The organism is Nonomuraea sp. NPDC049378, from assembly GCF_055586745.1.
The window spans coordinates 337,438-394,138 of record NZ_JBVJHP010000003.1 but is presented as its reverse complement, the minus strand read 5'-3'; the positions used below and the strand labels follow the sequence as shown (position 1 = coordinate 394,138).

Here is a 56,701-nt window from a genome sequence, read left to right as displayed (position 1 = left end):
TCTTCGAGGACGAACAGCGCGCCATCATGGCCGACAAGCCCGTGGAGTTCCTCGTCCAGGGCACGCTCTACCCCGACGTGGTCGAGTCGGGCGGCGGCACCGGCACCGCCAACATCAAGTCCCACCACAACGTCGGCGGCCTGCCGGACGACCTGCGGTTCACTCTGGTGGAGCCGCTGCGGGCGCTGTTCAAGGACGAGGTCCGCCGGGCCGGCGAGGAGCTCGGGCTGCCCGCCGCCATGGTCTGGCGCCAGCCGTTCCCCGGCCCCGGCCTGGGCATCCGCATCGTCGGAGAGGTGACGCGCGAGCGCCTCGAACTGCTGCGCGAGGCCGACGCGATCGCCCGCGAAGAGCTGTCCAGGGCGGGCCTCGACCGGCAGATCTGGCAGTGCCCCGTGGTGCTGCTGGCCGACGTGCGCTCGGTGGGGGTGCAGGGCGACGGGCGCACCTACGGCCATCCGGTGGTGCTGCGCCCGGTGACGTCGGAGGACGCCATGACGGCCGACTGGGCGAAGGTGCCCTACGACGTGCTGTCCCGCATCTCGACCCGGATCACCAACGAGGTCCGCGAGGTCAACCGCGTGGTGCTCGACGTGACCAGCAAGCCCCCCGGCACGATCGAGTGGGAGTGACGCTTTCCGTCCGCGGCGGTTCCGCGGGACCATCCTTTACGGCACGGCCAAGGTCACCCGCCCGCCGCACGTGGCTGAGCGCCTCCAGGGAGACGCCGTCTGACCCGCGCGTGGCGGGCCGCCGCGACGGCGCTCCCTTGACCGTCCGAGCGGTGAAGCGTTGCCCCGAGCCGCCCGGAAGAGACGGGGCAGGAGGGGACGCGGGTAGGGGAAGACCGCCGGTCAGCGTGTCGTCCGGGTCCAGCGCCGGCTTCGATGTGCCTGCGCACCGGGGTGGCCGGTCGGAAAGAAGCGTGGAACGGCGTTGAGCCCCGGCGCTTGTGTGCTCTCAGGGCTGGTGCCGGCCGAACCTGTCTGTGTCGGGGACCCGTCAATCACCCGGTGAAGCGGATCGTGGCGCCCTTGCTGGTGATGGCCAGCACGCGGAAGGAGAGGGTGTTCTTGCCGTTGCTCTGCATGTTGCCCCGAGCCCCTTCACCCAGGGAAGTCGTCAAGCCGGGGGCCCGTACCACGACCATGTCCTGGTTGAAGATGCCGCCGACGAACTCCTTGGAGACGTACACCCTGGAGAAGCCGTAACGCTTCGCGGAGATGCGGAAGCTCACCTTCTTCGAGAACGTGAACTTGCACTTCCCGTCGTAGCAGCCGCGATAGCTGGGCTTGGCCGTGGCGGCGGCGGGGGTGGCGGCCACGGCGGGCGTCACGACCATGGCGCACGCAAGGGTCAGGGCGCTGATGGCCTTCCTGTGCATGGTCTTACCTTTCATCGGTTTCACGGCATATCGCCGCAGGGGTGGGATCTTTATATCGGGCATCCGGCGGGAGGGGTCCCGACATCGCGGTACGACACTGGTGCCTGATGTCGTCGCGCGAGCGAGGGAGCAGAGATGCCAGGCGTACCGACCAGGCGGATGGCGCTGGTGAGCGCGGTGACCGTAGCCGGACTGCTCACCGGCTGCGGTTCCCCGGCTGAGAGGACGGCCACGCCGGCGACGTCGCCGCCGCCTTCCGCTCCCGAGGCGAGTCCCCCGTCCTCCACCCCCTCCCCGTCAGCGACCCCGACGGCGTCGGCGCTCCCGAAGGCCAGGAACGGCACGAAACTCCGGGCGTGCCGGGACGCGAAGTGCGAGGTGCTCATCTCCGACGGGCGCACCATCAGGCTGGACGACAAATGGGGCTTGATGCCCATCAACGTCACCGTCGAGGACGACTCGGTCACCTTCCACGCCTCCACCGCGTCCGGCATGCAGGTCACCATGTCCGAGCAGACACCGGACCAAGGAGGCCCCAGCACCGTCAACGACGTCAGCTTCGAGGTGCTGGCGGTCAAGGGGAGGAAGGCCGTCATCAAGATCACGCATTAGGAGCGGTCACCAGGCGTCGAAGACGTGCGGCAGGCTGTACGTGACCCACCGCGACGACCGTCGGAGGACAGACCATAGGAAGCTTTCGATCGACGCGACCCCCGTACCTGCGGGATCCAAGACCTGCCGGGTACAGCTGGCTGTACCCGGCAAGCTCCAGCGCGCGGGATCGTTCGAGGGTGGGTCCGGACGACATGCTTGTTCGTGTCCGGAGCGGACACCACCCCCGAATGCAGGAGCGTTTTCCCCATGTCGCGTCTCACTTCCTCCTCCTCGACCCCCCGGCGCATGCGCGTTCTGGCCGCGGCGGCGCTGACGGCGTTGACCGCGATGAGCGTGGCCGCCGCCCCCGCCGCGGCGACGGTCACGCGGCACAACCCGGCCGACGAGTTGCAGGCCGAGCTGGACGAGATGCGCGACGAGGTGAAGGACGCCAAGCGCAACCGCCGCAACGACGCCCTGCAGAAGCAGCTGGACACCCTGGTCAAGAAGCACAAGTTCCCGGGTGCGCTGGCCACCGTCCAGGACCGCGAGGGCCGGACCCGCTACTACACCGCCGGCGTCGGCGACCTCAGGACCAAGGCCGAGGTGCCCGTCGACGGACAGGTGCGCATCGCCAGCAACACCAAGACCTTCACCGCCGTCACCGTGCTCCAGCTGGTCGGCGAGGGCAAGGTCGAGCTGGACGAGCCGATCGAGACCTACCTGCCGAAGCTGCTGCGCGGCAAGTCCGGCGACGGCCGCACGATCACCGTGCGGCAGCTGCTCCAGCACACCAGCGGCCTGCCCAACTACACCCGCTGGATGCCCAACATCCTGGACGTCCGCAACAAGTACAGCAGCCCGAAGGACCTGCTGAAGACCGCCTTCGCCCACAAGGCGTCGTTCAGGCCGGGCAAGAAGTGGGAGTACAGCAACACCGGCTACATCGTGCTCGGCCTGCTCATCGAGAAGATCGACGGCAAGCCCGTCGGCGACGCGATCACCGACCGGGTCATCAAGCGCATCGGCCTGCGCGACACCTACTGGCCGGCCAAGCGCGTCAAGACGATCCGCGAGCGTCACCCCAAGGGCTACGCCTCCAGGAAGCCCGGCGGCAAGCTGATCGACATCACCCATCTGGACCCGTCATGGGGCGGCGCGGCCGGCCAGCTCATCGCGACCCCCAGCGACCTCAACCGCTTCTGGCTCGCGCTGATGAACGGCAAGCTGCTCAAGCCCGCTCAGCTCAAAGCCATGAAGAAGACCGTCAAGGCACCCGGCATGCCGGCCGGCTGGGAGTACGGGCTCGGCCTGATGAAGATGCCGGTGAGCTGCGGCACGGCATGGGGGCACGGCGGCGACATCGACGGCTACGAGACCCGCGGCGGCGTCACCGACAAGGGCCGGGCCGCCACCGTCGCCGTCACGACTCTCCCCGCCACCGAACCCGCCGCGATGAGCGTCATCAAGGCCGCCGACACCGCCCTGTGCGCCAAGAAGTAGGTTCAGGCAGCCGCGTCGCCGGTGACGGACCGGCTAGCGGCGGGGCGGCTGTGCCGCTCTCCCACGCCTGTACTGACTTCGTGCACGCGGGCGTCCGGGCAGCGGACCGTGTGCACGTACGTGGTGCTCCGCCCGCTACGCGTGCGGCGGGTCTCCTTGTCGACGTCGGTCACCGTGCAAACGTGCTTCTCGCCCAGCCCGAGAATCACGGTGACCACCGTCTGGTGCGGGGGGAAGACGTGGATCAGCGTGCCGACCAGGGTCAGTGCCGCGCCGATGACGATGAAGAGGGTCCCGTTGCGCTTCATTGCCGTGAGCATAGAGGGGCGCGATATAGCGCCCGTATGGCGTGACGCCGGACCCGGATGCGCGCTGGAGCGGCTAGCTCGGGCGCACGAAGTTGACCCGCTCCAGGTGCGGCTCGTAGTCGGCGGGGCCGACGACGAGCCTCTCCTTGATCAGGTCGAGGCCGGCGCGTCCGGAGAGGTGGACGCGTTGGAAGAGTTGCGTGAGGCCGTGCACCCGCTTCACGATGATGTGCTCGTCGTCGTACCAGCCGGCGAAGGCGCGGACGTCCTTGCCGATCCGGTGGAGGATCTTCCCGGTCGAAGCCTCCACGATGCCGATCTGAACCCTGTCGCCGTCCTTGCGGACCACTGTGGCGAACAACCTCCCCGAGGGCGAGGAGACCGTCACGGCGGACCACTCGTCGAAGGCGCCGACGCCTGAGTAGAACCTGCGCAGCTTCCCGCGCAGGTCGTAGACGGCGATGCGGCTCCTGGCCGACGAGGGGTCCGCGTCGTTGTGCGTGGCCAGCACCCGGCCGGACCTGCCGGCGAAGTAGAAGCGGAAGGCACGTCCGATGGACCAGTCGGAGACGGTGTGGCGGGGTCCTGCCCTGACCAGACGGGGAACGCGGTCGGCCACGTTCAGAGTGATGAAGCCGATGATGGTCAGGCTTCCGTCGCGGTGCTTGTCGTACGCCGTGAGCAGGAGCGTGCGGCCGTCCGGCGACCACTCGGGCGACGTCACCGGCGCGGGCAGGGAAATGGTGTGTGTCCGGCGGCTCTGACGATCGATCAGGTCGATCTTCTTCATGGGCAGCCACAGCCGGTGGTCCGGAATCCCGGCCACCCACCGCTGCCCGGGCGCTACCAGCGCCTCGCGGTACGGCGTCCTGACGAACCTGTCGCCCTCGCGCAGGTAGCCGTAGTAGCCCTGGCCGGCGTCGAAGATCAGGGAGTACGAGGCCAGGCGGACCGCTCCCCGCTCGTCGTTGAGCCTGCCCGAGGTGCCCGCGAGCTTGATCCACGGTTTCGACGCGATGGACCGGACGTGAACGGTGGGCGTGCTCGTCCCCTGCGCGCTCGCCGGCTGGACGGCGGCCATGGTCAGTGCCAGGGCCATGAACGTGGTGGCAACGGGTCTGATGGGCATGCGAACCTCCTCGCTCTCTTCATCAGACAGGTTGTCCAGGGGTTTGGTTCGCTGCCGTCCGCGAGGCAGCGCTACGGGGCCGCGTTTGCCGGAGGCGTTCGTGAGCAGGTTGGCCTTGAGAGACAAGGTACGACGGGGAACGCTCGGCGAGCGGGTGGGGGCCTGCTCGGGGGAACCGCGATGGCCGCTCGTCGCTGACCGGGCCGAGCTTGGTCGCGCGCACCTCCGGACGCCCGGGCGACCGGCGTCCGGACGCGGGCCGCGTACCACGTCGAATGGAGGAACTCATGCCGCTCATCAGTGTGAAGGTCATCGAAGGGGTGTTCACCGAGGCGCAGAAGGCCCAGATCGTACAGAAGCTGACCGACGCGATGGTCGAGATCGAGGGCGAGAACATGCGCTCTCTGACCTTGGTCATCCTCGAGGAGGTCAGGAGCGGCGACTGGGGAATCGGCGGGAGGCCGGTGACGACCGCGGACGTGAAGGCCATGGCCGCCGGCGCGCCACCCGGCTGACGGGGACCAGCCGCCGCCGCCCCTCCAGCGTCCGCGTACTAGGGTTGTGTGGGAACGATCCCACACTGCGGACGGAAGGCGCTCATGGATCAGGGATGGGAGCTTCGGGGTTTCCTCGGGGACGACTGGCAGTTGCACCGGGCCCAGCTCCACGCCAGGGACGGCGGCGGCTCGGGCGGATGGATCCCCGCGAGGGTGCCGGGCAGCGTGCTGGCGGATCTGCTGGCCGCCGGACAGGTGCCGAGCCCGTACGTCGGCAGGCAGAGCCTGCTCTCCGAGTGGGTGTCGCAGCGGACCTGGGTCTACCGCACCCGGCTGAGCGCGCCGGACATGGCACCCGGCGAGCGGGCGTTCCTGGAGTTCGACGGCATCGACCACTCCGCCTCCGTCTATCTCGACGGCGAGCGCATCGCCACGCACGAGGGCACGTACGTCCCGCTGGTGGTCGAGGTGACCGGGCTCATCACGGGCGAACACAGCCTGGCGGTGGTCGTGGACCCGGCGCCCGTCAGCGAGCCGCAGGTCGGCTACACGGCCAAGGTCAGCGTGCACAAGGGGCGGATGGGGTACGGGTGGGACTTCTGCCCGCGAATCGTGCACCAAGGACTGTGGGGGCCCGTACGGCTGCGCGTCACCGGGCCCACGAGGCTGGCCGACGTCTGGGCCCGGCCCGCGGGCACGGAGATCGTCGTGCGAACCGAGGTGGACGGCCCGCAGGCGGACGTCGAGCACACGCTCAGGGACGCCGACGGCCGGGTGGTCGCGACGGCCACCGGCGAGCACGCGGTCCTCGAGGTCGGGCAGCCCCGCCGGTGGCGTCTCAACGGCCACGGCGAGGCCCACCTCTACGAGCTGACCACCGCGGTGAAGGGCGACGAGCGCCGGGTCCGCGTCGGCTTCCGCGACGTACGGTTCATCGCCGAGCAGGCGGGCGCGCTCCCGTACCGGCTGACCGTCGACGGGGAGCCGGTCACGATCAAGGGCTGGAACTGGGTGCCCGCCGACGCTCTCTACGGCGCGGTCGAGGAGGCCAGGGTGCGGCACCTCCTCACGCTGGCCCGCGACGCCGGCGTGACGATGTTGCGGGTGTGGGGCGGCGGGCTCATCGAGAGCACCATGTTCTACGACCTGTGCGACGAGTACGGAATTCTGGTCTGGCAGGAGTTCGCCCAGTCCAGCTCCGGCATGCGCAGCGTGCCCAGCGAGGACGAGGCGTTCGTCGCGCGGATGGCGTGGGAGGCCGAGCGCATCGTGCCCGCCCGCCGCAACCACCCCAGCCTGGCCGTCTGGTGCGGCGGGAACGAGTTGCAGCGAGCCGACGGCGTCCCGCTGGCCGACGCCGAATCCCCGGTGCTGCAGGCCCTGCATGACGTCGTGGCGCGGCTCGACCCCGACCGGCACTGGCTGCCGACCTCCCCGTCCGGGCCGGTGTTCGGCAACACCTTCGAAGGCCCGAGCCCGCACGACGCGCACGGCCCGTGGGAGCACCAGGGTTTGTCCGATCACTACGGCTTCCACGACCGCGGCCGGTCGTTGCTGCTCAGCGAGTTCGGGGTCGAGGGGATGAGCAACGTACGGGCGATCGAGTCGGTCGTGCCCGAGCAGGCGCGCCGCCTTCCGACGACCCGCCACCCCGTCTGGGACCACCTCGGCCGGTGGTGGAACAACGAGCCGCTGGTCCAGGAGGCGTTCGGCGGCGCGATCGGCGACCTCGCGACCATGTCGAGGGCCAGCCAGTTCCTCCAGGCCGACGGGCTGCGGTACGCGGTGGAGGCCAACCTGCGCCGGCCCGAGAGTTGTGGCGTGCTGCCGTGGCAGCTCAACGAGTCCTTCCCCAACGGGTGGTGCACGGCCGCCGTCGACTACTTCGGCGAGCCCAAGGCCGTCTACCACTACGTGCGCCGGGCGTACCGGAACGACCACGTCTGCGCGGCGCTCCCGGCTCAGCGCGTGGACGGCGAGGTCGCCGCCACGGTCTGGGCCTGGTCGGACGGCCCGGCGGAGGTCACGGCCCGCTTCCTCCGCCTGGACGGGAGCGAGCTCGCCAAGGAGCGCTGGACGACCGAAGGCGGCCCGCCGCGGCCGCTCGGCGAGATCCGGTGCGCAGGTGACGGGGAACTGCTCCTCCTGGACCTGTCCACCGGCAACCGCTACCTGCTGACCTCCGGCCCCGACTTCGCCGGGTTGCTCACCCTTCGCGAGGCCAGGGTCTCCGCGCACCTGGAGACCACCGGCACGACGTGGACGTTGCGCGTGCGGCACGAGGGCGGCCCGGCGGCGCCGTTCCTGCGCCTGCTCGACGCGCGGCCGGCCGCCGCACAGGGCTGGATGCGCTGGGACGACAACGCCGTCGACCTCCTGCCCGGCGAGGAACGGGTGCTCCGCTGCGAGTGGGACGGCGTGCCGCCGGAGGAGCGCCGCGTGCTGCTCGACGGCTGGAACGTCGGCCCTCAGCTGATAACGCCGCACCTTCCGGCAAGGCCGGGTGGCTAGCGTTTCCGAAGGGGCGTGACGTCAGGCCGTCTCCCTGGTCAGGTCCTCGCAGAGAGCCCAGATCGTGTCCTGGTTGCGCCGGTCGAGCGCGCTGGCCGGCCAGGGAGCGCGGCGGCACTTGCTGCTGAAGTACGTCCCGGTCACCCCCTCCACGTCGCCGCTGGAGGCGAGGTGCACGCTGGAGCGGGACGGCTTGCTCAGGTCGCCGAAGACCCGCGGTGTCACGGCCCGCAGCAGCGGGACGATCGGGCGGTACACGTAGGGGAACCCGGCCGCCGTCATCGACTCGTTCATCGGCGTGTGACCGTGGCCGGGGTAGGCGACGTTGACCGTGACGCCGCTGCCGGCCACCTGCTCCCGCTCGGCGAAGCGCAGGCTCATCGCCATGAGCATCGTCTTGGTGTGGTTGTACTGGCTGAACGTCCACCCCAGGTAGCGCCGCTCCGCCTGCAGGTTGTCCAGCTCGATCGGCCCGCCGGGGATGCCTCCGGTGAGGTTGACGACCCGGCCGCCGAGCAGGGGCAGGAGGAGGCGGGTGAGCGTGAACGGGGTGAGCACGTGGGCGGCGAAGGTGGCCTCCACGCCGTCTTCCGTGAGGGTGCGGCGTGGCGGGTTCGTACCGACGTTGTTGATCAGTACGTCCAGCCGGTCGCAACGTTCGGCCACCTGAGCGGCGAGCCTGGCGAGGTCGCGCTGCCTGGTCACGTCCGCGGCCAGGGCCTCGACCCGGCCGCCGCCCGCGCCGAGCTCGTCCTCCGCCCGCCGCGCGCGTGCGGGGTCGCGGCCGACCAGGATCACCCGGGCGCCGCGCGCGACCAGCCCGCGCGCGGTCTCCTTGCCTATGCCGCCGGTGCCGCCGGTGACCAGGACGGTCTTGCCGTGCATGAGGATCCACCACCTTCGAGATCGATGGACCAAATATGACACTGAGTGACACAGATGGCAATCGGTGTAGACTTCATGCATGGAAGGTCTGCGGGATCGCACCAGGCGCGCCGTACGCGCCGAACTGGCCGGGCGGGCGCTGGAGCTGTTCGCCGAGCGCGGCTTCGACGAGACGACCGTCGACGACATCGCGAGGGCGGCCGGGATGTCGAAACGCAGCTTCTTCCGCTATTTCCCGACCAAGGAGGACGTCGTCTTCGGCGAGATCGAGACGATGGGGGAGCAGGTCGCGCGGGAGATCGCCGCCCGGCCGCCGCAGGAGGAGCCCTGGCAGTGCCTGCACGCGGTGCTGCGCGGCTGGGAGTCGCGCATCAACGCGCAGGCCGACGCGATGGCTCTCATCGAGTCCACGCCCGCGCTGCGCACCAGGCTCCTGCAGAAACGCGACGAGGCCCGCACCCGGATCATCCAGGCACTGGCCGAGCGCGGGATGCCGCCGCTGGAGGCCGACCTGGCGGCGGCAGCGGCGGGCGCGGCCCTCGACGCGGTGGCCCGCGAATGGCTGCGCAGCGGTGGCGCCGTCGACCGCCTCACCCTGGTCGACCGAGCCTTCACCATGCTCCGCCCGGCGTTCCTCACCTGATTCCCCTGCCGGCTGTTCGTACGCGAGATCCGGCCACAGGACAGCTCGGCCATCGTCGCCGACACGGTGGCGTCAGTGCCCGGGCCCGTGCACCCGCGCTGCCGTGTCAAAGCGGTGGCATACCGGCGCCATACCGGTGCCTCCTATGCTGACCGCGTTCATCCACGGATCTTGCTGAAGGGAACCCGGTGTCCCGTTCTGTGCTCGTCATGGTCGTCGCGTTGCTGCTGTCGACGCTCCCCGGCGTGGCCCACGCCCAGGACCCCGGCGTGGTGGGGACCGCGGGAAACCTCATACGGGAGGAGGAGCCGCGGGCCGACGGGATCAGGCACGTCGACAGCAAAGTGATGATCGCGGGGTTGACGGCCCTCAACGCCAACACCTACGTCTATCCGATGGCCGGCGACAACGTGCACTGGGAGGACCTGCGTCAGGAGTTCCTCCCGGCCGCCGCCGCTGCCGGGATCGACGTCTGGGTGCTGGTGTACTCGCCGAGCCAGGCAGGCTGTTGCGTCTCCCGGCCGTACAAGCACGACTACGTGGCATGGGCACGTGAGATCGCCACCCTCTCCAAGGCCCACCCGAACCTGGTCGGCTGGACCGTGGACGACTACGGTTACGACCTCAGGACGTTCACGCCCGAGTACGTCAAGAAGATGCGCGCGGCCGCCAAGCCGATCAACCCCTCGTTGAAGTTCGTCCCCACGGTCTACTACAGCCAGTTCACCGACGCGTTCATCGCTGAGCAGGTCCCGTTGCTCGATGGAGTGATCTTCCCTTTCCGGGACGCGCCGCACCGGGACACGTCGTGGACGTGGAGCCTGTCGTACCAGGTCAAGCAGCTCGTCAAGCGGCTTCCCGGCACCGACGTCTACCTGATGCCGTACGCCCACCCGCTGAGCCACGCCGCCCAGAAGCCGACGGTCGGCTACGTCGAGGCCGTCACGAAGAAGGCCCTCGAACACGTACGCACGGGCGAGCTGGCCGGGGTCGTGCAGTACAAGCTCCCCTACGTGTCCCGCGACGGCGGGTGGACCCGGCCCGCGGGCGACAACCTCGCCCGCGCCGGCAACGGGCGGCTGAGCTTCGTCGTTGAGGGAGACACCGCCACCAAGGCGGGGATGTGGTGCGGCGCGAGCCGCCAGGTCCAGCTCACGCCGGGCGCCGGCAAGTACAGCGTGAGCTTCTGGCACGGCGACGGCCGCGGCCGTGGCAACCCGGCCGGCTACCACGTGAAGCAGCTGCTTCTCGACGGCAAGGTGGTGTGGGAGCAGGACGTCGCCGCCAACGACCAGGCGTGGCAGCGGGTCACGGTCGACCTGACGGCCAGGCTGGCCGGGGCGAGGAGCGCGAAGCTGGAGTGGCGGCTGTACGAGCGCAAGGGCGTCAGCGACTATTTCGTCGACGTCAGCGTGGACGACATCGTGGCCACCGGCCTGCAGCTGAGCGACCCGGGCGTGGAGAACGCCGTCACCTGGACCGCCGGCCTGGCCCGGCAAGGCGGGCCGGTCTACTGCTCCGCCCAGGTCTACCACCACGACTACGGCGCCGATCTCGGCGCGCGGATCGCCAAGCTGTACGCCGCCGGATAGTCGCGGACCGGCGGCGTCCGTGTCGTCACGGAGGATCGACGGTCGACCACCCGTCCTGCCGAAGGCCCTCTCGGCCGCCAGGACCTCTGTGTCCTCCAAGGACACGGCATCGCCGGATGTTCGGCGATGCCGTGCCGCGAGCCGTGAGCGTCAGTACGTCTTGATGTCGAAGTAGTGATCCACGGCCTTGGGGTGTGACGTCGGGCAATGCGCGTTCGACTGCACGCCGATTCCCTTCCAGGGGCCGGTGGCGGTCGTCTTCTTGCTGCCGTTGGAGCACGTGGCGATGGCTCGCACATAACCCGAGCCTTTGTCACAGCGGGCCCATGTGTAGTCGTCCTGCCAGCCGAAGTTGTGATGGCAGTCGGTCGGTGGAGGGTCGGCTTTCGCGACGCCGGGTGTGAGCGAGACGACGGCGATGGCGGCAGCTGACGCGAGCACGGCAGAGATTCTCCTGTTCATGAGGCGAACGTACACATGCTCGCCTGGGGCCCCGCACGTGTTCACTGACGTGTCCGGGTATCCGGGCGAAGTGTGCAGCCTGGACCTGGAATCAGTGTTCTCTCTGCTATGGACGTCGGCGCCTCCAGCACGAGGACGTGAAGGCGCGCGGCGCGGTGGTGTTCTACTTCCCGGGGCAGAGGACCGCCTCTGCCGCCTTCTTTGCCAGGGGGTCGATGGCCGGGTCACTGTGCTCGGTGGCCAGCGTGAGCGACATGAGCAACTGCACGCTGCCGTCTTTGGTGCTGAAGGTGAGGGCGTTGAAGCCGGGAGAGCTGCCCTTCGCGCGTCCGTACGTGCCTTCGTCGTCGCACACGTTGAGGTTGGGGGAGCGGTCCGGCTCGGAGGGAGACCGGCCGGCGTTCAGCGCCTTCTTCTCCTCCTTCGTGAGGATCTTGTCCGTGGCGAACGCCCGGTGGAAGGTGCTCAGGTCGTCGGTGGTGGAGATCACGCCGCCGGCCGCGTAGCCGAAGCTCATGTTCTGGTCGTCGAAGTCGACCAGCTTGCCGTTCTTGTCGGGGAAGTAGCCGTGGCCGTGCGGGCCCTTGATGCTGCCGGGCCACCTGGTGGGCAGGTAGGTGTCGTCCATGTCCAGGGGCTCGAAGAAGCGCTCCTCGAACTCGGCGGCCAGGGAGTGCCCGGTCACCTCCTCGATGATCAGGCCGAGGAGGTAGTAGTTGGTGTTGGAGTAGGAGAACTTCTCGCCCGGCTCCTGCTCGCGCGGAAGGGTGCGCGATTTGGTGATCAGCTCCATCGGTGTGTACTTCGTCTCGAAGTCGAAGTAGTCGATGAGCTCGGGGGTGTACCAGTTGGGGATGCCCGAGGTGTGGTGGATCATCTGCTCCACGGTGATCTCGTCGGCCCGCTCCACCAGGTCCTTCTCCACCACGACCGGCAGCACCTCGCTGAGCTTGGAGTCCAGGCCGAACTTGCCCTCCGTGACCAGCTTCATGATGGCCGCGGAGGTCATGGACTTGGTCTGCGACCCGATCCGGAAGCGGGCGCCCGCCGGGATCCTGCCGCCCTCGCCGTCGAGGAGACGCGTGCCGCCCGAGCCCTTGCCGACTCTCTTGCCGTCCACGTAGAGCGCGCCGATCGCGCCGAGCACCTCCGGGCTCTTCGCCAGCTCTGACAGAGCCTTCTGCACGTCCCCCATCCGGGGCCGGCCCGCTTCCGCGGCGGTGGCGGGTGCCGCGACACCCAGAGTCAGCATCGCGCACGCCAGGCCGGCCAGACCGACTGCTTTCACATGTCTCACGAAGATCCTCTCTGCGGGAAATGCCGGGCGTGGTCGCTTCGGGTGCGAGACGCCTACCGCCCGGACTCGTAGCGACTGTCTAGACGGGCGGCGGTTTCCCGGCTGTTTCGCCCGTCGGCCGCGCGACGCCGGGCGGCGGATGACGCCCGGTGATCTGCTGGGTCCTCAGCGATCGGCCCGCTTCGGGCAGAGCAGGAAGGTGGTGCCCGTGTCCTGTGGGCTCTCCACCACGAGTCCGGTGGCGGACAGGACCTGCGCGATCAGATCCCGGTCGCCGGCCCACTGCAGCGCGAGCTCGTCGACCAGGTCACCTCGGGCGTCGAAACACGACGTGTGCGCCTGCGTGGTCCAGAAGACGGCCTTCGCCGACGCCCCGGCCTCGTGGACGTGCTGCCACGCTCCGGAGACCGTCGGCCAGAGGTCGGGCTCGGCGAAGTAGCCCTGCTCGGCGAGCCGGTCGAAGGCGCGTACGACGCGGCACAGGTCGGAGGAGACCTCGTCGCCCGCCAGGCAGGTGACGAACCCCTCCTCCGGCCTGTTCAGGCCGTGCACCGCGGCGAACAGCGCCTCCATCGCCTCGTCGGCCCGCCTGCTCAACTCCTCGGCGTCCAGGTCCAGCAGCGCGTCGTGGTCGTCGTCCCGCTCCGCCTGGCCGGGAACGGAGGCCACGAGAGCCTCCCGCGCGAACATCGACTGGATCCGTGACGGCAACCCGCCGCGCCAGGAGATCGTGACGTCCTTGACCAGCCCGCCGCCGGGCGCGAAGTGATCGGCCAGGTCGGCGGGCAGGCTCAGCAGGCCGCTCGTCTCGGTGTCGGCCGCGAACCGTCCCGCGTCCACGATCTGCCAGCCTTCGTCCCTCAACCGATCGAGTGCCTGGTCGAAGCGCTCACGCTGCGAACGGCGCGGCTCGAAGGCCGGCCGGGAGAACTCTTCGTGCGTGACCACGATGCTGCACCTCGTCGTTGCGGAAGGCCCGTGGCGCCAGGCGCCGAGCCAAGATCAAGTCCGCACCAGCGTAGTGGCTCTTCTCCGGCCTCCGACCAGGGTCCGTGCGGACCGTCAGTGCGTGCAGAGCTGGGAGTGCAGGGTGTCGTGGGCCCAGCGCTCGAACCGCTCGGGCGTCCAGCCCCGGTCACGGGTGAACACCAGGTAGAGCTCCGGGCTGAGCACGCCGTACAGCAGGTCGGCGGCGTGGGACACCTCGGGGCGTGCCCCCGGCTTGGCCATCAGGCTGTCCGCGGCGGTCCGTGTCACCGTGTAGCGCGGATCCCGCTCGTCGGGCCACATGTCGGCGATCTCCGGGTCGGTGGCCACGGCGATCTGCAGCACCTTGGTCATCGGAGCCACCCGCTCCAGCACCGCCCGGGTGCCCGCCACGTAAAGACGCAGGTGTTCCTGAGCGGTGGCGGCGTCCAGCGCGTCGCGGAACCACGGCCGGTCGAGGGTCGCCACGGGACGGTCGTCGCCCGCGATCGTGACGTCGACGAGCTCCTTGAGCAGGCGGCGTTTGTTGCCGAACACGAAGTAGACGGTCTGCACCGCCACGCCCGCCCTGTCGGCGATCTGCTGCAGCATGGTCGCGCCATAGCCCTGCGCCACGAACAGCTCCCCGGCGGCCTCCAGGATCCGGCGCCGGGTCTCGGCGGACTTCTGCGCCTTCTTGTTGGGCTTCCTGTCCTCGCTCACGGGGAGCAAGGCTAGCCGAACTCTAGATGCGGACTACAGAAGGGCCGGGGCGCCTCTCCCGGGAAACGAGGAGGAAACATCCACTCGGCCATAAAGGACGGCGAGGGGAGCTGGCGCGCCTGCCGGGGCCGGGTTCGACCCCGGCCCCGGCAGTCGTGTGCCACCCCGGCGACATCTCACCGCTCGGGCCGCGCGATCTGAGGAGACATCGTGAAACGTACGACGGCCGCCCTGGCGTGTGCCGTGCTGCTGGCCCACCCCGCTCCCGCGGCGGCCGCCACCCCGTCCGGGATCGGGGACGTGCAGCGGGCCATGGAAGAGCTCGCCAAGGACGCCGGCGTGGTGGGCGTCATCAGCGAGGCGTTCCACGACGGCAGGCGCGTCGGCCGCGGCTCGGCCGGCTCCCGCCTGATCGGCGGCAAGGGCGGCAGGATCCCCTCTGACTCCCGCTACCGGGGCTGGTCGCACACGAAGGGCATGACCTCCGCGGTGATCGCGCAGCTGGTGGAGGAGGGCAAGCTCTCGCCGGCCGACAAGCTCGGTGACCTGCTGCCGGTCGTCGTCGAGAAGGACCTGGTGGAGCGGGTCGGCGAGATCACCGTGGACCACCTGCTCAAGCACACTTCCGGCGTCCCCGACTACGGTGGGAAGCTCGACCTCTTCGATCTCACCTACCACTCACCGATGGATCTGCTGAAGGTCTCGCGAGGGCTGGAGCGCGAGCAGGAACCGGGCGAGAAGTTCTCCTACTCCAGCACAGGCTACGTCCTGCTCGGCCTGATCATCGAGAAGGAGACCGGTGACAGCCTGGGCGCGGCCTTCGCCAGGAGGCTGTGGAAGCCGCTGGGCATGACCGACACCTACCTGCCCACCAGGCCCACGCAGCGCATCAAGGGCCCGCACGGGCACGGCTACTACCCCGACGACAAGGGCAGGTTGCGCGACGCCGACCGGCAGAACGCCACCAATGCGTGGGCGGCGGGCGGCGTCGTCTCCACCGCGAAGGACCTCGCCGCCTTCTGGCGCTATCAGGCCGGCAAGCGGCCCCCGAAGGAGCAGCCCGGCACGTGCATCGGCATCGCCGCCCTCGGGTCGGGCCCGGGATCCCTCGCCTATCTCTTCACCACGAAGGACGGGCGCTCGCAACTCGGCGTGAACATCACCCTGAAGGTCCCCAACACCAGCACCGGCGACCTGCCGGACAAGGTGCTGGAAACCGCCGAATCACTGCTCTGCTCCGCGCAGTGACGGGGCCCATCGAAAGGAAACATCATGAAACGTGCGACAGCGACCGGCCTGGCCGGGTTGGCCTGCGCGATGCTGACCTTGGGCGTCACGGCACCTGCCACCTCCGCGGAAACGGACCGCCCCCGGCTGGGCAACGTGCAGAAGGCTCTGTCGGAACTGGCGAAGAGCTCGAAGATCGTCGGTGCGATCGGCGCCGTCTACGTCGACGGCAGGAAGGCCGGCAAGGGCTCGGCCGGCACCCGCCTGCTGAACGACAAGGGCGGCAGGATCCCCGCGGGCGCCCGCTTCAGGGTCGGCTCGCAGACCAAGCTGATGACCCAGGTCGTCATCATGAAGCTGGTCACGGAGGGCAAGCTGTCGCTGGACGACAAGCTCGGCGACCTGCTGCCGGTCGTCGTCGAGAAGGACCTGGTCGAGCGGGCCGGCGAGATCACCGTGGAGCAGATGATCCACCACACCTCTGGGATCCCCAACTGGTACACCCCGGAGCTCGTCGACGCCTTCGACTTCGACACCTACTACCCGCCGCTGGAGCTGGTGAAGAAGTCGCGCACCGTGGAGCGGTCGCAGGAGCCGGGGGAGAAGTTCTCCTACTCCAACACCAACTACATGCTCCTCGGACTGATCATCGAGGACCTCACCGACCACTCCGTGTCCCGGGAGTTCGAGCGGCGTATCTTCGATCCCCTCCACATGGACGACACCTACCTGCCCACCAAGTGGCCCGGCGGCATCAAGGGCCCGCACGGGCACGGTTACCACCCCGACAAGAAGGGCAAGCTCCGCGACGTCGACCGCCTCAACATGAGCTACGGCTACGCCGCCGGTGGTGTCATCTCCACCACCGACGACCTCAGCGCCTTCCACCGCGCCTTCGCCAGGGACAAGATCCTCACCAAGGAGGAGAAGGAGGCACTCAACGCCGGTCGCCCCGCTCCGGAGCCGAAGTCGTCCGAGGCCCCGTCGCGGAAACCCGCCGATTCGCAGGTGTGCGGCGGCGAGTACGGGACCACGAAGGGCGGCTCGAGCGGTTTCAGCGCGCTCACGTACAACTCGCGGGACGGCAGCGTGCAGTTCGTCCTGTCCGTCACACTGGGTACGAACAACACCGATCCCACCATCGACCCGCTGGTCAAGAAGGCGGCCGAGGCCGTGCTCTGCCCCGAGAGCTAGGCCTCGCCGGCCCGGGAACGCGCGCCTGCGTCCATCGGCGGTCGTGCGCCACGCCCGGCGAGACCTGTCGGCGCCTCTCCATGCCGCATCCATGGATCGGACACGCCTGCGTCCCGGGCACCAGCCCTCAGAGAACATGCCGTTATATCGGTCTCATAGCCCTTTCATAGCGCTCATCTCTATCGTCGCTTCCTGTTGGAGCCGACACCGAACCGGCCCATCGACTGAATTGTTCGATCCCGGCCGGAGGTGCGAGGGTGCCGCAGGGTGCGTACGATGACCTGCTTCAGTTGCGGCAGAATGTCGCGACGTTGGTCGTCGAGTCGCGGATCGTCATCAACAGTCGTGGGCGGTCCCTTTCCGTTCCCTTCTCGCCGGCGTGGGCGGAAGCGGCCGAGGCCCTGATCACCGGCACGTCACGAGCAGAGTTTCTGTCCGGCGCGGGCGGCGGGTTGAACGCGGACGTCCAGGACACCGCCGAACGATTCCTCGAGGCGCTGGACGGCATAGGGGCGCTCCAGTCGCCGACCCGGCCAACGAGCGTCCCTGCCGCCGTGCTGGAACGCCATGCGCGCTCCTTGCGCTACTTCGGCGCGTACGAGACTTCGGACGTCGATCGCTTCGGATATCTCGAACGGCTCCGTTCGGCGCGCGTTTTCGTCCTCGGACTGGGCGGAGCCGGAAGCTGGATCGCCTACCAGCTGCTGCTGGCCGGCATCGGCACCATGACCGCCGCGGACGGCGACGTGGTCGCGGTCAGCAATCTGAACCGGACGGCGCTCGTGGACGCGGACGATGTCGGCCGGCCCAAGGCAGAGGTCCTGCAGGAGCGCCTCTCCTCGCTCTTCCCGGACGCCGACCTGCGATTCGAGCAGAAAATGATGGCCGGCCCCGAGGACATCGCGGTGGCCGCGCACGACAGCGACTTGATCATCGGAGCGGCGGACACCCCGCACCGGACCATCCGGCTGTGGGTGTCGCAGGCGTCGCTGCGCCTGGGTGTCCCCTCCATCCAGACCGGGGGCGGGCGGGTCGGTCCGTTCTTCGTGCCGGGACGATCTGCCTGCGCGGGCTGCCTCCAGGCGATGTTACTGGCCCGTGCCGGCCAGGCCGGTGCCGCCGTCCTCGCCGATCTCGACCGGTTCGCCCTGGTCGCGGCCAGCACGCTCTCCCCGCAGCCGTGCGCCGATTCAGCGCTGCTGGTCCAGGAGGCCGTGCGGCACCTCGCCGGCCACCAGGAGCCGGCCACCCTGAACCAGGTCATGCAGAAGGGCCCGAACCTTCTGGACGGACATTTCCTCAAGCTTGCTCCGCGCGACGACTGCCTGATCGGTTGCCGAACGCACGGGGCATGAAAATGAGCCTTTCTTTCAGATGGGGGGTGAACAGAATGCAGGAGATCGTTGTCTCGGACGAGGTCGTGGAGATGTACGACGTGCTCACTGAGTGGGAGTACGGCATCGACTAACCACTTCTGAATATGGTCGCCTGAGCGCCGCGCCTATCGGCGCTCAGGCGACCTTCGAACTCTACGGCCGGCAACGGTGGGCGGCCGACGCGGGGAAAAGGATGCTGCACGAAAACGACGTCAACGATCTCGTCAGGCGGACGATGCGTGTTTCCCTGCCCCTGTCGGTGACGGTGCTGGGCGACGGCCGCGTGGCCGTGGTCGAGGGCCATGGGGTTGCGGAGCGCGTGGTCGTCCGCGCACCGGACCGCGATGACCTCCATAACGTCCTCGGTGGCGGCGTCCGCCGGATCCTCGGCGACGCGGGCGGCCGCCTGCTCGCCGAGATCGGCGGCGGCTCGGCCCCGGCGGCGGTGGTCGCCCTGCCCTCCCTCGCCCGGGTCACCGACCTCGCGGACGGCGAGATGCCCTGCGTCGTCGGGTCCCAGCTCTGTGTCATCGGCCCGGTGGGAATACGGTTCCCTTCGGCGGAGCCCGAGAAGAAGCCCTGGGAAGCGAGCGGTCTGGGTGAGATCGTCCCCCAGCTGGTACGCGCGGTGGGGACCGCCGCAGTGGCCTGGGTGAGCGAGGATTCCGCAGGGTTCCATCTGCGGATCGTCTCCTGGCACGAGAGTGAACCGGCGATCACCACGATCACCCTAGACGCCCGGCCACAGGACCTGGCGGTCTCGCCGGCCGGGCGGCGGATCGCGTTGGTGCTCCGCGGCCGGCTGATCCTGGTCGAGGACGGCCGGGTCGTCGACGTCCCGGACGCCAGGGCGGAACCAGGGATCTGCTGGCTGGATGAGGAGAGGCTGTGCTGGATCAGCCGTCAGTGGCCCGACTCGGCGCTCGTCACACACTCGTTCGATGACGGCAGCCGGACGAGTGAGGTCTTCGCCGGGTGGACCTTGGGCCGGCTGTACCGCTCGGGTGATGCTGCCGCAGCGATCGCCACCCGGCACCGCAGGCCGCCGACGGCGATCGAGACGGCACGCCTGTCGCGTGCGGATCTCTCCCACCCGGAGTTCGGCTCGGTCGAGGTGTCCGGCGGCTCGCTGCGCACGATCACCTTCCCGCCCGACCGTCCGCCCACCGGCCTGGTGATCATGCTGCGTGGCGGTCCGTACGGCGAGTGGCTGCCCGGCTGGGATCCCATCGTGGAAACGATCGAGGAGAGCGGCTGGGTCGCCGTCCAGTTGGAGTCGCCCTACACCGCGGCCGTTCTCGGCCGCCTCCCGGTCTTTCGCCGGGGCCAGTTCGGTACGCGCGACGCGGCGCTGGTGGCAGAGGCGGCTAGCGCCTTGACGTACCGGTTCGGCCTGAACACCTCTCAGACAGCCTTCGTCGGGCACAGCTACGGTGCCTTCCTGGCCGCCCGCGCGACGGCCCACCTGGGGGCGCCGGTCGCCGGGCTGGTCACCATGAACGGTCCGTGGACCACGGGCGACCTGCTGGCCATGGGCGCCGACCCGGCGACGGGGAACAGCCTTTTGAGCAGGTTCCTCCGCCAGGCGTTCCCCGCGGACACGCAGCCGCCCGCTCCGGAGCAGGAGGCTCGCGATCTTCCGAAGCATTGGCGGGTCATTTATGGCACTGCCGACACCACGGCCTCCGCGGCGGTCACGGAGCGAGCCGTCAACCGGGACAGGCCGTCGGCCGTGCTCCGGCTCGACGGTGAGCCGCATATACCACGACGTCGAGAGTCCATCGCCGAGACGATGCGCTTTCTGGACACGTGGCTCAGAGGAGTTGGTTCGTCATGAACGCCAAGGCGGCGATGGCGGCGCTACGCGGCTACGCACCGCCCAGTGAACGCACCGCGCTCGCCATCCGCCTGCGGCACATGGCGACGGCCGGACAGGACGAGGCGTGTGCCACGTATTTCGACCTGCGCTCCCCGTCGCCGCGGGCGCCGTTGCACGCGCGCACCACGTACCTGCTCGCTGACCTGCTGGTCAACGGCGGGACCAGACTTCCGCTGCCGATGGACACCATGGTGCCGAGCCGGTGGCGCCTGCTGGTCGCGGCCGGCTTCGGCAGGTTGGGGGACATCGGGCTCACGCTGGCGCCCTCCGCCGCCGCTGCGCCGGGCTCCCTGCTCGGCCGGGTCTGCGCCGGCATCGCCGAACCGCGCCGGCTACCGGACAACGCGTTCCGGCAGGCGGCGCAGATCCTGTGGCGGCTGGGCGCCAAGCAGAGCGTGCTCGATCTGTACGGGGTCGAGCCCGAGGCCGACCTGATCACGGCCATGGGAAAGAGCGACCGCCCGTCCGAGGTGGCCTCGACCTTCTTCCTCCAACATGGCACGAGCGACGCGCTTGAAGAGGCGCTGCTGGATCGGGCCGCGGACCCCACGCTGATGCACGCTGAACGCGTACGCCTCACCCGCTTCGTGCTGGTCCGGCGGGGGAAGGCGCGCCGGCCGACGGGCGACCGGCTCAGCCGTGCCTACGCGCTCGGCACGGCGATCCTGCAGGATCTCGCGGACGACACGGAGATCGACGAGTTCTCATCCGCCATGCTCCGCAGCACCTTGCACCGGGCCATGGCGTTCCGTCCCTTCCTCGACGGCCAGGCGCAGGCGGCGCTCGATCACCTGCTTGACGCGGACGCACTGCTGGCCGCGCAGCGACCGGACGACACCGCGCTGCGGTTACTGCTGCAGGACCACCACTTTCCCGCGCTCGAGACGCTCAGCCAGACCGCCGGCATGGTGGGCAGGCATGAGCTGGCAGCCCAAGCGGCGCATCGGCTGGTGGCTCTGGATCCGTACGACGCTCGATCATGGTTCGCCCTGGGCAAGGTGATGATCGGCCGGAACGACCCGCTCGGCGCGGCGGCGGCCTTCACCGCGGCGGCCTCGTGCGAGTTCGCCCAGCAGGCGCGGGCCTGCTACTTCGCGGCCGTTGCATACGCGGAAGCGGGCCTGACCGGCACGGCCGGACACTGGTTGCGCCGCTCCGCGGCGCTGGACCCGACGCCCCCGGCCCTCGAATCGCTCAGCCGTACCCTCTAAGGACAACCATGCCGTCCCCCGAAGCCGCCGCCCGGCCACGCCTTCCGCAGCACTTCGTCCTCACGTGGTCGGCGCTGGCCCTGTCCGCCGCCGGCGATCGGCTGTTCTTCGCCGCGGTGGCCTGGTTCGCCACCGCCCAGTACGGCGCCGCGGTGGGGACGCTCTCCGTCGGCCTTGCCCAATTTCTGCCGAGCGCGTTGCTGGCGCCGTTCGCGGGCGTGCTGGTCGACCGTCTGCCGCGGCACCGCCTGCTGGTCTGGTCGGACGCGGCCCGGCTGACCGCCTCGCTGGTCCTCGCCGGAGTGCTCTGGTGGTTCGGGCTCTCCCTCGGCGCGATCCTGGTCAGCGTAATGGTGCTCCGGGTCGCGGGGATGTTGTTCCAGCCGGCGTTGAAGTCGGCGCTCGGGACCGTGGCGCGCAACGAGGGCCAGCTGATCCGCCTCGATGTGTGGGTGCTCGCGGCCGGTATGGTCGCCGGCCTCTTGGGGCCCGGTCTGGCGGCGGTGGCAGTGACGGTCGGTGCGGCCACCGCGATGTTGATGAATGCCGGAACGTTTCTGCTGTCCCTCGCCGCCATGATCCGGGCCCGGCCGCTTTTCGCGCCGCAGGAGGCCACGCTGGACCGGGCGTCGTTGCGCCAGGCGTTCCATGGCTGGTGGAGCTCGGCAGCGGAGGGGCTCGCGGTCGTCCGTACGGATGCTGTGGTGTTACGGGTGGCGCCCACCCTGCCGGTCATCGACCTCGCCGCCGCCGGATTGACGCTTCTCCTGCCCGCTGTCCTGATGGGGCATGGGTACACCGGCGGACACTGGTACGGCCTGCTGACCGGGACGTGGGCGGCAGGCCGTTTCGCGGGGCTCTTCCTGACCCGTCGGTTGCTCGTGCACTCGCGCAAGGGCCCGGTCCTGGCTCTGAACGCCGTCGTCCAGGGTTTGGCCATGACGGGAATCGCCGTGGTCGACTCTCCCGGGGCGATGCTGGTGTTGTTCCTGCTGCTCGGTGTCCCGTCCGGGTGCGCGTCGGTCTGCGTGTCGGTGTACATCCAGACGAAGGTGCGAGAAGAGGTGCGCGGCCGGGTCTTCGCTCTCCTGGGCGCCGTCGTCGCGGCGGCGATGCCGCTCGGCCCCGTGGTGGCGGGCGCGGTCGCCGCCATCGATTCCGTGCCGGTCGCGATCGCCGTTCTGGGCGGCGTGCTGGCTGCCACGGGTCTCATCCCGCTGTTGAGCGGCCGGGTGTGGAACGCGGGATGACCGCTCAGGCGCGCCGCCGCCGTACCAGGAAGAACGTGCCGGTGAAGCACAGGAGCCCGATTCCTAGCCCCACGCCTCCGATGAGCAGGTATTCCTGGTCGAGCGGGGGATGGGCGATGGGTGAGTCGACCGGCCCGCCGCCGAAGTGTTTCTCCCCTTCGTACGCCGCCGCCTTCGGCTCGGCGCCCTTGGTCGTGGCCGCCGCCCGCACCGCGCGGTCCGCGTTGACCATTCCGTGGCCGAGGAACAGGGTGTAGCCGTTCGGGGGCTTCGTGGCGGTGCGGACGAGGATGTCGCGCACCTGCCGCGGGCTCAGATCGGGATTGCGCGACAACATCAGCGCCACCGCGCCCGCCGCCAGGGCGCACGCCGGCGAGGTGCCCTGGATCACCCGATAACCGCCGGTGTTGTGGGCGCTGCGGATGCCTACGCCCGGCGCGGCGATGGCGATGTACGAGCGCACCTGTGAGAACTCCGCGCGCCGCCCCTCCGGGCTGACGGCGGCCACGCCGAGTACCCCGGCGTGCGCGGCCGGGTAGGACACGATGTTGTTGGAGTCACTGTCGTGTGGCCGCCCACCGTTGCCCGCGCCGGCGAGCAGGATGACGCCCTTGCCGATGGCGTAGTCGACCGCCGCTGCGACATCCTCCTGATAGGAGAAGAAGTGGTTCCGCTCGTCGGTGCCCAACGACATCGAGATGACCTTGGCGCCCTTGTCGACCGCGTAGCGGATGCCCTCGGACAACGCTCGCTGCCCTTCCAGCATTGCTTTGCTGGGCTTGCCGGTCTCGGCCAACCTTTTCATGGCTTCTGTGAAGTCCACCCGGGCGGGGTCCTCGTCGTCATGAATGACCCTTACGGACAGCACGCGGGCTTTGGGCGCGACGGACAGGACGTTGGAGGCCATCGCGGTGCCGTGCTTGCCCCAGTACGACTGTCCCGGCTTTGCGCCCCCGCCGATGAAGTCGGGCCCGCTGGTCACCCGCCCCTTGAACTCCGGGTGTGTGGCCACCACCCCGGTGTCGAGCACCGCGACCGTGATGTTGTCCCCCTGGCTCGACTGGTGAGCCTCCGGGACGTCCATGACGTTGAGCTCCCAGCCGGTCGGCGCGTTGGCGCGGGCCGGCGCGGCCGCGGTAAGGAGCAGGGGAACGGTCAGTATGGCCGAGACGACACCTTTGCCTATCACGGTCTCGCCTTGTCGATCTGGGCCGCCAGATGGGCGGAGATGCTCTCGGACAGGCCGTCGGACGCTTTGGCCCACGGTGCCCGATCGGCGTTGTCATCGCCGTCTCGATCACCCCAAGGCTGGGGGATCTTGCCCGGTCGACGCCCGTCGACAGGGCCTGCGGTGGCAGCGACGAACAGCTGTGCATTAGGGACCTGCACCGAGTAGGCGCCGCTGCCCGCCCGCGCGCTGTTCGTCCATTTGGTGCCGGGCGCGGCCAGAACCCGGATGCCGTAGTCGCGCTTGTCGTGCTGCGCTTGGTCAAGGATGGCATCCAGGTCGTTGTCGGCGTCGGGTTTGCCGAACGCGATGATGACCACGGTAGCTGCGGTCCCTCCCGAGTCGTTGACGTAGCTGGCGCGCATCGCTGCCATGCAGCCACGCTCGGCCGCCTCCTCTGCCAGCGTGCCGGCGAGGGCCTTGCCGCACGAGGTTTCGGACGACAGGGCGGCTCGAGTCCAGCCCTTACTGCCGGACTGGTCGCGCCGTTGCGGATCCCACATACCGATCGTCGCGGGGAACAGGGTCTCCGCCGGCAGGTTGCGCCACAAGTTCGTCACGTACTGCTTGTTGAGAATGTTCTGGTTGCTGTTGGAGATCGCCTTGGCGATGACCCCGCCGCCCACGAGCGTGCACACCAGCCCGAAGCCGGCGATCAGCACGCCGAGAACGATCCTGATCGGGCCGGGCTTGCCCTGCGGTGCGGGCGGCCGCTGGAATGGAGCGCCGGGTGGGGCCTGCCCCGCACCGGGCCATGGCCGCTGGTGGTGCCGTGGCGGTTGTTGGTATCCGAATGGTGGCGGCTGCCGCCCACCTGGCGGGTACCCCATGATGGCTCCTGTCGCGTGGCTTCGCGATCACGGGCGCGGGTGTGGCCGATCCGGCGACGCGGCGTTCCCCCGATCGCTGACGTGCGCATGGCACTTCAGCCACATTCTTAACCATGGAGAGGGACGCCGAAGGAGGAATCCACGGTGGCTTGGCCGAATTGGTGGGTGATGTGTCCTTTGCTCGCTCTGAACGGTCAGTCCTCGTCCAACCCGGCGTCGATCACCTGGCCAGGCATGAACTCACCACCTGCTTGACCACTAAGGATTCGATCCGGATTCGTTGCTTTGACCGTCACCTGTCAGGTGTGCTATAAATCTTGCCGCCGAGCGGGCAGATATTTTGCCATTGATTAGTGTGCGCTCTCTACGGTCATTTCCCGCGAGGTCATGGTGTCATGAGACGACGCGCGAGCAGTTCGCCCATGGCTGGCGCATGCCCACCAACTGGTCACGCCGGCACCGCGCCTGCGTCGCCGCCTCCCGGGAGCGCCATGACGCCCGCCAGGCCGGCTAGGGGTAGCTCTCGCCGGCGACCGGCCGCTTGCCCCGCAGCAGCGTCGGCACGGTGACCAGGTGGTAACCCCGCTTCTTGAGCTCCTTGACGACGCCCGGCAGGGCCTTCGCCGTCGCCGGGACCACGTCGTGCATCAGCAGCACGCCGTCGCGCTTGGCCAGCCTCAGCACGGCCGCCTTGATCTCCTTCGGGTCACGCAGCTTCCAGTCGAGCGTCGTGCCCGTCCACAACACCTGCGCGAGGTCCGTCTGCGCGGCCAGATTCAGCACCCGCTCGTCGGTGTGCCCGTAGGGCGGGCGGAACATCGCGGGCCGGTGCCCCGTGGCCTTCTCGATCACCCGCTGGGTGACCTTGAGCTCGTCGAGGATCCTGTCGTCGTTGTAGGACGGCAGGGAGGCGTGGGCGTAGGTGTGGTTGCCGATCGCGTGCCCCTGCGCCAGGATCTGCCTGGCGAGCTTCGGGCGTTTCTCCACCTGCTTGCCCACCAGGAAGAAGGTGGCCTTCGCGCCCGCCTTCCTGAGCGTCTTGAGCACGGCGGGCGTGGTCGCGCCCGGTCCGTCGTCGAACGTCAGCGCCAGGCACTTGACCCGCTTGCAGTCGACGGCCGCCTGGGCCGGGAGCGAGGTCGTGGAGGTCAGGGCCAGCGAGGCTGCGAGCACGGCTTGGATCACCACAGAAGACAGCCTAGGGCCATCGCCACCCCCGGAAGTGCCGCCCGCACATCACTTTCCGGGCACTGTCCTCATACCAGCCGGGCACGCAGGAACAGCGAGACGCCCTTGCGCGAGCCCACCGGCAGATACCTCTCGGCGCGGACGACCGCCGACAGGCCGGCGTTGACGAGGAACGGCGTCCTCTTCAGGTCGCTGCCCGCCGACCGGCGCCGGTGCCGCAGCACGAGCGGGCGCAGCAGGACGTTCCAGCTCCAGACCCGGTCGACGGTCAGCCCTGCGCGGCGTACCACGCTGACCAGCGACTCGCGGCCGTAACGCCGTACGTGGCCGACGGCGTGGTCGTGCGCCGACCACAGCGCCATGTCGCTCGGCACCGCGATCAGGGCGTGCCCGCCGGGCGCCAGCACCCTGGCGATCTCCTCGGTGACCAGGTGGTCCTCGCGGATGTGCTCGAGCACGTCGAAGGCGGTCACCAGTTCCATGCTGCCCGACGCGAACGGCAGCGCCCTGGCGTCGGCGTGCACGGCCCTGAGCCCGCGCTCCCTGGCCAGTTCGACCGCCGTCTCGCTGTAGTCGGTGGCGGTGGCGTCCCAGCCGGCCTCGACCAGCACCCGGGTGTTGCCACCGCCGGCGGCGCCGATGTCCAGCGCCCGCCTCAAGGGGGCGGGCTGCGGGCCGAGCTCGCGCAGCTGCCGGCGGAGGATGGCCCGGCGCTCGCGATACCACCAGTGGCTGTCCTCGAGCTCGATCAGGCGGCGGATCTCAGTCGTCTCCATCGATCATTTCCTCGGGAAGACCCAGCGGTCCAGGGCCGTGAAGCGGATCAGGGTGAGCAGGCAGTACGTGGCGACGACCACGCCCACTTCGGCCAGCCGCCCGGAGCCTGGGGGCACCTTGAGCACGGCCACGGTGGTGAGGGCATAGTTCGCGAGGAAGAGCAGAAATGCTCGGAAATGCACGGTGGTGCGTTTCCTGAAGGTCCATCGGCGGTTGGCCTCGATGTTGATGATCCCCGTGAGGACGAGCGCACCGAGATTCGTCATGGCCGGTGACCATATATCGCGCAGCGGGAGATAAATGAGGGTGTACAGGACGACGGAGAAGACACCTATCGCCGCGAACGACAGGAATTTCGCCAGCGTCACCGCCCGCGGCCGGGTGACCACCGCGTCCGGATGCGTGGGCCTCGGCTCAGACCGCCGCACCGCGACCGAGGCCCGGCCCGTCGACATCGACCAGGCGACCCTGGCCAGCCCCTTCAGATCGTCGAGCGCCGTCCGCACCACGCGCACGCGCGAATCGGTGTCCTCGATCCAGTCGACCGGCACCTCGTGCACGCGCAGCCCGTTGTGCTCGGCCAGCAGCAGCAGCTCGGTGTCGAAGAACCACGCGTCGTCCTCGACCTTGTCCATCAGCGGCCTGACCACGTCGGTCCTGGCCGCCTTGAAGCCGCACTGGGCGTCGCTGAACCGGACGCCGAAACCGTACCTGAGCAGGGCGTTGTAGGCACGCGACACGACCTCGCGGCGCAGCGAGCGGCGGGTGCGCGCGCTGTGCGCCAGCCGCGTGCCGATGGCGATCTCCGAATGCCCGCTGGCCACCGACGCCACCAGCGGGAACAGGGCGTCGAGGTCGGTGGACAGGTCGACGTCCATGTACGCCACGATGTCGGCAGGGCTGTCGCGCCAGGCCGCCCGCAGCGCCGCGCCCCTGCCCCTGATGTCGAGCCGGCGGGCGTGCACCAGGTCGAACTCCCCGGCCAGCGCGGTGGCGACCCCCCAGGTGCCGTCGGTGCTGCCGTTGTCGACGATCGTGATGCGCCAGGGCAGCGGGAAACGTTCGTCGAGAAACCTGGCCAGCGTGCGTACGCAGCCCGGCAGAGCGCGCTCTTCGTTGAGCACGGGGATGACGATGTCCACCCATGCCAGCCGGTTGGCGGCGTCATCGGCGAGGCTGGGGCGCGGCTCCAGGGCGGCACGCGTGTTCATAGAATCCCCATCTGTTATCTCGTGGCCGTGGCTCCACGAAAATGGTGCGGGGGATGTCGAGCGAGACGGGCGCGGTTTCTCGTCATCGTTCCATGAAAGGGCATTATCTTTACCTTCAGAAAAGCTCGTAGACCGAGGAGCTCTCGTTCCGGAAACGCAGCTGGGCGAATCTCTCCAGCTTTCGATTTTTGTCGGTGAAAAGCCATCTGACGCCATATTTCTGGGCGAGATGCCGCACGTTCTCCGCCGTCGGCCGCTGGAACACCGCGTCGTTCGCCGCCAGCCGCGCCGGATCGGCGAACGGCACGTCGAGGTAGGACGCCCTGAACAGCGGGGTCCGCGACAACGTGCTCTCGGCGTACGCCCACCCCTCCACGAGCACCCGCCGCTCCGTGAACCCGGCCACCCAGTAGTGCCTGCTGTCGCACGGCGACTCCGTGACCGGGCGGCAGTGCAGGTCGGTGGCCACCACGTCGCCCGGCGACGAATGATCGCGCAGCCACCGGCCCGCCTCCATCGCCCCGTCGGGGATCTCCCGCTTACGCGCGCCCTCCTCGGGGATGACGTGCGCGGCCACGTCGCGCGCCGACTCCGGCAGCGCGTACCCCGCGAGCAGCGCCACCACCGCCAGCCCGAACCCCCGCCGCCACAGCGGCAACGCCGCCGCCGCGAGCACCGCGTACGGCACCGCCACCGCCGCCAGCACATCGCCGCCGACGCCGGGCGCCGAGACCAGCAGGGCGGCGCCCGCACCCATCCCCACCAGGCAGGTCACGATCGGCCACGGCACCGGCCGCGCCGCCAGCACCCCGCACACGGCAGCGATCGACAGGTAGGGACGCGCGCCTTCGAGGAAGTACAGCTGCGACAACGACGGATGCCCGAACACCACGGCCGCGCCGACGCCCGCCGCCCCGATGCCCAGCACCAGCAACATCGGCGGCTCCAGCGCCCGCCGCCCCAGCGCGGCCGCCCCGCCCCACACGCACGCCAGGCAGAACAGGTGCACCGCCGTCAGCACCACCAGCGGCCAGGCAGGCACGGACGCCAGCTCCGGCATCCCGATGTCCGCCACCGACCCCCAGAGCGAGCGCATGGTGGCGAACGGCGCGACCGCCGTGCCCTGGGCGCCGCGCCCGAACACCACGAACTGGGCGACCAGCAGGCACACCAGCGTGAGGCCCGCGGCAGCCGCCTGCTCCGCGCGCACCCGCCGCTCCACCACCCCGCGCACGGCCATCACCAGCAGCAGCCCCGCCAGCAGCAACGGCAGGAACGTGGCCTTCGCCCCGGTCAGCGCGAGCAGCAGCACGGCGAGCGCCACCCAGCTCCGCCGCCCGCCGGCCAGCATCAGCACCACGGGCGCGAACAGCAGCGCCCCCAACGTCTGCGTGGGGCTCGCCCAGGCGGTGAACATCGACCGCGACGTGAAGCTCACGCCCTCCTGCAACGCCGGGCTGAACAGGAAGTACGTGACCCCCACCGCCGCGATCCCCGCCCCCCAGCGCCCGCCGAGCCGGCGTCCGAGCACCGCGACCAGCACGACCATCGCCAGCATCATCGGCAGCGTGGACAGCCGGTAGACCAGCGTCACCGGCTCGATCCCGGTGACCCAGCTCGTCGCCGCCATGTCGGCGTAGACGAACCAGTGGTAGGAGAGCCGCTCGCCCAGCACCGACGGCAGCGTGGGCGGCACGTGGTGCTTGACCTCGCCGACCAGCGCCAGGTGGTAGGGCATGTCGACGTACGCGCTGGAGACCGGGTGGCGGTGGAGCGAGATCACGCACCACGCCACCAGGTAGCCGGCCACCGCGGCGAGCGCCCAGGCGCACCAGCCCGGCACGCGCTCCCGGCCGGGCGCCCCACGCCAGTGCCGCCACAGGCGCGGCACGCAGAGGAAGGTGCACACCACGGCCACGGGCGGCGCCAGCACCAGCAGCGGCAGCCCCGCGGCCCGGGCCGGGATGTAGGCCAGCACCTCGACCGCGTATCCCAGCGCCAGCCCGGCCGCGAGATCCTCCGCCGGCGTCCGGCCGCCCCCGGTCAGCGCCCGCCACAGCAGCGTCCCAGGCAGCGCCACGCCGGCGCCGACGTACGCCGCGAAGGCCGCCAGGTCACGGGCGGGAACGCCGCACCACAGCAGCGCGGCCACCGTGCCCGCGCCCACCAGCAGGGCGGGTGCCCAGCCCGGGCCGACCCCGCGCCCCGGCGAGCCGGGAGGGCGGACGTGCGTGCTCTCGGGCGCCGCCAGCGTCATCGGGTCACGGTCACCAGTCGGGTGAACTCGGCGGGCAGGTCGACGCCGTCCCACACCCGGTGGAAGCTCAGCGCGCCGCCGACGGGCACCATCCGGTCGACCCCTCGCCCGGCCAGCTCTCTGGCCAGCTCGTCCAGCTCCGCCCCGGCGAACCCGAAATGCGTCATCGTCTGGTCGCGCCGCTCGACCAGCGCGCCGAGCTCCGCCAGCGCGCCGATCCTGGCGTGCGTGAACGTCCCCGCTCCCAGCCACCGCCTGGGCGGCGCGGCGCCCTCGGCCAGCGTCACGTCCGCCAGCGCGTTGCCCCGGAACTCCACCCGCTCCGCCACCCCGTCGGCGGCCAGCCCGTAGGCGGCGACCCGCTTCTCCACCGCCATCGCCGCATCGACCTCCCACCCGCGCTCGCCCAGCACCCGCGCGACGTGCTCGGCGAAGCCGGCCCGCGCCGCGTCGCAGTCGCTCGGCGTCCCCACCCAGAACACGGTCCTGGGGGACGAGCAGGCCGCCTGGTCGAACCAGTAGGCGTCGTCGACGAACCCCTCGGCCACCCTGACCCGCGCCGCGGCGGGCGCGCCCGACCACGCCGCCGCCCGGATCACCGCGAACGACGACCGGTCAGGGAAGGCCAGGTCACGGGCGTGCGGGGCGAGCGGGTGCCGCCGCAGCGCCTGCACGGTGGCGTCGCCGCCCCACACCACCCGCAGGTCGCAGGCGGCGCAGAGCGCGGCGGTCACGGCGTCGTCGCGGTCATAGGAGACGATCCGCTGGGTGGCGCCGATCACCGGGTCGGCCTCGGCCAGCGCCTCGTGCAGCGTGTCGAGGATGACCCCGGCCACCGGGCCCGAGCGCGGCGACAGGCGCACGATGTTGCGGTTGCCCATCAGGGCCGACAGCGCCCACGAGTAGACGAAGACGGTGTCGACGTTCGCGGGAGGGACGTGGAAGACCAGGCCGCGCGGGACGCGTACGTGCTCGCCGGCCAGCCCCTCCACCGTGCGGGCCAGCTCGCTGGGCCGCAGGAAGAAGCCGAGCGAGCCGAGCTCGGGATGCCGGCGTGCCAGTGCGGGCCGCAGCAGCCGCCTGCCGAACGCGGTGAGGAACGCGCGGACCCGCTCGTCACCCGTCTCCAGCCGGCCGCGCACCTGCCCGAGCAGCACCTCGACGGGCACCCCCTCGACGGGTGGCGCGGCGGCGGGGAACCTGACCGTCACCTCCGGGCCCGGCATCAGCCGCCCTGCCCGAACGTGTCGCTGCAACCCCGCGCCTCGGCCCGCGGCAACCTGCCGAGCACCTCGAACCGGCGCCCCGGCAGGCACCCGTCGTCGACGCCGCGCACCACGCCCACGTCCTCCGTCAGCAGGACGTGCCCCGGATAGGACGTCGGCAGCGTGCTGACCACCTCGATCAGCCCCGGCACGCCGGGTGGCGCCTCCTGCCACGTCTGCGGGTCGCGGATCACGACGTCGGCGAAGTCGGGGCAGTAGAGCCCGTCGCCGTCCGGCCCCTCCAGGAACACGGTGCCGATCTGCTCGACCATCCCGTAGAAGTTGTGCACGCGGCTCAGCCCGCACTCGTCCGCCAGCCGCCGCCGGAACCCGGCGTTGTCCACCGCCTGCTCGGCCAGCCGCTTCCAGCCGCCCGAGTGGATCAGCACCCCCTGCGACAGGTCCGCGCCGAGGCCGCGCAGGTGGAGCCAGACCATGAACGTGAACCCGAAGACCAGGAACCGTTCGCGACCGTGCCGCGCCAGGAAGCCCTTGACCGCCTCCGCGTCCACCCGGCCCCGCTCGTCGAGCACGAACGTGTGGTCCCTGCCGAAGTTCATCATCCCGAGCACGCCGGCGCCGCGCGCGCTCAGCGCCGGGTCACGCACCACGGAGCGGCTGTCGACGACCAGCATCGGCAGCCGCCGCTCGCCCAGCAGCCCTCTGAACGTGGCCGCCAGCATCCGGGTCTGCGCGGCCGCCGCCTCGCGGTCGAGGAACACCCGGCTCGGCCGCTGCCCGGTCGTGCCGCTGGACGTCAGCACCCTGAACACCTGGTCTTCGCGCACGCTGCGCAACTCGTGCGTCTTGAACAGCCGCACCGGCAACCACGGCAGGTCGGCCACCCGCTCGTAGGGAGGCCGCGCGCCGATCGCGTCGAGAATCCGGTCGTAGGGCGGGCACGCCTGCCGGTGCCGCTCGGTCAGCGCCGCCAGCGCCGGCGCCAGCACCACCTCCCGCTCGGCCCCGCCCAGCGTGAACACGCCCGAGGTCATGCGTGGGACTCCAGCGCGCGGTAGTCGATCTTGCCGTTGGCCAGGAGGGGGAGCCGGTCGACGCTGCGGACGTCGAACCCGCTCCAGTGCACGCGCAACTCCGCGCCGAGCCGCCGGGCCAGCCCCGCGCAGCCCGCCGCGTCGAGCCCTTCCGTCCACACCGTGACCCGGTCGTCGCCGCTGGTGGCCGCCGCCGGTCCGGAGGCGGCCAGCAGGCGCTCGACGTCGTCGAGGTTGACCCGCACGCCGAAGATCTTGGCGATGCGCTTGAGCCGCCCGGTGATGTGGAGGAACCCCTCGGGGTCGAGCCGGCCGAGGTCGCCCGTGCGCAGCACCCCGCCGAGGTCGTCGCCCCTCGCGAGGTCGGCCGCGGTCTCCGCGTAGCCCATCATGACGTTGGGACCGTGGAAGACGACCTCTCCGGCGTCGATGGTCAGCCGGCCCCCGGGGATGGCGAGCCCGGCCGAGCCCGGCTTGTCGGCGAGCCGGTCAGGAGGCAGGACGGCGATGCGGGCCGTGGCCTCGGTCTGCCCGTACATGACGAAGAACCGGTCGGCCTGAGCGGCGAACTCCTTGACCAGCTCCTCGCTGAGCCGCCCGCCCGCCTGCGTGAACGTGGCGAGCGCGGGGTGCTCGGCCCGGTCGTAACGCAGCCGGCGCAACATTTCGTACTGGTAGGGGACGGCCGCCAGCGACGTGCAGTGGTGGGCGTCGAGGTGGGTCCAGAACGAGCGCTCCAGCAGCCCCGCCTCGGTCAGCACGACGGTGGCCCCCGCCATCAGGTGGCTGTTGAGCACCGACAGGCCGTAGCTGTAGTGCAGCGGCAGGCTGGTGGGCACGATCTCGGCGGGCTCGATGGACAGCGCCGTGACGATGGCGGCGGCGTTGGCGAGCACGGCCCGGCGCGAGAGGCGGACGAGCCGGGGATTGCCGGTGGAGCCGGACGTGGCGAGCAGGACCGCCAGGTCGGGATGCGGCTCGGGCGCGTGACCCGCGTCGCGGTGGGACGGAGGCCGTGGCGCCCGCGGGGGGCGCGGTGACGAGCCGTCGGCCGCGTGGGTGAACCCGAGCAGCGCGGCCGGCCGGAACCGGCCCGCCAGGTCGGCCAGCGCCCCGACGGGCAGGTCGGGGTCGAGCAGCGCGATCGGCCGGCCGGAGCGCCAGGCGGCGAGATAGCGCAGCACCGACCCGAGGTTGTTGCGCATCCCGCAGAACAGCGGCCCCGGCCGCAGCCGGGCCAGGGCCTCGGCGGCGCGGTCGATGTGGTCACCCAGCTCACCGCCCGAGAGCGCTGCATCGTCGCCCGCGACGACGAGCCGGGCCTCCGGGTGGGGGAACGGGGGCTCCTGGGCACCGTGGCCCGCGGCCCACCCGTGGAGCGAGCGCGGGTTGTGCCCGTGGGGAGGCTGGGAGCGGGGCGTGGGCGTGGTCACGGCACCAGCCCGCCGTCCACGCCGAGGACCTGGCCGGTGATGAAACCGGCGTCGGAGGAGAGCAGGAACGCCGTGGCACGGGCGACGTCGGCCGGCCTGCCGAGGCGCCCGAGCGGCGTCGCCGCGACCGTGGCCGTGCGGGTGTGCTCGTCGAGCGTGCTGAGCATGTCGGTCTGGATGTAGCCGGGCGCCACGGCGTTGACGCGGATGCCGGCGGGCCCCAGCTCCTTGGCGGCGGCCAGGGTGAGGCCGATGATCGAGGCCTTGGTCGCGGAGTAGACGGCCTGGCCGGCGCCGCCCGCGCGGCCCATGATCGAGGAGACGAGCACCACGGCGGGGCTGGTGCCCCGGCGCAGCAGCCGGAGCGAGGCCTGCAGGGTGTGCGTGGCGCCGATCGCGTTGACCTCGAAGAGGCGGCCGATGGTGTCGGGGCGGACCATGCCGAGCAGCCCCGCGGCGTGCACGCCCGCGTTGATCACCAGGGAGTCGAGCCGGCCGTGCCGCTGGTAGATGCGCCGCATCATGGCCGAGACGAGCCCGGGATCGGCCACGTCGCCGTGGACGGAGCCGGTCAGGCCGCCGGTCTCGGCGGCCACGTCGGCGGCGACCTTCGCGGCCCGCTCCTCGTCGCGGCCGTGGAGCACGACGTCGTGACCGGCGGCGGCCAGCGCGGTCGCGATGGCCCGGCCGATGCCCGCCGTCGAACCCGTGACCAGGGTGACCCTGGCCTCAGCGGGCGGCAGCGCCGACGCCATGCTTCTCCAGCAGCTCGGCCGCCTTCGCGAACGAGCTCATGTCGATCATCTCGTCGGTGTCGATCATGACGGAGAACTCGTCCTCCATCGCGGCGATCAACGCCATGTGGGCCAGGGAGTCCCACTGCGGGATGGCACGGTATTCGAGCCCGTCGACGTCGGCGCCGTCAGGCAGGTTGAGCGCCATGCGGAAGGTGGCCCGCAGGCGGTCGAGATGACTCATGATCACTCACTCTCTGTCCTCAAGGCGCGACCCAGTGTATCCGCGATCGACAGGTGAGGAGAAACCAAGGCCCCGTGGTGGGTAATGGAAGCGTATAACGACGCGTGGGCTGTGCGGAGGGCTGGGAATGTCGGCTGGGACACGCCAACCGTACGGGGGAAATGATGGACGAATCCAATCACTGGTACGGACACTCCCGCATTCTCGGCAAATATTGCGGCCTGCCGGACGAGCTGCCGAAGCGCATCCAGGGGTTTCTCCAGCACGGATGGAACTATCTCCACGGATTTCCCCCGAACGACCACTGGTGCAGCCCTGGCTATCCACGTTTCATCTGGTCGGACGCGCTGCGCCGCCGCGGCTGGTCCATGGGCCGCCGGGGGCACTATCTGATCGGCGCGCCGTGGATTTACCTCCTTCACCTCGAGCCGGACTTGGGCGTGGTTCCCGATCGTGAAGGTACGATCTGGTATCCCTTTCATGGATGGGAGAAGCATTCCGTCAGTGGTGACCATGGTCGACTTGCCGACGAAATACGAGATGTCGAGACCGACCCGGTCACGGTCTGCCTTTACTGGCTGGAGTTCGCAAATCCGGACATTCGGCGGGCGTACGAGTCGAAAGGTTTCCGGGTCATCTGCCATGGCGAGCGCGGATCCCGCTGGGATGCGAAGGGGCGTGACTTCCTGCGCAAGCAACTGCGCCAGTTGCGGCGCCACCGCAGGGTGGCCTCCAACAGGCTCGGCAGCGCGCTGTTCTACGGCGCGTCGGTGGGCTGCGAAGTGGCCGTGTACGGCGATCCGATGCAGTTCGAGGACGAACGGCCGGAATACGGCGGCGCGGCGCGCCGCATGAGGCTCTGGCCCGAACTGCACGGCACGACCGTCGACCCCGGGCTGGCAGCGGAGACGGCGAGGCAGGAGCTGGGTTTCGACTATCAGGCGACACCGGAGGAGCTGCGGCGAATGTTCGGATGGAAGCGGGTGCGCTGTGGATCCCCGGCGACCGGGCACGGAGCGAGGTCATGAGCACGCGCATGAGCGAGGCGCCCGAGAACGTCCGGCTGATCGGCGGCGAGATGTTGCTGTGGTCCGACCTGTCCAACATGGGCGGCATCACGGACTGGCGCGGCGCGGCACTCGAGCTGGTCAGGCGGATGACCCCGGCGAGCGGCAGGGTCCTGCTGGTCGGGCCGCATCCACAGGCGCTGGTGGACGAGGTCGTCGCGCTGGCTTGCGAGGCGGCGGCGCTGGTGCGCTCCTACCCCGACGCGTGCGCGCTCGGCTCGCGGCACCCGGGGCTGGAGGTGTTCTGCGGCCGGCTGGAGATGCTGGACGCCGACGAGCCGTACGACCTGGTTCTCGCGATCGACGGGCTGGCGCGCACCCACTCCGCCGAGGCGCCGGCCGCCGGGTGGAAGGAGTCGGTGACCGCGCTCGCGGCGCTGGTCGCGCCCGGCGGGCGGCTGGTGCTCGGCGTACGCAACGACCTGGGCATCGACCGGTTCATCGAGGCCAGGCCCGCTGACCGGGAGGGCGGCGACGACCAGTGGGCGCCGCACGGTTTCGACCCTGGCTACCCCAGCGGGCCGCTGGCCGTCGACCGCGGCCTGGAGTCCGCGGGTCTGGTCGTGCAGCGCCGTTACGCGGCCTACCCCGGACGCCAGGCGCCGCGCGCGCTGCTGGCCAGCGAGGCGCTGGCCGGCGACCTGCCCGACGCGCTCACGTTCCCGCTCAGCGCGCGCGGCGGCGACCGGATGCTGGCGGCCGACCCGTTGCGGCTGACCCGCGTGGTGTTCCGCCACCGCCTGGGCGAGGAGCTGGCGCCGCTCTGGGTCGCCGTCGCCACCCGCCCGCCGGTCACCCCAGGCGTCGAGGGCGATCTGCCGCTGGGCCTGATCGAGGAGGGCACGGCCCTGTACGAGTTCACCGGCACGGCAACCCGGCGGCTGCCCGACGGCGACGAGCGCCGGATCCCCACCGGCCGGGTCGTCGAGGAGATCCTCGTCGAGGCCTGCGCCCGCGAGGACGTCAGAGCCGTACGCGACCTGCTCGCCCGTCTCGCCGAGTGGCTGGAGGGCGGCGGCGCCGTCGTGGCCGCGGCCGACAGCCTCGTCCACGACGGCACGCGCTTCGCCGCGATCAGCCCCGCGGCGGCGCCGTCCATGCCTCCCGAGCCGCGCGTCGTGCTCTGCCGGATCCTGTGGCGGTTCGCGGACAGGCTGCTGGCGGCCGGGCACCACCATCCGTGGCCGTGGCCGCTGGAGGCCGACCAGCTCGCGCTGACGCTGTGCGGCATGGCCGGGCGGCCATGCGACCGGAACGACCTCGACCGGGCCAGGAAGTTCGACGCCGAGCTCGGCCAGCCCGCCGAGCCGGCCGAGCAGGCCCCCACCTACCGTGACCTGCTCGGCGCCCGCGACCGCCTGGCCGACCAGCTCACCGCCGCCCTGGCCAGGATCGCCCGCCTGGAGACCAAGCTGACCTACCGCGAACGCGAGCTGGTCAGGTCGAAGTCCCGCCTGCGCAGGACGCAGCGCAGGGCCACCGCCTACAGAAGAACCCTCGGATACCGCCTCTCCCGCCGCCTGGCCCGCCCTCGCAAGGTCGCCCGCCGAGTCATCCGCCTGTTGTCCGGTTGACGTAACGATGAGGAGTGCATGTGCCGGTTCTGTCGGTGATCGTGCCGTTCTATAACGTCGAGAAGTACATCGGACCCTGCCTGGACTCCATCGCCGCGCAGACCCTGGCCGATCTCGAGGTGATCTGTGTCGACGACGGCAGTGACGACGGCGGCCCGGCCGTCGTGGCGTCCCGGCAGGCCGGCGACCGCCGGATCCGCCTCATCAGGCAGGACAACCACGGCGTCGGCCGGGCCCGCAACGTCGGCGTACGGCAGGCGAGCGGCCGCTACCTGGCCTTCGTCGACGGCGACGACACCGTGCCGCCCGACGCGTTCGGCCGGATGGTGGCCTCGCTCGAGCACACCGGCTCCGACCTGGCCTGCGGAAACGTCATGCGCCTGCACCGCAACCTGCTCGTGCCCTCGTGGGCGCACCGGCAGGCGTTCGCCAGGCCGGTCAGGGGCACCCACATCACCCGGCACCGGCTGCTGATCCGCGACCGCATGTTGTGGAACAAGGTCTACCGCCGCTCCTTCTGGGACGACCTGGGCCTGAGCTTCCCCGAGCGCATGTACGAGGACCAGCCCGTCGCCATGGCCGCCCACGTCGGCGCCCGTTCGGTGGACGTGCTGTCCAGGGTCGTCTACCACTGGCGGCAGCGCGACGAGCCCGGCGCCTCGATCACCCAGCGCAGCCTGGAGCCCGGCAACCTGCGCGACCGCCTGCTGTCGGTGGTGCAGACCGCCGATCTGATCATGCGTGCCGCGCCAGGACTGAAGCCCGCCTTCGACCGCGACACGATGGACATCGACATGGCGGTCGCCGTCGAGGCCGTGGCCTCCATGGCCGCCACGGGCCGGCCGGCCGACGCCGGCCTGCTCGACCTGGCCTGCCCCTACCTCGACGGCGTCTCGCGCGAAGCCTGGCGGAGCATCCCGTTCGAGCGCCGCCTCCAGGTCCACCTGCTGCACCGGCGCCGCCTGGAGGAGCTGGCCGACGTGTTCGCCGAGGCCCGCGACGGGCGGTTGCTGCCGAAGGTCAGACCGGCGGGGCTGCTGCGCCGGCGCTGGCACGGCCGCCACCCGTCGATGCCGCGCCACCTGTCGGACGTCTCGGGCGAGCTGCGCCTGAAGGGCCGGCTGGTGAGCCTGGAATGGCGCGACGGAGTGTTGCACGGGGTGGGCCGGGTTTCGCTCGGCAGGTTCGACGCCGCCCGCCTGAGACGGGTGCGGTTGCGCGTGTGGTTGCAGGAGCGCGGGACGGGCGAGACCGTGCTCCTGTCGGAAGCGGGCAGCGCGCCCGTCTGGGAGGACGTCGAGCAGGACGGCGGCGGCCCGGTGGCCGAGCACACCTTCCCGTTCAGGTTCGCCTTCGACCCGGAGACGCTGACGCCCGCGCAGCTGGCCAGGCACGGGCACTGGGACCTGCGCGCGCGGCTGAAGGGTCACGGGCTGCGGCTCGACGGCCGGGTGGGCGGGCCGCGCTGGTCGCGGCCGCTCGTCCCGGAGCCGCTGCGGTTGCCGGGGGTGTGGGTGGTGCCGGTGCGCATGCCCAAGGGCGCCTGGGGCCTGCGCCTGCGTACGCCCAAGGCGGTCATCGGCTCGTGCCGGGTGGACGGCGGCGAGCTGGTGTGCGCGGGGAGGATCTCCGACGCCGGCGACGGCGAGCCCGTGCTGCGGCTGAGACGCAGGAGCGACGGCGAGGAGATGTACTTCCCCGTCGCGCTGGACGGCCGGGAGTTCCGCGCGCGGGTGCCGCTGGCCGACATCGACGAGCGCGTCGGTGACGAGGCGTGGTGGGAGGTGCTCATCGACCAGGGCAGGCCCATCCGCCCGCTGGTGCGTACGGGGGAGCGGCCGGTCGCGACCGTCGCCGACCGGCGCTTCCTCATCGACAGGGACGACGACGGCGGCCTGCTGCTCGCCGAACGCTGATCAGGACAGGATGCCGGCCAGCGTCTCCGCGACCCGCTCCTGCTGGGCGTCGGACAGGCCGGGGAACAACGGCAGCGACAGCTCCTCGGCGTAGTAGGCCTCGGCCACGGGGCAGAGCCCGCGCCGGTAGCCGAGGTCCTCGAACACCGGATGCCGGTAGGCCGGCAGGTAGTTGACCTGCACGCCGATGCCCGCGGCGCGCATGCGCTCGTAGACCTCCCGCCTGCGGCCGTCGCCGACCCTGACGGGATAGAGGTGCCAGGCCGGCTCGACGTAGGCACGCTGGGCGGGCAGGACCAGGCCGGGCACGTCGCTCAGCATCAGGTGGTAGCGGGCGACCAGTTCCGCGCGGCGCGCGCGGAAACGGCGCAGCCGCCGCAGCTGGCTCAGGCCGAGCGCGCAGAGCACGTCGGGCAGCCGGTAGTTCAGCCCGAACGCGTGCACCTCCTGGTGCCAGCCGCCCTCGCCGGAATGGCGCTGCTCGGCCGGGTCTCTGACCAGGCCGTGGTTCATGAACCGGGCTGCTCGCAGCAGCCGCTCGGGGTCGGCCGCCGCCACCGCGCCGCCCTCCGCCGTGGTGACGGTCTTGGTCGGGAAGAACGAGAACGTCGTCAGATCCGCCAGCGCCCCCACCGGCCGCCCTTTGTACGCCGACCCGATCGAGTGGGCCGCGTCGGCCATCAGCAGCGCCCCGGCGCCGTCGGCGACCGCGCGCAGCTCGTCGTAGTCGGCGGGATGGCCCGCGTAGTCGACCGCCGTCACCACTCGCGTGCGCGGCGTGACCAGCGCCGCGGCGCTGCCGGGGTCGAGGTTGCCCGTGTCGGGCTGCACGTCGGCGAAGACCACCCGCGCGCCCAGCAGCGCGGCCGTGGCGGCGGTGGCCACGAACGTCAGAGGCGAGGTGACGACCTCGTCGCCCGGCCGCACCCCGGCCGCGACGTAGGCGACGTGCAGCGCCGCGGTGCCGGACGTGACCGCCACGCACGGCACGCCGCCGGTCCAGCGGGCCAGCTCGGCCTCGAACGCCCCGACCGCGGGGCCCGTGGTCAGCCAGTCGCCGCGCAGCACCTCGGCGACGGCCTCGACGTCGGACTCGGTGATCGACTGGCGTCCGTAGGGCAACATCAGCCGGTCACCATGCCGCGCAGGTCGTCGACCGAGAGCCACTGGTCGTTGGTGTCGGACCGGTAGGCGAAACCCTCGGGGAGCAGCTCGCCGGCGTGCGGCGGCCGGTAGCCCCAGGTCGCGATCGTCGGCTGGAGCACGTAGCGGTCGGACAGCCGCAGCGTCCTGCGCCCGTCGTCGGGCCCGATCATCTCCTCGTGCAGCTTCTCGCCGGGGCGCACGCCGATCTCGTAGACCGGGCTGTGCGGGGCGAGCGCCTCGGCCAGGTCGGTGATGCGCATGCTGGGGATGCGCGGCACGTACAGCTCGCCGCCCTGCATCAGGTCGAACGAGTCGACCACGAACCTGACGGCCTGGTCGAGCGTGATCCAGAACCTCGTCATGCGCTTGTCGGTGATCGGCAGGGAGCCGCCCTGCCCGGCCAGCCGCAGGAAGAGCGGCACGACGGAGCCGCGGCTGCCGACGACGTTGCCGTAGCGGACGACGGAGAAGCGGGTCTCGTGGGCGGCGGCGTAGTGGTTGGCCGAGACGAACAGCTTGTCGGCGACGAGCTTCGTGGCGCCGTAGAGGTTGATCGGGCTGGACGCCTTGTCGGTGGAGAGTGCGACGACCCTGCGCACGCCGCAGTCGATGGCGGCCTCGACGACGTTCTGGGAGCCGGATACGTTGGTGCGGACGTATTCGAACGGGTTGTACTCGGCGGTGTCGACCTGCTTGAGCGCCGCCGCGTGGATGACGTGGTCGACGCCGTGCATGGCGCGGGTCAGCCGGTCGCGGTCGCGGACGTCGCCGATGAACCAGCGCAGCCGCTCGTCGTCGTCGAAGAGCTGCTTGAGTTCGTACTGCTTCAGCTCGTCGCGGGAGAAGACCACCAGGCGCCGCACTCCGAGCGAGTCGAGCGCGTGCCTGATGAACGCCTTGCCGAAGGATCCGGTGCCTCCGGTGATCAAGATCGACGATCCGCTGAGAATGCTCACGTGGCCCCCTGAATCGTGCTTGCGCACTGTCGTCGTATGAGCAGGCGGTAGCATAGCGCGATCGTTCGGGGACTCAGCGTCACACGGGGGAATGGGGCTTCGGTGCGCATTGTCGGAATTGTTCAGGCTCGGATGGGCTCCACGCGCCTGCCCGGAAAGGTGCTGCGCGACCTGGGCGGCCGCTCGGTGTTGTCCTGGGTCGTACGCGCGGCGCGCGAGGCGGGCGCCCTCGACGATCTGGTCGTCGCCACCACGATCGAGCCGGCCGACGACGCCGTGGCCGCCGAGTGCCGCGCGCTCGGCGTGGCCTGCCACCGCGGGCCCGTCGACGACGTGCTGACGCGGTTCGTGCAGGCGATGGCCGGGCGGCGGGCCGACGCGGTGATGCGGTTCACGGCCGACTGCCCGCTGCTCGACCCGGCCGTGATCAGGGAGGCGGCGCTGGTCTACCGGGCCGTGCCCGGCCTCGACTACCTGAGCACGAGCCTGGTGCGCACGCTGCCGCGCGGCCTCGACGTGGAGATCGTCGGCAGGACCGCCTTGGAGCGGGCCGACCGGGAGGCCGCCGCCTTCCACCGAACCCACGTCACCTCCTACGTCTACGAGCATCCGGGTGACGCGCGGCTGCTCGGGCTGACCTACCGGCCCGCCGCCGACGACCTGCGGGTCACGCTCGACACCGAGCACGACTGGGAGCTGATCTCCCGCGTGGTGGGCGAGTTCGGCGACCGCTACGTGCCGGTCAAGGCGCTGGTGAGCTGGTTGCGAGCCCGGCCCGAGGTGTGCGGGCTCAACGCCCACGTGCGGCAGAAGGCGCTGCAGGACGCGTGAACGGCCGCCACAGGGTGGGCTTCCGCTGCGACGCCGGGGAGAGCCTCGGGGCCGGCCATCTGGTGCGCTGCGTGGCCCTGGCCGAGGAGTTGTGCGCCCGGGGCGTCGAGGTGGTCTTCCTCGGGCACGTGCGCGGCTCGCCGTGGGCGCTGGCGCAGCTGGAGCAGCGCGGGCTGCCGCTGGTCGACGCGCCGCCGGCACCCGACCGGCTGGCGGCGCTGGCCCGCGAGTTGCGGCTGGCCGCCGTCGTGCTGGACTCGTACGAGCTGCCCGCGGAGACCGGGGCGGCGCTCGGGCGGGCCGGCCTGGCGGTGCTGGCCATCGCCGACGGCGACCCCCTGGGCCAGCAGGCCGACCTCTATCTCGACCAGAACCTCGGCGCCGAGCGCCGCCACGGGTCCGGCAGGGGCGGGCGGTGGCTGGCCGGAGCACGATACGCGCTGCTGCGCGACCGCGTACGCCGCTGCGCGCGCACGCCAAGGCATGACCGGGTGCCGCACGTGCTCTGCTTCTTCGGCGGCACCGACAGCGCCGGCGTCGCCCCCGCGTGGGCGCGGGCGCTCCAGGCGACGGGCGAGCCGTTCCGCGGCACGGTGATCAGCCCGGCGCCCTTCGACGCGGGTGACCCGATCACCGTGATCCCGCCGACGGACCGCCTGCCCGAGCTGATGGCCGGCGCCGACCTCGTGGTCACCGCCGCCGGCTCGGCCATCTGGGAGCTGCTCCACCTCGGCGTGCCCACGGCGCTGACCTGGGTGGCGGACAACCAGCTCATCGGCTATGGCGAGCTGGTCGGCCGGGGCGTCGCCGCCGGGCTGGGCGGCGAGCCGGACGCGCGGGCCGTGGCCGCGCTCGCCCGGCTGCTCGCCGACCCCGCCGCCCGCGAGGAACACGGCAGGCGGGGGAGCGGCCTCGTCGACGGCAAGGGCAGGGAGCGCGTCGCCGAGGCCCTGCTCGCCCTGCTCTAGACGAGGTCCCAGGTCAGCGGCGTGCCGAACGCCGCGTCCTGCGTGAAGCGCCGGCCCATCACCTGCGCGGCGGCCTCGGGAGGCAGCCCGCCCGCCGGCCGGATCGAGCGTACGTTGTCAGGGGTCACCGGCTCGCCCGCGCGCACGTCGCGCACGACGTGGAGGGATCGGCGGAAGCGCAGCCCCTCGCGCTCCGACGGGCGCGGCCCGATCACCGGGCTGCCCAGCGACTGCCAGGCCCGCTCGCTCTCCACCACCAGCGCCAGCAGCTCGCCCGGCTCCAGCGAGAAGGCCGCGTCGACCCCGCCCTCGGCCCTGGACGTCGTGACGTGCTTCTCGATCAGGCAGGCGCCCAGCGCCACCGCTGCCAGCGCGGCGCCCAGCCCCGGCGTGTGGTCGGAGACGCCGACGACCGCTCCGGTGAGTGCGGCCAGCAGCGGCAGCGCGCGCAGGTTGCTCTCGGCGGGCGAGGCCGGATAGGACGCCGTGCACGACAGGACCGCCAGCTGTTCGCAGCCCGCCTCGCGGGCGGCCGTCACGGCGGCCTCGATCTCCCCGGCGGACGCCATGCCCGTCGAGATGATCAGTGGTTTGCCCGTGCTCGCCGCGAGCCTGATCAGCGGCAGGTCCACGATTTCCGACGAGGCGATCTTGTACGCCGGCGTGCCCAGCTTCTCCAGCAGCTCGACGGCCGTGGGGTCGAAGGGGGAGGAGAAGGCGGTGAGCCCGTGCTCGCGGGCCCGCTCGAAGATCGGCTCGTGCCACTCCCACGGCGTGTGGGCACGCTCGTAGAGCTGGTAGAGGTGCTCGCCGCCCCACAGCTCGTGCCCGTCGCCGATCCGGAACGCGGGCCCGTCGCAGTCGACGGTCAGCGTGTCGGCCCGGTAGGTCTGCAGCTTCAGCGCGTGCGCGCCGCTCGCCGCCACCGCGTCCACGATCGCCAGCGCCTGTGCCAGGCTCCCGTTGTGGTTTCCGGACATCTCGGCGACGACGTAGGGCGGGTGCCCCGCCCCGATCGGCCGGCCCGCTATGGAGATCACGCCTGCCCCTTCCTGAGCTCGATGGCCACGACGTCACGCGGAACACCGTCGACGTCGCGCTGGTAGGAGCCCACCTCGGCGAAGCCGAACCGCTGGTGCAGCAGCCTGACCGGCGCGTTGTCGGCCAGCACCTCGCCGCGCAGCGCCGTCTGCCCGAGCGGCCCGAAGGCGTGCGCGATGGCCGCCTTCTCCAGCCCGATCCACGCCCGCAGCAGGTCGCCCGACCCTTCGAGCCCTTCGAGGTCGAGGTAGAAGCCCCAGGAGGCGGCGCCGGACGCCAGGTCGGCGTAGGTCACCACCCCAGCGGAGACCCCGCGGTGGTCGTAGATCAGCACGCACCTGCCCGGGTCGGCGCGGGTCGCCTGCCACCACCGAAGGTGCTCGGCCGGCGCGATCTCGTGCGTGGCGAAACTGGCCGAGCGCACCCGCGGGTGGTTGCGCCATCGGCGCATCACGGGCAGATCATCGTCACGGACGCTCCTCAGCATCGCTGCCCCTAACTCTCAGCGCGGACTCAACTGCACAACGTAGCCGATTGTGCGTCAGGTAAAGAGCTGATCAGGGATGCGGATCCGGCCCGGCGGCCACGGCATGCTGCCCTCGACCTGTCCTTTCGAGCCGGGTCCAGGAAGCAAGGAGCAATCGTCATGATCCCCCTGCTCAGCGTCGTCGTCCCGTTTCACGACGTGGAGGCGTACATCACCGAGTGCCTGAAGTCGCTGGCCGCCCAGACACTGGAAGACTTCGAAGTGATCCTCGTCGACGACGGTTCCGAGGACGGCAGCCGGCGCGTGGCCGAGGACTTCGCCGCCCGCGACGAACGTTTCGTCATCGTCACCCAGCGGAACCAGGGGCCGGGGCCCGCGCGGAACGAGGGCATCCGGCACGCCCGCGGCACCTATCTCGCCTTCGCCGACAGTGACGACGTCGTGCCGCCGCACGCGTACGAGCTGCTCGTCGGCAGCCTGGCCGAGACCGGGTCCGACCTCGCGTGCGGCGCGGTGGGACGGCTCGTGGACGGCCGGCTGGAGGAGTCGACGCTGCACGAGAAGGTGTTCAGGCGACCGCAGCTGTGCACCCACATCACCGACAAGCCGGTGCTCGTCAGGGACCGCACGGTGTGGAACAAGGTCTACCGGCGCGCCTTCTGGGAACGCTGCGGCCTGGCGTTCCCCGCCGGCATCTACGAGGACGTGCCGGTCGCCATGCAGGCGCACGTCCTGGCCACCAGCGTGGACATGGTGGGCGACGTGGTCTATCACTGGCGCAGGCGCGAGACGGGGGCGACGTCGATCACGCAGCGCAGGACCGAGCCGGACAACCTGTACGAGCGCCTCGCGGCCATCCGCGCGGTCCGCGCCTTCCTCGAGGAGCGTGCGCCCGAACTGCTCGACGGCTTCGACGCGCTGGTGCTGGAGAAGGACATCCTGTTCCTCTTCCAGGCGCTGGAGAACTGCGACGAGTGCGGGCCGGTGGTGGAGCTGGCCCACGCGTGGCTGGCCGAGCTGAGCGTGCGGGCACTGGCCACCGCGCCCTCGCTGCGCCGCCTGGAGCTGCACCTGGTCAAGCGCGGCCTGGTGGCGGAACTGCGCAAGGTGCGCGCGTTCCGGCGGGCCCGCGAGGGCAGCACCCGCATCGTGCCGCGCGGCCTGCGCGTCACCAACTGGTACGGCGACTACCCCTTCTTCCGCAACCGCCGGCTCCGGATCCCCGACGAGGTCTTCGACGCCCGGGACGAGCTCAAACTGGTCGCCAGGGTCGACGCGTGCGAGTGGACCGGCACGGAGTACCGGCTGCGGGGGCACGTGTCGTTCCACCGCGTCGACAGGAAGCTGTCCAGGGTCAGCATGTGGCTCGGCGACGGGCGCCGCCGCGTGCCCCTGGAGGTGCGGCGCTCGGGCCGCCACGGCGTGGTCGCCGCCATCGACCCCCGCCGGCTCGGCGGCGGCGGGAAGAACTGGAAGCTCGAGGTGCGCGCCGAACTGCGCGGTCTGGTCATGACCGGCTTGTGCAGGGACGGCGACACCGGGCCCACGTGGCGGTTTTCCGTGCCGGGACGGTCAAGAACAGGCATGGAAACCACCCAGTAGTTCCAGAGAGTGATCGATCCGGCGCGTTGCGTGGCCATGCTGGAGTCCATGAGGACCTATTCGCTCGATGACGTCCACGAGACACGCAAGCGGAGAGATTCCTGGTGGACCGTGTACTTCGTGGACCCGGCCGCCTGCCGGGTCGCGCTGGCCGTCGCCAACCGCACCCAGCTGACGCCCAACGCGCTCACCGTGTTCTCCCTGGTCCTCGGCGCGGTGTCGGCCGCCTGTTTCGCGATGAACCAGCTCGCGGCGGGCGCTCTCGCGTTCTATCTGAGCTTCATGATCGACTGCGTGGACGGCAAGGTCGCCCGGCTCAAGGGCACCGGCACGCCCTTCGGGCTCTGGCTCGACTACGTGGGTGACCGCGTCCGGGTGGTCCTGTGCGCCGGAGGGCTGGCGTACGGGCAGTACGCGCTGACGGGCGAGGTGCACTTCATCGTCCTGGGCGCGGCGGTGGCCGTGCTCGACCTGTTCAGGTACGTCAACGCGCCGCAGATGAAGCGGGTGCGCGAGGCGGTCAAGGAGGGGCGGCAGGAGCCCGGCGACGAGCATGAGCCCTTCGACCAGGATCCTTTCGACCAGGAGCCGCAGGAGCAGCAGGATCGGGTGGCGCTGGGGCGGGGGCCCCGGCGGCGCAGCTTTCCGCGACGGCTCAACAGGTTCCTGGCCCGCCACAGGGTGCGCTCGCACCTGATCAGCGGCATCGAGTTCCATGCGGCGGTGTTCGTGGTCGCGCCTCTTGCGGGGGCATGGGCGCTGATCCCGCTCGCCGCGATGTCGGGGGTTCTGCTGCTGGCCAACGAGGTCTTCCTCGTCTACCGGCTGTGGCTCTTCACGCGCAGGCACGGCGCGGCCTCCTCTCAGGAGAGCCGAGAGCACGTTCTCGTCTAAGTTTTCGGGGGTTACAACGCAATGTCCGACCGGCCAGTCTTCGTCATCGGATGCCCGCGGTCTGGCACCACGATGCTCCAGCTCATGCTCCACTCGCACCCGCGCATGGCGGTGCCTCCGGAGACGCGCTTCCTCGTTCCCGCCTACCACCGCCGGCGCACCTGGGGCGACCTGCGGGTCACCCAGCGCCGGCGCGCGTTCGCCCAGTGGATCGCGACCGAACGCAGCACCAAGTTCCGCGAGCTCAAGATCGACAAGGACGAGTTCGTCCGGCAGTGCGTGGAGGGCCCGGGCTCGCTCGGATCGGTGATCGGCACGGCCTTCCGCATGTACGCCGACCGCTTCGACAAGCCCCGCTGGGGCGACAAGCGACCGAGCTACGTCAAGCAGGTCGACATGCTGCTGCGGCTCTTCCCCGACGCCCAGTTCATCCACCTGATCAGGGACGGCCGCGACTGCGTGTCCTCGCTGAAGGAGATGCCCTGGTACAACCTGGACTCCTTCCACGCCGTGTCCACCTGGGCCGAGGCCATCGACGCGGGCGGCCGGCTGCGCCGGACCCTGCCCGATGACACGTACTACGAGCTGCGCTACGAGGACCTCACGGACGACCCGGCGACCGAGCTGAAGAAGCTCTGCCACTTCCTGGAGGAGGACTTCGCCCCGTCGATGGTCTCCCCGCGCGAGGCGGCCCAGGTGGCGGTGCCGCAGCACAAGGTTTGGCACAGCAACACGCACAGCGACGTCCTGCGCAGCCGCGTGGGCAGCTGGGCGAACCGGCTGGAGGACTGGGAGATCTCGTTGTGCGAGCACATGCTCGGCGACCGCCTGGAGTCCATGGGGTACGAGCTCACCGGCGCGCCCAAGCCCACCAAGGAGCACGTGGTCGCCTGCCAGAAGACGATGCAGAAGCGTAAGGCCAGCCGCATGCGCAAGGCCATGCGCGACCGGCTGAACCGGCTGCGCGAGCCGAGCCCGGTGGCCGCGATGCTCACCTCGGGCCAGTGCTCGCTCGCGGGCGTGCCGCAACAGCGCCCGGAGCTGGCCGAACCGGCGGTGTAGCCGCCTCAGCGGTCGATGTGGGCGAACATCGACTCCCAGCGGTCCAGCACGGGGTCGAGGCGGAAGGCCTCGGCCCGTGCGCGGGCGGCGGCGCCCGCGCGGCGCCGCTCCTCCGTGGAACGGACGAGCCGGCCCAGCGCCGAGGCGAAGGCGGTGACGTCGCCGGGCGGCACCACCACCGGCCCGGCCGAGCGCACGCCCCCCGAGACGCCGAACGCCACCGCGGGCACCCCGTGCGCCGCCGACTCCAGCAGCACGACGGGCAGTCCCTCGTGCTCGCTGGTCAGGCCGAGAACCGAGGCCGCCAGATATTCGCCGGGCATGCGCGCGGCGGGCACCCGCCCGCGGAAGACCACCCGGTCACCGACGCCCTCCCCGGCCGCGCGCTCGCGCAGCCGCGCCAGCTCGCCGCCGTCGCCGATCAGGTGCAGCTCCCACGGCGGCGGCGCGCCCGACCGGGCGAACGCGGTGATCAGCCGGTCGAACCGTTTGACCCCCTCCAGCCTGCCCACGCCGAGCACCCGCGGCGAGTCGAGCGCGGACGTCTCCTCCGGCCAGGCCGCCAGGGGGTTCGGCAGGCTCCACGTGTTGGGCAGCAGCGCGTGCTCCGAGAACCGCCACGCGTCGTCCTCGCTGAGGAACACCGCCTGGTCGAGCCGGGGGTAGTGCCTCCTGATCGAGGCCAGGTGCCAGCAGTCGCGGGCGTGGTCGTAGGAGCCGTGGTACTGCCCGATGGGCCGGAACGCCGGCGGCAGCAGCCCCGCGATCCTGGCCACCGCCGAGGGCGAGGTCATCACCGCGTACCCCGGCCGGATCGTTTCGAGCAGTTCCTTCAGCTTCCTGTCGACCCGCCTGCGGGCCAGGCGTCCGGCCGTGTCCACGGGCCGGCGGCTGATCACGTGGTGGTGGTAGAGCGGCCGGTGCACGTACCGGAAGGGGGCGGCGGGGCGGTGCAGGCCGATCACGTGCACCTCGTGGCCCCGGCCGGCCAGCCCCTGCGCGAGGGTGTGCGTCACCTGCTGGACGCCGCCGAGGGAGTCGGCGTCGAGGCAGGCGAAGACGACGCTCAATGGGCGCCCTCGAAGAAGTCGGCCACGATCCTGGCGGCGGCGTCGCCGTGCTCGTCGGCGCACCAGAGGTCGCGGAAGGCGGCGTACCGCTCGGCGCAGGCCGCGTGCCGGGCGGGCAGGTCCCTGATCGCGGCCACGAGGTCCTCGGTGGTCGTCACGCACGGTCCCGGCGCGATGGCCGGGAGGTCGTGGTAGACGCCGCGCTCCGACAGCCGGTAGTCGTCCCAGTCGTCGATGAAGAACACCATCGGCTTGCCCGTGAGCGCGTAGTCGCACATCACCGAGGAGTAGTCCGTCAGCAGCGCGTCCGAGGCGGGCATCAGGTCGTTGATCTCCGGGTAGGATCCGGCGGCGCGGACGAAGTGCAGCAGGTGCTCGGGCACGCGATACCGCTCGACCGGATGGGTGCGCAGGACGACGACCCACTCGCCGGCCAGCTCGTCGGCCATGAGTTCCAGGTCCACGCGCACCGACCGGCCGCTGCCCTTGGCCCGGTCCCGGTAGGTGGGCGCGTACAGGAGGATCTTCCTGCCGGGCGGGATCTCCAGCCGTTCCCGCACGTCGCGCGCGCCCTCCCCGCGTACGAGGGCGTCGCAGCGTGGAGTCCCGCAGCGGTAGACCTTGCCCGTGTAGCCGTTGGACGGCAGGAACACCCGCGAGAACTCCGCGCTCGGCGACACCAGCGCGTCCCACCGGGCGACCGCGGCCCGCCATCGTGCCCGCGGCCGGTCGAAGTCGCCGCGCAGGTCGGGCGCGTCGAAGCCGATCGACTTGATCCCCTGCCCGTGCCAGGTCTGCAGGTAGCGGGTGCCCCGCGGCTTCGGGTAGTCGAGCGGGAACCCGTGGCTGTCCACCCAGATTCCCGCGCGCGCCATCGTCCAGACGTAACGCCAGCTGCCCCTGCGCACCCGCCGCACGCCTCGGGGAAACCCGCCGCGCCCCTTCGCCGCCGACCAGACCACCTCGATCGGCAGCCCGCGCCGCCGCACCTCCTCGTGCAGGGCCCGCGGGCTGCCGCTGTAGCCCTTCCCGACGTCCGACTCGAACAGCGCGAGGTCCCCGCGCCGCGGCAACAGGCGGATCAGCACCTTGTACGCCCGCAACTTGTTCCGCGGCGTGCTGTACCGCCTGAGCAGGCGCCGCTTGACCCGCTGCCACACGGGCCGCGGCCCGGCCACGGGACGCACGCACAGGTACGCGGCGTGGCCCTCCGCCTTCACCGTGCGGCCGGGCAACTCGATGGGCTCGGTGCGCGGGTCGACGATGATCCGGTCGGTCGTGGTGTGCCCGTCGGAGGTCCTGGTGAAGCCGATGCGCGGATCGCACTTGCCGGTGGGCGTGAAGACGACCTCGCTGACGTACCCGCCGTCGCCGGACGGTCGCGGCGTGATGGGGACGCGTTTCCCGCCGAGCTGCAGGAACGCCTTCCACTCCAGCGGCAGCTTGCCGAACGGGTCGTAGCTGCGCACGGTCATCCGTACGCGCTCGCCGTCCGAGGACAGGGCGGTCGCCTCGTGCCGCAGCCTGGACGCCGAGTAGGGCAGCTCCGCCAGCCGCAGCCGGGTGATGTCCATGCCGGGCGAGACCGTGGTGCCCCAGTACGTCCGCCCGTCGTGCTGCACGGCGGCCCTGGGGGCGGCTCTCGGCCCGGTGAGCGAGCCCGCCGCGATCCGCAGGTCCTCGATCCGGTCGTCCAGGATGAGCCGGCAGCAGACCCGGTCGAGGGGCGCCATCTCGTCCAGCGCGTCCCCGGGGATCTCCTCCAGGTACGGCCGCACGATGGAGGCGAACTCCTTGATCCACACCAGGTCGCGGGACGGCAGCGGGTTGAGGTAGACGCGCAGGTCCTGGCGGAGGAAGCGGCGCTGGCGGTGCGGCACCAGGTCGCCGGCCCCGTGCCGGCGCAGGGCGTCGTCGCTCATCCGGGCAGCCGTGACCCGCTGGCGCACGTTGTCCAGGTCGTCGATGCTCAGCGAGATCGACTCGTTCGTGGGCGCCCTGTGCCAGTGGTAGACCGTCCACGGCACGACGGCGAACCTGCGTGACAGCGCGTACAACTCGGCGGCGAAGACGTGGTCCTCGTAGTGGATGTCCTCGGGGAAACGCAGCCGGGCGGCGCGCAGCCGGCCCAGGTCGTAGAGCTTGTTGGTGGTGAAGCTGTCGAGGAACAACGCGGGCTCCTCGCGGATGCCCTCGACCACCCGCCGCCGGGCGAACAACCACGGGTAGTACGGCTGCAGGCGGCCGGTCCGCTCGTACAGACGCGAGATCTGCCCCGACACGAAGTCGGCGCCGGTGCGCTCGATCTCGGCGAGCAGGCTCTTGCACGCGTGCCGGGGCATCTCGTCGTCGCTGTCGAGGAACATGACGTACGGCGCGGTCGCCGCGTCGATGCCGTCGTTGCGCGGGGCCCCGCACCCGCCGCTGTTGTGCCGCCTGCGCAGGTAGCGGACCCGGGGGTCGCCGGCCACGAGCCGGGCCGCCACCTCCGGCGTGCCGTCCGTGCTGGCGTCGTCGGAGATGATCACCTCCAGGTCGCGCAGCGACTGCCCGAGCACGGAGCGTACGGCCCTGGGCAGGCGGGCCGCGTCGTTGTACGTGATGACGACGACGGTGCAGTCCGGCATGCCGAGTCCCCCCAGTAGTCCTCTGCGGGGATGGCTGCCCCTGCCGGAGGGGAAGCGTCAGGACTTGATCAAATATTTGCCCAAAAATCAGCGCATAAGCCGACGAATCACCCAGAGGATGACCAGCAGCGCCGCGACCGCGCCCGCGATCGGCGCCAGCCGCTTGAGCAGCGGTTGCCCGGCGATCTCCAGCAGGTCGAGCGCCTCCTCGTCGGCCGTGCGCGACGTGCGCAACGTGCCAACGGGCCGCACCTCCTGCCGGATCTCCTCGGGTTCGCCGGGCTCCGGCACCGCCGCGACAGGCCGATCCTCCTCCCGCGGAGGGGCGGGCTCGACGGTCGACTCGGACAGCAGCGCGGCCAGGTTCTCGGCGAACCTGTCGATGAGCTTGGCGCCGACCTCGGCCATCACGCCCCGCCCGAACTGGGCCGGCCGGCCGGTCACGTTGAACGTCGTCTCCACGGCCACCGCCGTGGCCCCTTCGCGCGGCGTCATCCGCGCCTTGACCGTGGCGGAGGCCGTGCCCGGCCCCCTCGACTCCTTGCCCGACGCCTTGAGCGTCAGCGTGTGGGAGTCTTTGTCCACTTCCTCGAACGCGGCCGAGCCCTTGTACGTCACCGTGATCGGGCCGACCTTGACCTTCATCCTGCCGGTGAACTCGTCGCCCTCGAAGACGTCCAGGCTCGCCCCCGGCAGGCACGGAGCGACCCGCTCGACGTCGAGCAGCACCGCCCAGGCCTGCTCGACCGGAACAGGAACCGTGAACTCGTGTTCGAAACGCATCGCCATCGACCGCTCCTTCTCCGTTGCGACACTACGCCGGGGCGGGGGCACCCCGGAAGGGATGCCCCCTTGAGATCAGGGCGATCCGGCCGCCGCGCGTACCGCCCGATGGGTCAGCACCCTGGCCAGGTGCCGCCGGTAGTCGGGCTGCGCGTGCAGGTCGGCCGGCGGAGAGGTGTCGGCGGCCGCCTCCTCGCACGCCAGGCGCACCTGGTCACCGAGCTCCACGCCCCGCAGGGCCGACTCGGTGGCTCGGGCGCGCAGCGGCTTCTCTCCCATGTTCGTCAGCCCGATCCTGGCCTCGGTGATCGCGCCGTTGGAACGCTTGACCGCCGCCGCCACCCCGACGATCGCCCACGACTGCGCGGTCCTGTGGAACTTCTCGTAGTGGAAACCCCAGCCCGCGCCCAGCTTCGGGATCTTCACCCCGGTCAGGATCTCGCCCGGCTCCAGCGCCGACTCCAGGTAGTCGACGAAGAAGCCGGCGGCGGGGATCTCCCGCTCACCCTCCGCCGACCTGGCCACGAGCACGCCGTCCAGTGCCAGCACCACGGCCGGCAGGTCGCCCGCCGGGTCGGCGTGCGCCAGCGAGCCGCCGAACGTGCCCCGGTGCCGGATCGCCCGGTCGGCCACCATGGCCGTGGCCAGCGCCACCAGCGGGCATCCGGCGGTGACCACGTCGGAGCGCACGACCTCGTCGTGCGTGGTCATCGCGCCGATGAAGACGTGGTCGCCGCGATCGTGCACGCCCTTCAGATCCGGCAGCCGGCCGACGTCCACCAGCGTCGACGGGTACGCCAGCCGCATCCGCAGCAGCGGCAGCAGCGACTGGCCGCCCGCCAGCACCTTGGCTTCCTCGTCGGAGGCGAGCGCCTGGCAGGCCTCCTCCAGCGAGGCGGGCCGGGCGTAGTCGAACTGCGCGGGGATCATGGCCGTGCTCCTTCCTGCGCGCCGTCGTTGAGGACCCGCCAGATGCGTTCCGGCGTGCACGGCATCCGTACGTCGTGCACGCCGCGCGGGCGCAGGGCGTCCACGACGGCGTTCACCACGGCCGGGGTCGAGGCGATCGTGCCCGCCTCGCCGACGCCCTTGACGCCCAGCGGGTTGCTGGTCGCCGGCGTCTCTGTGCGGTCGAGGGTGAAGCCCGGCAGGTCCGCCGCCGACGGGAGCAGATAGTCGGCCATCGTGGTGGTCAGCAGGTTGCCGTCGGCGTCGTAGACGGCCTCCTCGAACAGCGCCTGCGCGATGCCCTGCGCGATGCCGCCGTGCACCTGGCCCTCCACGATCAGCGGGTTGACGACCTTGCCGACGTCGTCGACCGCCACGTACGAGCGGATCTTCACCATGCCCGTCTCCGTGTCCACCTCCACCGCGCACAGGTGGGTGCCGTGCGGGAAGGAGTAGTTCTCCGGATCGAACGTGGCCTCGGAGTCGAGCCGCGCCTCCACCCCGTCGGGCAGGTCGTGCGCCGTGAACGCGGCCAGGGCCAGCTCCTGGATCGTCCGCTGAGACTCGGTGCCCCGCACCTTGAACGCCCCGGCCTCGAACTCCAGGTCGTCCGGCGAGCACTCCAGCACGTGCGCGGCCAGCTTGCGGGCCTTGTCCTTGACCTTGTCGCACGCCTTCAGCACCGCGACGCCGCCGATGACCAGCGAGCGGGAGCCGTAGGTGTCCATGCCCTTGTGGGCGATCGCCGTGTCGCCGTGCAACACCGTGACGTCCTCGAACGGCACGCCGAGCGCGTCGGCCGCGATCTGGCTCCACGACGTCACGTGGCCCTGCCCGTGCGGCGAGGTGCCGGTGATGACCTCGACCTTGCCCGTGGGCAGCATGCGCACCGCGCCGTGCTCCCAGCCGCCCGCGCCGTAGTTGGCCTCGCCGAGCATCCTCGACGGCGCCAGTCCGCACATCTCGGTGTACGTGCTGACGCCGATGCCGAGCTGCACCGGGTCGCCCCTGTCACGCCGGTCGGACTGCTCGGCCCGCAGCTTGTCGTAGCCGAACAACGCCAGCGCCCTGTCCGTGGCCGCCTCGTAGTTGCCCGAGTCGTACGTCAGGCCCGAGATCGTCGTGTACGGGAACTCCTCGTGCCTGATCCAGTTGCGCCTGCGCACCTCCACCGGGTCCATGCGCAGCTCGGCGGCGAGCTCGTCCATCATCCGCTCGATGGCGAACGTCGCCTCCGGGCGGCCCGCGCCCCGGTACGCGTCGGTGGGCATCTTGGTGGTGAACACGCCCGTGCAGGCGAACTCGTACGCGTCCATCTTGTAGATCGCGTTGAACATCGACGCGCCCAGCATCGGGATGCCCGGCGTCACCAGCATCAGGTAGGCGCCCATGTCGGCCAGCAGGTCGACCTGCAGCCCTCTGATGCGCCCGTCCGCGTCGGCGGCCAGCCTGATGTGCTGGATCTGGTCGCGGCCGTGGTGCACGGTCAGGTTGCCCTCGGAGCGGGACTCGGTCCACTTGACCGGCTTGCCGAGCTTGCGCGTGAGCAGCAGGCCCAGCACCTCCTCCGCGGTGACCTGCAACTTCGAGCCGAACCCGCCGCCCACGTCGGGCGCGATCACGCGGATCCGGTGCTCGGGGACGCCGGTCACCATGGCCAGCATGACCCGCAGGACGTGCGGGATCTGCGTGGACGTCCAGAGCGTGAACGACTCGCCGTCGGTGTCGGCCAGCACCGCCCGCGGCTCCATCGCGCTCGGGATGAGCCGCTGCTGCACGTACGTGCGGTCGATGACGACGGGAGCGCCCTCGAACGCGGCGTCGAGGTCGCCCGACGTGATCTTCGCGCTGAACGCCTTGTTGCCCGCCTCGTGCACCTTCGGGCTGCCGTCGGCGAGGGCTTCGTTCATGTCGAGCACGGCAGGCAGCGGCTCGTAGTCGACCTCGATGGCGTCGAGCGCGTCGGCGGCGCGGTAGCGGTCGGTCGCGACCACGCAGGCCACGGCCTCGCCGACGTAGCGCACCTCGGACACGGCCATCGGCGGGTGGTCGGGGATGACGATGTCGTCGCTCACCGGCCAGGCGCACGGCAGGCTGCCCTGCTCGGCGGCGAAATCCTCCCCGCTGTACGCCGCCACGACCCCCGGCAGGTCACGCGCCCCCGACACGTCGACCCTGGTGATCCTGGCGTGCGCCATCGGGCTGCGCAGGTACATCACGTGCAGCATGCCGGGGCGCGAGAGGTTGTCCGTCCACTGCGTCCGCCCCGTGAGCAGCCTCGTGTCCTCTTTGCGCCGCCGCGGCCTGCCCACCTCGGAGCGGTCGGTCGGCTCGTTGAGCTGGTCGCTCCGGGCGATCTGCTCGGCGACCAGGCCGGCGTCCATCTCCGTCATTGCGAACTCACCGCCTGCCCCATCTCCTGCGCGCCCCTCCGTACGGCGCGGACGATGTTGCAGTAGCCGGTGCAGCGGCACAGGTTGCCCTCGAGGCCCTCCCTGATCATCTCCTCCGACGGGTCGGGATCGTCTCTGAGCAGGTCGATCGAGGCCATGACCATGCCGGGCGTGCAGTATCCGCACTGCAGCGCGTGCTCTTCGTGGAAGGCCCGCTGCATCGGGTGCATCGACCCGTCGGCGCCCAGGCCCTCGATGGTGACGACGTCGCCGCCGTCGGCCTGGACGGCCAGCACCGAGCAGCTCTTCACGCTCTTGCCGTCGAGCATGACCGTGCAGGCGCCGCAGTTGCTCGTGTCGCAGCCGACCGGTGTGCCGGTTTTGCCGAGCCGGTCTCTCAGCAGGTGGACGAGCAGGAGCCGCGGTTCGACGTCCTCCTCGTAGGTGATCCCGTCGACGGTGACGGTGATTCGGGGCATACGTCCTCCCTCAGGAGCAGGGGGAAAGGCGGACACTCCGAACGTACGCCGGTGTTATTCCGGG

50 protein-coding genes (1 of these 50 cut by a window edge) are annotated in these 56,701 nt (G+C 71.0%); 21 read left to right on the top strand and 29 right to left on the bottom strand.

Annotated elements, in window-relative coordinates; all coding sequences use genetic code 11:
- Positions 1 to 632, top strand: partial view of a glutamine-hydrolyzing GMP synthase gene (gene guaA, locus ACZ6SA_RS09505; RefSeq protein ID WP_465827439.1) — the 3' end only. Its footprint begins 958 nt before the window's first position; only the last 632 of its 1,590 coding nucleotides appear in the window; the start codon falls outside the window, past its left edge; the stop codon is at positions 630 to 632.
- 374 nt (positions 633 to 1,006) lie between these two features.
- Here guaA and ACZ6SA_RS09500 read toward each other — a convergent pair whose 3' ends face one another.
- Positions 1,007 to 1,384, bottom strand: coding sequence for a hypothetical protein (locus tag ACZ6SA_RS09500; RefSeq protein ID WP_465827398.1), 378 nt, complete (start codon positions 1,382 to 1,384; stop codon positions 1,007 to 1,009).
- A 135-nt stretch (positions 1,385 to 1,519) separates the two neighbouring features.
- Between ACZ6SA_RS09500 and ACZ6SA_RS09495 the strand changes: the two genes are divergently transcribed.
- Positions 1,520 to 1,996 (top strand): hypothetical protein, encoded by a 477-nt coding sequence (locus tag ACZ6SA_RS09495; RefSeq protein WP_465827397.1) that lies wholly within the window; start codon positions 1,520 to 1,522, stop codon positions 1,994 to 1,996.
- 249 nt (positions 1,997 to 2,245) lie between these two features.
- Positions 2,246 to 3,481 carry a serine hydrolase domain-containing protein gene (locus ACZ6SA_RS09490; RefSeq protein ID WP_347646537.1) on the top strand — a complete coding sequence of 412 codons (1,236 nt, stop codon included), beginning with the start codon at positions 2,246 to 2,248 and terminating at the stop codon, positions 3,479 to 3,481.
- Between the two features lie 2 nt (positions 3,482 to 3,483).
- Here the strand turns inward: ACZ6SA_RS09490 and ACZ6SA_RS09485 are convergent, their stop codons facing one another.
- Both ACZ6SA_RS09485 and ACZ6SA_RS09480 read right to left on the bottom strand, forming a co-directional pair.
- Positions 3,484 to 3,789 (bottom strand): hypothetical protein, encoded by a 306-nt coding sequence (locus tag ACZ6SA_RS09485; RefSeq protein ID WP_465827395.1) that lies wholly within the window; start codon positions 3,787 to 3,789, stop codon positions 3,484 to 3,486.
- A 73-nt stretch (positions 3,790 to 3,862) separates the two neighbouring features.
- Entirely contained in the window at positions 3,863 to 4,918 is a 1,056-nt protein-coding gene (locus ACZ6SA_RS09480) for a TolB-like translocation protein (RefSeq protein WP_465827393.1), read from the bottom strand.
- A 287-nt stretch (positions 4,919 to 5,205) separates the two neighbouring features.
- Between ACZ6SA_RS09480 and ACZ6SA_RS09475 the strand changes: the two genes are divergently transcribed.
- The gene (locus ACZ6SA_RS09475; RefSeq protein WP_347646540.1) at positions 5,206 to 5,433 is read left to right on the top strand and encodes a tautomerase family protein; all 228 of its coding nucleotides are present in this window, start codon (positions 5,206 to 5,208) and stop codon (positions 5,431 to 5,433) included.
- A gap of 84 nt (positions 5,434 to 5,517) precedes the next feature.
- On the top strand, positions 5,518 to 7,926 hold the full coding sequence (locus ACZ6SA_RS09470) for a glycoside hydrolase family 2 protein (protein ID WP_465827391.1): 2,409 nt from the start codon (positions 5,518 to 5,520) through the stop codon (positions 7,924 to 7,926).
- 21 nt (positions 7,927 to 7,947) lie between these two features.
- Here the strand turns inward: ACZ6SA_RS09470 and ACZ6SA_RS09465 are convergent, their stop codons facing one another.
- Positions 7,948 to 8,811, bottom strand: a complete 864-nt coding sequence (locus ACZ6SA_RS09465) for an SDR family NAD(P)-dependent oxidoreductase (protein WP_465827389.1) — start codon at positions 8,809 to 8,811, stop codon at positions 7,948 to 7,950.
- Positions 8,812 to 8,890: 79 nt separating this feature from the next.
- Between ACZ6SA_RS09465 and ACZ6SA_RS09460 the strand changes: the two genes are divergently transcribed.
- Both ACZ6SA_RS09460 and ACZ6SA_RS09455 read left to right on the top strand, forming a co-directional pair.
- Positions 8,891 to 9,454, top strand: coding sequence for a TetR family transcriptional regulator (locus tag ACZ6SA_RS09460; protein ID WP_465827388.1), 564 nt, complete (start codon positions 8,891 to 8,893; stop codon positions 9,452 to 9,454).
- Between the two features lie 188 nt (positions 9,455 to 9,642).
- Positions 9,643 to 11,046, top strand: coding sequence for a hypothetical protein (locus ACZ6SA_RS09455; protein WP_465827387.1), 1,404 nt, complete (start codon positions 9,643 to 9,645; stop codon positions 11,044 to 11,046).
- Between the two features lie 150 nt (positions 11,047 to 11,196).
- Here ACZ6SA_RS09455 and ACZ6SA_RS09450 read toward each other — a convergent pair whose 3' ends face one another.
- The 4 genes from ACZ6SA_RS09450 to ACZ6SA_RS09435 all read right to left on the bottom strand — a co-directional run bounded on the left by ACZ6SA_RS09450 (position 11,197) and on the right by ACZ6SA_RS09435 (position 14,494).
- Positions 11,197 to 11,508, bottom strand: a complete 312-nt coding sequence (locus ACZ6SA_RS09450; RefSeq protein ID WP_347646558.1) for a hypothetical protein — start codon at positions 11,506 to 11,508, stop codon at positions 11,197 to 11,199.
- Positions 11,509 to 11,671: 163 nt separating this feature from the next.
- The gene (locus ACZ6SA_RS09445) at positions 11,672 to 12,796 is read right to left on the bottom strand and encodes a serine hydrolase domain-containing protein (protein ID WP_465827385.1); all 1,125 of its coding nucleotides are present in this window, start codon (positions 12,794 to 12,796) and stop codon (positions 11,672 to 11,674) included.
- A gap of 174 nt (positions 12,797 to 12,970) precedes the next feature.
- Positions 12,971 to 13,753, bottom strand: coding sequence for a hypothetical protein (locus ACZ6SA_RS09440; RefSeq protein ID WP_347646560.1), 783 nt, complete (start codon positions 13,751 to 13,753; stop codon positions 12,971 to 12,973).
- A 114-nt stretch (positions 13,754 to 13,867) separates the two neighbouring features.
- A complete protein-coding gene (locus ACZ6SA_RS09435) occupies positions 13,868 to 14,494 on the bottom strand; it encodes a TetR/AcrR family transcriptional regulator (protein WP_465827383.1) in 627 nt (208 codons plus the stop codon).
- Positions 14,495 to 14,704: 210 nt separating this feature from the next.
- Between ACZ6SA_RS09435 and ACZ6SA_RS09430 the strand changes: the two genes are divergently transcribed.
- From ACZ6SA_RS09430 to ACZ6SA_RS09405, 6 genes are all read left to right on the top strand, one after another.
- Positions 14,705 to 15,742, top strand: coding sequence for a serine hydrolase domain-containing protein (locus tag ACZ6SA_RS09430; protein ID WP_465827381.1), 1,038 nt, complete (start codon positions 14,705 to 14,707; stop codon positions 15,740 to 15,742).
- A 24-nt stretch (positions 15,743 to 15,766) separates the two neighbouring features.
- Entirely contained in the window at positions 15,767 to 16,915 is a 1,149-nt protein-coding gene (locus tag ACZ6SA_RS09425) for a serine hydrolase domain-containing protein (RefSeq protein ID WP_465827380.1), read from the top strand.
- A gap of 257 nt (positions 16,916 to 17,172) precedes the next feature.
- The gene (locus ACZ6SA_RS09420; protein WP_465827378.1) at positions 17,173 to 18,270 is read left to right on the top strand and encodes a ThiF family adenylyltransferase; all 1,098 of its coding nucleotides are present in this window, start codon (positions 17,173 to 17,175) and stop codon (positions 18,268 to 18,270) included.
- 214 nt (positions 18,271 to 18,484) lie between these two features.
- The gene (locus ACZ6SA_RS09415) at positions 18,485 to 20,128 is read left to right on the top strand and encodes a S9 family peptidase (RefSeq protein WP_465827377.1); all 1,644 of its coding nucleotides are present in this window, start codon (positions 18,485 to 18,487) and stop codon (positions 20,126 to 20,128) included.
- Entirely contained in the window at positions 20,125 to 21,381 is a 1,257-nt protein-coding gene (locus ACZ6SA_RS09410; protein ID WP_465827375.1) for a hypothetical protein, read from the top strand. Before ACZ6SA_RS09415 ends, ACZ6SA_RS09410 begins: the two co-directional genes overlap by 4 nt.
- 8 nt (positions 21,382 to 21,389) lie before the next feature.
- On the top strand, positions 21,390 to 22,631 hold the full coding sequence (locus ACZ6SA_RS09405; RefSeq protein ID WP_347646567.1) for an MFS transporter: 1,242 nt from the start codon (positions 21,390 to 21,392) through the stop codon (positions 22,629 to 22,631).
- A 4-nt stretch (positions 22,632 to 22,635) separates the two neighbouring features.
- Here the strand turns inward: ACZ6SA_RS09405 and ACZ6SA_RS09400 are convergent, their stop codons facing one another.
- The 11 genes from ACZ6SA_RS09400 to ACZ6SA_RS09350 all read right to left on the bottom strand — a co-directional run bounded on the left by ACZ6SA_RS09400 (position 22,636) and on the right by ACZ6SA_RS09350 (position 34,793).
- The gene (locus ACZ6SA_RS09400) at positions 22,636 to 23,820 is read right to left on the bottom strand and encodes a S8 family serine peptidase (protein ID WP_347646568.1); all 1,185 of its coding nucleotides are present in this window, start codon (positions 23,818 to 23,820) and stop codon (positions 22,636 to 22,638) included.
- Entirely contained in the window at positions 23,817 to 24,521 is a 705-nt protein-coding gene (locus tag ACZ6SA_RS09395; RefSeq protein WP_347646569.1) for a hypothetical protein, read from the bottom strand. Before ACZ6SA_RS09395 ends, ACZ6SA_RS09400 begins: the two co-directional genes overlap by 4 nt.
- Positions 24,522 to 25,199: 678 nt before the next feature.
- Positions 25,200 to 25,877 carry a polysaccharide deacetylase family protein gene (locus ACZ6SA_RS09390; protein ID WP_465827373.1) on the bottom strand — a complete coding sequence of 226 codons (678 nt, stop codon included), beginning with the start codon at positions 25,875 to 25,877 and terminating at the stop codon, positions 25,200 to 25,202.
- A 68-nt stretch (positions 25,878 to 25,945) separates the two neighbouring features.
- A complete protein-coding gene (locus ACZ6SA_RS09385; protein ID WP_465827372.1) occupies positions 25,946 to 26,653 on the bottom strand; it encodes a class I SAM-dependent methyltransferase in 708 nt (235 codons plus the stop codon).
- Positions 26,654 to 26,656: 3 nt separating this feature from the next.
- Entirely contained in the window at positions 26,657 to 27,865 is a 1,209-nt protein-coding gene (locus ACZ6SA_RS09380; RefSeq protein ID WP_347646572.1) for a glycosyltransferase, read from the bottom strand.
- 115 nt (positions 27,866 to 27,980) lie between these two features.
- Entirely contained in the window at positions 27,981 to 30,122 is a 2,142-nt protein-coding gene (locus ACZ6SA_RS09375; protein ID WP_465827370.1) for a hypothetical protein, read from the bottom strand.
- Entirely contained in the window at positions 30,119 to 31,348 is a 1,230-nt protein-coding gene (locus ACZ6SA_RS09370; protein ID WP_465827369.1) for an acyl-CoA reductase, read from the bottom strand. Before ACZ6SA_RS09370 ends, ACZ6SA_RS09375 begins: the two co-directional genes overlap by 4 nt.
- Entirely contained in the window at positions 31,348 to 32,382 is a 1,035-nt protein-coding gene (locus ACZ6SA_RS09365; protein WP_465827368.1) for a LuxE/PaaK family acyltransferase, read from the bottom strand. Before ACZ6SA_RS09365 ends, ACZ6SA_RS09370 begins: the two co-directional genes overlap by 1 nt.
- Positions 32,379 to 33,815, bottom strand: coding sequence for an AMP-binding protein (locus tag ACZ6SA_RS09360; protein ID WP_465827366.1), 1,437 nt, complete (start codon positions 33,813 to 33,815; stop codon positions 32,379 to 32,381). Before ACZ6SA_RS09360 ends, ACZ6SA_RS09365 begins: the two co-directional genes overlap by 4 nt.
- Positions 33,812 to 34,570 carry an SDR family NAD(P)-dependent oxidoreductase gene (locus tag ACZ6SA_RS09355; protein WP_347646577.1) on the bottom strand — a complete coding sequence of 253 codons (759 nt, stop codon included), beginning with the start codon at positions 34,568 to 34,570 and terminating at the stop codon, positions 33,812 to 33,814. Before ACZ6SA_RS09355 ends, ACZ6SA_RS09360 begins: the two co-directional genes overlap by 4 nt.
- Positions 34,545 to 34,793 carry an acyl carrier protein gene (locus tag ACZ6SA_RS09350; RefSeq protein ID WP_443153086.1) on the bottom strand — a complete coding sequence of 83 codons (249 nt, stop codon included), beginning with the start codon at positions 34,791 to 34,793 and terminating at the stop codon, positions 34,545 to 34,547. Before ACZ6SA_RS09350 ends, ACZ6SA_RS09355 begins: the two co-directional genes overlap by 26 nt.
- Before the next feature lie 164 nt (positions 34,794 to 34,957).
- Here ACZ6SA_RS09350 and ACZ6SA_RS09345 point away from each other — a divergent pair, with 164 nt between their 5' ends.
- From ACZ6SA_RS09345 to ACZ6SA_RS09335, 3 genes are read left to right on the top strand one after another with little or no spacing between them, the layout of a single operon-like run.
- Entirely contained in the window at positions 34,958 to 35,821 is an 864-nt protein-coding gene (locus ACZ6SA_RS09345; RefSeq protein WP_347646579.1) for a hypothetical protein, read from the top strand.
- Positions 35,818 to 37,434, top strand: a complete 1,617-nt coding sequence (locus ACZ6SA_RS09340) for a class I SAM-dependent methyltransferase (RefSeq protein ID WP_465827364.1) — start codon at positions 35,818 to 35,820, stop codon at positions 37,432 to 37,434. Before ACZ6SA_RS09345 ends, ACZ6SA_RS09340 begins: the two co-directional genes overlap by 4 nt.
- 20 nt (positions 37,435 to 37,454) lie before the next feature.
- Positions 37,455 to 39,350 (top strand): glycosyltransferase family 2 protein, encoded by a 1,896-nt coding sequence (locus ACZ6SA_RS09335; protein ID WP_465827363.1) that lies wholly within the window; start codon positions 37,455 to 37,457, stop codon positions 39,348 to 39,350.
- Here ACZ6SA_RS09335 and ACZ6SA_RS09330 read toward each other — a convergent pair whose 3' ends face one another.
- Both ACZ6SA_RS09330 and pseB read right to left on the bottom strand, forming a co-directional pair.
- The gene (locus ACZ6SA_RS09330; RefSeq protein WP_443153082.1) at positions 39,351 to 40,475 is read right to left on the bottom strand and encodes a DegT/DnrJ/EryC1/StrS family aminotransferase; all 1,125 of its coding nucleotides are present in this window, start codon (positions 40,473 to 40,475) and stop codon (positions 39,351 to 39,353) included. It lies immediately after the preceding gene.
- Positions 40,475 to 41,452, bottom strand: a complete 978-nt coding sequence (gene pseB / locus ACZ6SA_RS09325) for a UDP-N-acetylglucosamine 4,6-dehydratase (inverting) (RefSeq protein ID WP_347646583.1) — start codon at positions 41,450 to 41,452, stop codon at positions 40,475 to 40,477. The genes ACZ6SA_RS09330 and pseB overlap by 1 nt, the downstream gene beginning before the upstream one ends.
- A 102-nt stretch (positions 41,453 to 41,554) precedes the next feature.
- On the opposite strand from pseB, the gene ACZ6SA_RS09320 reads away from it, so the two are divergent.
- Positions 41,555 to 42,283, top strand: a complete 729-nt coding sequence (locus tag ACZ6SA_RS09320; protein ID WP_465827361.1) for a cytidylyltransferase domain-containing protein — start codon at positions 41,555 to 41,557, stop codon at positions 42,281 to 42,283.
- Complete coding sequence (locus tag ACZ6SA_RS09315) at positions 42,280 to 43,251, top strand: PseG/SpsG family protein (protein ID WP_347646585.1); 972 nt, start codon at positions 42,280 to 42,282, stop codon at positions 43,249 to 43,251. Before ACZ6SA_RS09320 ends, ACZ6SA_RS09315 begins: the two co-directional genes overlap by 4 nt.
- Here ACZ6SA_RS09315 and pseI read toward each other — a convergent pair.
- Together pseI and ACZ6SA_RS09305 are read right to left on the bottom strand one after the other, a co-directional pair.
- On the bottom strand, positions 43,248 to 44,291 hold the full coding sequence (pseI, locus tag ACZ6SA_RS09310; RefSeq protein ID WP_347646586.1) for a pseudaminic acid synthase: 1,044 nt from the start codon (positions 44,289 to 44,291) through the stop codon (positions 43,248 to 43,250). The two genes, ACZ6SA_RS09315 and pseI, sit on opposite strands and share 4 nt — an antisense overlap.
- A complete protein-coding gene (locus tag ACZ6SA_RS09305; protein ID WP_347646587.1) occupies positions 44,288 to 44,779 on the bottom strand; it encodes a GNAT family N-acetyltransferase in 492 nt (163 codons plus the stop codon). Before ACZ6SA_RS09305 ends, pseI begins: the two co-directional genes overlap by 4 nt.
- A 159-nt stretch (positions 44,780 to 44,938) precedes the next feature.
- Here ACZ6SA_RS09305 and ACZ6SA_RS09300 point away from each other — a divergent pair, with 159 nt between their 5' ends.
- The 3 genes from ACZ6SA_RS09300 to ACZ6SA_RS09290 are packed head-to-tail and all read left to right on the top strand — an operon-like array spanning position 44,939 to position 48,337.
- Complete coding sequence (locus ACZ6SA_RS09300) at positions 44,939 to 46,381, top strand: glycosyltransferase family 2 protein (protein ID WP_465827359.1); 1,443 nt, start codon at positions 44,939 to 44,941, stop codon at positions 46,379 to 46,381.
- Positions 46,382 to 46,429: 48 nt separating this feature from the next.
- The gene (locus ACZ6SA_RS09295; RefSeq protein ID WP_347646589.1) at positions 46,430 to 47,275 is read left to right on the top strand and encodes a CDP-alcohol phosphatidyltransferase family protein; all 846 of its coding nucleotides are present in this window, start codon (positions 46,430 to 46,432) and stop codon (positions 47,273 to 47,275) included.
- Positions 47,276 to 47,296: 21 nt separating this feature from the next.
- Complete coding sequence (locus tag ACZ6SA_RS09290; protein WP_465827357.1) at positions 47,297 to 48,337, top strand: sulfotransferase family protein; 1,041 nt, start codon at positions 47,297 to 47,299, stop codon at positions 48,335 to 48,337.
- 5 nt (positions 48,338 to 48,342) lie between these two features.
- On the opposite strand, the gene ACZ6SA_RS09285 is transcribed toward ACZ6SA_RS09290, so the two are convergent.
- From ACZ6SA_RS09285 to ACZ6SA_RS09260, 6 genes are all read right to left on the bottom strand, one after another.
- Positions 48,343 to 49,407, bottom strand: a complete 1,065-nt coding sequence (locus ACZ6SA_RS09285) for a glycosyltransferase (RefSeq protein WP_347646591.1) — start codon at positions 49,405 to 49,407, stop codon at positions 48,343 to 48,345.
- Positions 49,404 to 52,034, bottom strand: a complete 2,631-nt coding sequence (locus ACZ6SA_RS09280; RefSeq protein ID WP_465827356.1) for a bifunctional glycosyltransferase/CDP-glycerol:glycerophosphate glycerophosphotransferase — start codon at positions 52,032 to 52,034, stop codon at positions 49,404 to 49,406. The genes ACZ6SA_RS09285 and ACZ6SA_RS09280 overlap by 4 nt, the downstream gene beginning before the upstream one ends.
- 87 nt (positions 52,035 to 52,121) lie before the next feature.
- Entirely contained in the window at positions 52,122 to 52,823 is a 702-nt protein-coding gene (locus tag ACZ6SA_RS09275; RefSeq protein ID WP_347646593.1) for an SRPBCC family protein, read from the bottom strand.
- 69 nt (positions 52,824 to 52,892) lie between these two features.
- Complete coding sequence (locus ACZ6SA_RS09270) at positions 52,893 to 53,747, bottom strand: FAD binding domain-containing protein (protein WP_347646594.1); 855 nt, start codon at positions 53,745 to 53,747, stop codon at positions 52,893 to 52,895.
- A complete protein-coding gene (locus ACZ6SA_RS09265; protein WP_347646595.1) occupies positions 53,744 to 56,158 on the bottom strand; it encodes a xanthine dehydrogenase family protein molybdopterin-binding subunit in 2,415 nt (804 codons plus the stop codon). Before ACZ6SA_RS09265 ends, ACZ6SA_RS09270 begins: the two co-directional genes overlap by 4 nt.
- A complete protein-coding gene (locus tag ACZ6SA_RS09260) occupies positions 56,155 to 56,637 on the bottom strand; it encodes a (2Fe-2S)-binding protein (protein ID WP_465827354.1) in 483 nt (160 codons plus the stop codon). The genes ACZ6SA_RS09265 and ACZ6SA_RS09260 overlap by 4 nt, the downstream gene beginning before the upstream one ends.
- Between the last annotated feature and the right edge of the window lie 64 nt (positions 56,638 to 56,701).

Excerpts from the sequence above, each read along its gene's own strand:
- ACZ6SA_RS09500 (WP_465827398.1), bottom strand. The coding sequence starts at position 1,384 with ATGCACAGGAAGGCCATCAGCGCCCTGACCCTTGCGTGCGCCATGGTC.
- ACZ6SA_RS09495 (WP_465827397.1), top strand. The coding sequence starts at position 1,520 with ATGCCAGGCGTACCGACCAGGCGGATGGCGCTGGTGAGCGCGGTGACC.
- ACZ6SA_RS09490 (WP_347646537.1), top strand. The coding sequence starts at position 2,246 with ATGTCGCGTCTCACTTCCTCCTCCTCGACCCCCCGGCGCATGCGCGTT.
- ACZ6SA_RS09485 (WP_465827395.1), bottom strand. The coding sequence starts at position 3,789 with ATGAAGCGCAACGGGACCCTCTTCATCGTCATCGGCGCGGCACTGACC.
- ACZ6SA_RS09480 (WP_465827393.1), bottom strand. The coding sequence starts at position 4,918 with ATGCCCATCAGACCCGTTGCCACCACGTTCATGGCCCTGGCACTGACC.
- ACZ6SA_RS09475 (WP_347646540.1), top strand. The coding sequence starts at position 5,206 with ATGCCGCTCATCAGTGTGAAGGTCATCGAAGGGGTGTTCACCGAGGCG.
- ACZ6SA_RS09470 (WP_465827391.1), top strand. The coding sequence starts at position 5,518 with ATGGATCAGGGATGGGAGCTTCGGGGTTTCCTCGGGGACGACTGGCAG.
- ACZ6SA_RS09465 (WP_465827389.1), bottom strand. The coding sequence starts at position 8,811 with ATGCACGGCAAGACCGTCCTGGTCACCGGCGGCACCGGCGGCATAGGC.
- ACZ6SA_RS09460 (WP_465827388.1), top strand. The coding sequence starts at position 8,891 with ATGGAAGGTCTGCGGGATCGCACCAGGCGCGCCGTACGCGCCGAACTG.
- ACZ6SA_RS09450 (WP_347646558.1), bottom strand. The coding sequence starts at position 11,508 with ATGAACAGGAGAATCTCTGCCGTGCTCGCGTCAGCTGCCGCCATCGCC.
- ACZ6SA_RS09425 (WP_465827380.1), top strand. The coding sequence starts at position 15,767 with ATGAAACGTGCGACAGCGACCGGCCTGGCCGGGTTGGCCTGCGCGATG.
- ACZ6SA_RS09415 (WP_465827377.1), top strand. The coding sequence starts at position 18,485 with ATGCTGCACGAAAACGACGTCAACGATCTCGTCAGGCGGACGATGCGT.
- ACZ6SA_RS09410 (WP_465827375.1), top strand. The coding sequence starts at position 20,125 with ATGAACGCCAAGGCGGCGATGGCGGCGCTACGCGGCTACGCACCGCCC.
- ACZ6SA_RS09405 (WP_347646567.1), top strand. The coding sequence starts at position 21,390 with ATGCCGTCCCCCGAAGCCGCCGCCCGGCCACGCCTTCCGCAGCACTTC.
- ACZ6SA_RS09385 (WP_465827372.1), bottom strand. The coding sequence starts at position 26,653 with ATGGAGACGACTGAGATCCGCCGCCTGATCGAGCTCGAGGACAGCCAC.
- ACZ6SA_RS09380 (WP_347646572.1), bottom strand. The coding sequence starts at position 27,865 with ATGAACACGCGTGCCGCCCTGGAGCCGCGCCCCAGCCTCGCCGATGAC.
- ACZ6SA_RS09375 (WP_465827370.1), bottom strand. The coding sequence starts at position 30,122 with ATGACGCTGGCGGCGCCCGAGAGCACGCACGTCCGCCCTCCCGGCTCG.
- ACZ6SA_RS09370 (WP_465827369.1), bottom strand. The coding sequence starts at position 31,348 with ATGCCGGGCCCGGAGGTGACGGTCAGGTTCCCCGCCGCCGCGCCACCC.
- ACZ6SA_RS09365 (WP_465827368.1), bottom strand. The coding sequence starts at position 32,382 with ATGACCTCGGGCGTGTTCACGCTGGGCGGGGCCGAGCGGGAGGTGGTG.
- ACZ6SA_RS09355 (WP_347646577.1), bottom strand. The coding sequence starts at position 34,570 with ATGGCGTCGGCGCTGCCGCCCGCTGAGGCCAGGGTCACCCTGGTCACG.
- ACZ6SA_RS09350 (WP_443153086.1), bottom strand. The coding sequence starts at position 34,793 with ATGAGTCATCTCGACCGCCTGCGGGCCACCTTCCGCATGGCGCTCAAC.
- ACZ6SA_RS09345 (WP_347646579.1), top strand. The coding sequence starts at position 34,958 with ATGGACGAATCCAATCACTGGTACGGACACTCCCGCATTCTCGGCAAA.
- ACZ6SA_RS09340 (WP_465827364.1), top strand. The coding sequence starts at position 35,818 with ATGAGCACGCGCATGAGCGAGGCGCCCGAGAACGTCCGGCTGATCGGC.
- ACZ6SA_RS09330 (WP_443153082.1), bottom strand. The coding sequence starts at position 40,475 with ATGTTGCCCTACGGACGCCAGTCGATCACCGAGTCCGACGTCGAGGCC.
- ACZ6SA_RS09305 (WP_347646587.1), bottom strand. The coding sequence starts at position 44,779 with ATGCTGAGGAGCGTCCGTGACGATGATCTGCCCGTGATGCGCCGATGG.
- ACZ6SA_RS09300 (WP_465827359.1), top strand. The coding sequence starts at position 44,939 with ATGATCCCCCTGCTCAGCGTCGTCGTCCCGTTTCACGACGTGGAGGCG.
- ACZ6SA_RS09295 (WP_347646589.1), top strand. The coding sequence starts at position 46,430 with ATGAGGACCTATTCGCTCGATGACGTCCACGAGACACGCAAGCGGAGA.
- ACZ6SA_RS09290 (WP_465827357.1), top strand. The coding sequence starts at position 47,297 with ATGTCCGACCGGCCAGTCTTCGTCATCGGATGCCCGCGGTCTGGCACC.
- ACZ6SA_RS09280 (WP_465827356.1), bottom strand. The coding sequence starts at position 52,034 with ATGCCGGACTGCACCGTCGTCGTCATCACGTACAACGACGCGGCCCGC.
- ACZ6SA_RS09275 (WP_347646593.1), bottom strand. The coding sequence starts at position 52,823 with ATGGCGATGCGTTTCGAACACGAGTTCACGGTTCCTGTTCCGGTCGAG.
- ACZ6SA_RS09270 (WP_347646594.1), bottom strand. The coding sequence starts at position 53,747 with ATGATCCCCGCGCAGTTCGACTACGCCCGGCCCGCCTCGCTGGAGGAG.
- ACZ6SA_RS09265 (WP_347646595.1), bottom strand. The coding sequence starts at position 56,158 with ATGACGGAGATGGACGCCGGCCTGGTCGCCGAGCAGATCGCCCGGAGC.
- ACZ6SA_RS09260 (WP_465827354.1), bottom strand. The coding sequence starts at position 56,637 with ATGCCCCGAATCACCGTCACCGTCGACGGGATCACCTACGAGGAGGAC.